At 66.6% G+C, this 56,412-nt stretch carries 55 protein-coding genes (2 of these 55 cut by a window edge); 29 read left to right on the forward strand and 26 right to left on the reverse strand.

Annotated features, from left to right (window positions below):
- Positions 1-475, reverse strand: partial view of a transaldolase gene (gene tal, locus AB0280_RS02530; protein ID WP_159632052.1) — the 5' portion only. 641 nt of this gene lie to the left of the window's left edge; the window shows 475 of its 1,116 coding nt (coding positions 1-475); its start codon is at positions 473-475; the stop codon falls past the left edge of the window.
- Between the two features lie 26 nt (positions 476-501).
- Positions 502-2,619: a transketolase gene (tkt, locus tag AB0280_RS02535; RefSeq protein WP_275180082.1), complete on the reverse strand. Its 2,118-nt coding sequence runs from the start codon at positions 2,617-2,619 to the stop codon at positions 502-504.
- 520 nt (positions 2,620-3,139) lie between these two features.
- Between tkt and AB0280_RS02540 the strand changes: the two genes are divergently transcribed.
- On the forward strand, positions 3,140-4,099 hold the full coding sequence (locus AB0280_RS02540; protein WP_159632050.1) for a heme o synthase: 960 nt from the start codon (positions 3,140-3,142) through the stop codon (positions 4,097-4,099).
- A 174-nt stretch (positions 4,100-4,273) separates the two neighbouring features.
- Positions 4,274-6,544, forward strand: a complete 2,271-nt coding sequence (locus AB0280_RS02545) for a bifunctional SulP family inorganic anion transporter/carbonic anhydrase (protein WP_366366116.1) — start codon at positions 4,274-4,276, stop codon at positions 6,542-6,544.
- A 72-nt stretch (positions 6,545-6,616) separates the two neighbouring features.
- Here the strand turns inward: AB0280_RS02545 and AB0280_RS02550 are convergent, their stop codons facing one another.
- The 3 genes from AB0280_RS02550 to AB0280_RS02560 are packed head-to-tail and all read right to left on the reverse strand — an operon-like array spanning position 6,617 to position 9,301.
- Positions 6,617-7,561, reverse strand: coding sequence for a COX15/CtaA family protein (locus AB0280_RS02550; RefSeq protein WP_366366117.1), 945 nt, complete (start codon positions 7,559-7,561; stop codon positions 6,617-6,619).
- Between the two features lie 7 nt (positions 7,562-7,568).
- Positions 7,569-8,336: an ABC transporter permease gene (locus tag AB0280_RS02555; protein ID WP_224026046.1), complete on the reverse strand. Its 768-nt coding sequence runs from the start codon at positions 8,334-8,336 to the stop codon at positions 7,569-7,571.
- On the reverse strand, positions 8,333-9,301 hold the full coding sequence (locus AB0280_RS02560) for an ABC transporter ATP-binding protein (protein WP_224026047.1): 969 nt from the start codon (positions 9,299-9,301) through the stop codon (positions 8,333-8,335). The genes AB0280_RS02555 and AB0280_RS02560 overlap by 4 nt, the downstream gene beginning before the upstream one ends.
- A 144-nt stretch (positions 9,302-9,445) precedes the next feature.
- Here AB0280_RS02560 and AB0280_RS02565 point away from each other — a divergent pair, with 144 nt between their 5' ends.
- The 6 genes from AB0280_RS02565 to AB0280_RS02590 are packed head-to-tail and all read left to right on the forward strand — an operon-like array spanning position 9,446 to position 14,515.
- Positions 9,446-10,252, forward strand: coding sequence for a helix-turn-helix transcriptional regulator (locus AB0280_RS02565; RefSeq protein ID WP_275180085.1), 807 nt, complete (start codon positions 9,446-9,448; stop codon positions 10,250-10,252).
- Positions 10,252-11,715 (forward strand): Fe-S cluster assembly protein SufB, encoded by a 1,464-nt coding sequence (gene sufB, locus AB0280_RS02570; RefSeq protein ID WP_275180086.1) that lies wholly within the window; start codon positions 10,252-10,254, stop codon positions 11,713-11,715. The genes AB0280_RS02565 and sufB overlap by 1 nt, the downstream gene beginning before the upstream one ends.
- Entirely contained in the window at positions 11,715-12,956 is a 1,242-nt protein-coding gene (gene sufD / locus AB0280_RS02575; RefSeq protein WP_159632043.1) for a Fe-S cluster assembly protein SufD, read from the forward strand. Before sufB ends, sufD begins: the two co-directional genes overlap by 1 nt.
- A 20-nt stretch (positions 12,957-12,976) precedes the next feature.
- Positions 12,977-13,333, forward strand: coding sequence for a non-heme iron oxygenase ferredoxin subunit (locus AB0280_RS02580; RefSeq protein ID WP_159632042.1), 357 nt, complete (start codon positions 12,977-12,979; stop codon positions 13,331-13,333).
- 42 nt (positions 13,334-13,375) lie between these two features.
- Positions 13,376-14,170 (forward strand): Fe-S cluster assembly ATPase SufC, encoded by a 795-nt coding sequence (gene sufC / locus AB0280_RS02585; protein WP_366366118.1) that lies wholly within the window; start codon positions 13,376-13,378, stop codon positions 14,168-14,170.
- A gap of 12 nt (positions 14,171-14,182) precedes the next feature.
- Positions 14,183-14,515 (forward strand): metal-sulfur cluster assembly factor, encoded by a 333-nt coding sequence (locus tag AB0280_RS02590; protein WP_110543073.1) that lies wholly within the window; start codon positions 14,183-14,185, stop codon positions 14,513-14,515.
- 141 nt (positions 14,516-14,656) lie between these two features.
- Here AB0280_RS02590 and ypfJ read toward each other — a convergent pair whose 3' ends face one another.
- Positions 14,657-15,538, reverse strand: a complete 882-nt coding sequence (ypfJ, locus tag AB0280_RS02595; protein ID WP_366366119.1) for a KPN_02809 family neutral zinc metallopeptidase — start codon at positions 15,536-15,538, stop codon at positions 14,657-14,659.
- Positions 15,539-15,595: 57 nt separating this feature from the next.
- On the opposite strand from ypfJ, the gene AB0280_RS02600 reads away from it, so the two are divergent.
- Together AB0280_RS02600 and AB0280_RS02605 are read left to right on the forward strand one after the other, a co-directional pair.
- Positions 15,596-17,002, forward strand: a complete 1,407-nt coding sequence (locus AB0280_RS02600; RefSeq protein ID WP_366366120.1) for a class I adenylate-forming enzyme family protein — start codon at positions 15,596-15,598, stop codon at positions 17,000-17,002.
- A gap of 4 nt (positions 17,003-17,006) precedes the next feature.
- Positions 17,007-18,185: a thiolase family protein gene (locus AB0280_RS02605; protein WP_366366242.1), complete on the forward strand. Its 1,179-nt coding sequence runs from the start codon at positions 17,007-17,009 to the stop codon at positions 18,183-18,185.
- Between the two features lie 22 nt (positions 18,186-18,207).
- Here the strand turns inward: AB0280_RS02605 and AB0280_RS02610 are convergent, their stop codons facing one another.
- The 4 genes from AB0280_RS02610 to AB0280_RS02625 all read right to left on the reverse strand — a co-directional run bounded on the left by AB0280_RS02610 (position 18,208) and on the right by AB0280_RS02625 (position 21,284).
- The gene (locus tag AB0280_RS02610) at positions 18,208-18,831 is read right to left on the reverse strand and encodes an energy-coupling factor transporter transmembrane component T family protein (protein ID WP_366366121.1); all 624 of its coding nucleotides are present in this window, start codon (positions 18,829-18,831) and stop codon (positions 18,208-18,210) included.
- Positions 18,828-19,559 (reverse strand): energy-coupling factor ABC transporter ATP-binding protein, encoded by a 732-nt coding sequence (locus tag AB0280_RS02615; protein ID WP_366366122.1) that lies wholly within the window; start codon positions 19,557-19,559, stop codon positions 18,828-18,830. Before AB0280_RS02615 ends, AB0280_RS02610 begins: the two co-directional genes overlap by 4 nt.
- A 9-nt stretch (positions 19,560-19,568) precedes the next feature.
- Positions 19,569-20,213, reverse strand: a complete 645-nt coding sequence (locus AB0280_RS02620) for a biotin transporter BioY (protein ID WP_366366244.1) — start codon at positions 20,211-20,213, stop codon at positions 19,569-19,571.
- A gap of 138 nt (positions 20,214-20,351) precedes the next feature.
- Positions 20,352-21,284 carry a hypothetical protein gene (locus AB0280_RS02625; protein ID WP_366366123.1) on the reverse strand — a complete coding sequence of 311 codons (933 nt, stop codon included), beginning with the start codon at positions 21,282-21,284 and terminating at the stop codon, positions 20,352-20,354.
- Positions 21,285-21,447: 163 nt separating this feature from the next.
- On the opposite strand from AB0280_RS02625, the gene AB0280_RS02630 reads away from it, so the two are divergent.
- Both AB0280_RS02630 and AB0280_RS02635 read left to right on the forward strand, forming a co-directional pair.
- Positions 21,448-21,732 carry a hypothetical protein gene (locus tag AB0280_RS02630; RefSeq protein WP_366366124.1) on the forward strand — a complete coding sequence of 95 codons (285 nt, stop codon included), beginning with the start codon at positions 21,448-21,450 and terminating at the stop codon, positions 21,730-21,732.
- A 119-nt stretch (positions 21,733-21,851) separates the two neighbouring features.
- Positions 21,852-22,415, forward strand: a complete 564-nt coding sequence (locus AB0280_RS02635) for a dihydrofolate reductase family protein (protein ID WP_366366125.1) — start codon at positions 21,852-21,854, stop codon at positions 22,413-22,415.
- Positions 22,416-22,451: 36 nt separating this feature from the next.
- Here AB0280_RS02635 and AB0280_RS02640 read toward each other — a convergent pair whose 3' ends face one another.
- Positions 22,452-22,652 carry a three-helix bundle dimerization domain-containing protein gene (locus AB0280_RS02640; RefSeq protein WP_224026058.1) on the reverse strand — a complete coding sequence of 67 codons (201 nt, stop codon included), beginning with the start codon at positions 22,650-22,652 and terminating at the stop codon, positions 22,452-22,454.
- A 151-nt stretch (positions 22,653-22,803) separates the two neighbouring features.
- Between AB0280_RS02640 and AB0280_RS02645 the strand changes: the two genes are divergently transcribed.
- Entirely contained in the window at positions 22,804-23,241 is a 438-nt protein-coding gene (locus AB0280_RS02645) for a VOC family protein (RefSeq protein ID WP_275180092.1), read from the forward strand.
- Positions 23,242-23,337: 96 nt separating this feature from the next.
- Positions 23,338-24,351, forward strand: a complete 1,014-nt coding sequence (locus tag AB0280_RS02650; protein ID WP_366366126.1) for a DUF808 domain-containing protein — start codon at positions 23,338-23,340, stop codon at positions 24,349-24,351.
- A gap of 24 nt (positions 24,352-24,375) precedes the next feature.
- On the opposite strand, the gene AB0280_RS02655 is transcribed toward AB0280_RS02650, so the two are convergent.
- Positions 24,376-25,440, reverse strand: a complete 1,065-nt coding sequence (locus tag AB0280_RS02655; RefSeq protein WP_366366127.1) for a spore photoproduct lyase family protein — start codon at positions 25,438-25,440, stop codon at positions 24,376-24,378.
- Positions 25,441-25,650: 210 nt separating this feature from the next.
- Between AB0280_RS02655 and AB0280_RS02660 the strand changes: the two genes are divergently transcribed.
- A complete protein-coding gene (locus AB0280_RS02660) occupies positions 25,651-27,249 on the forward strand; it encodes an ABC-F family ATP-binding cassette domain-containing protein (protein WP_175319791.1) in 1,599 nt (532 codons plus the stop codon).
- Here the strand turns inward: AB0280_RS02660 and AB0280_RS02665 are convergent.
- From AB0280_RS02665 to AB0280_RS02680, 4 genes are read right to left on the reverse strand one after another with little or no spacing between them, the layout of a single operon-like run.
- Entirely contained in the window at positions 27,246-27,722 is a 477-nt protein-coding gene (locus tag AB0280_RS02665) for a YbaK/EbsC family protein (protein ID WP_366366128.1), read from the reverse strand. The two genes, AB0280_RS02660 and AB0280_RS02665, sit on opposite strands and share 4 nt — an antisense overlap.
- Positions 27,723-27,725: 3 nt before the next feature.
- The gene (locus tag AB0280_RS02670) at positions 27,726-28,604 is read right to left on the reverse strand and encodes an SURF1 family protein (RefSeq protein WP_224026063.1); all 879 of its coding nucleotides are present in this window, start codon (positions 28,602-28,604) and stop codon (positions 27,726-27,728) included.
- Positions 28,605-28,868 carry a hypothetical protein gene (locus AB0280_RS02675; protein ID WP_159632028.1) on the reverse strand — a complete coding sequence of 88 codons (264 nt, stop codon included), beginning with the start codon at positions 28,866-28,868 and terminating at the stop codon, positions 28,605-28,607.
- Positions 28,865-29,296: a DUF3099 domain-containing protein gene (locus AB0280_RS02680; protein ID WP_366366129.1), complete on the reverse strand. Its 432-nt coding sequence runs from the start codon at positions 29,294-29,296 to the stop codon at positions 28,865-28,867. The genes AB0280_RS02675 and AB0280_RS02680 overlap by 4 nt, the downstream gene beginning before the upstream one ends.
- 151 nt (positions 29,297-29,447) lie before the next feature.
- On the opposite strand from AB0280_RS02680, the gene AB0280_RS02685 reads away from it, so the two are divergent.
- Positions 29,448-30,173 carry a beta-ketoacyl-ACP reductase gene (locus AB0280_RS02685; protein WP_159632026.1) on the forward strand — a complete coding sequence of 242 codons (726 nt, stop codon included), beginning with the start codon at positions 29,448-29,450 and terminating at the stop codon, positions 30,171-30,173.
- A gap of 140 nt (positions 30,174-30,313) precedes the next feature.
- On the forward strand, positions 30,314-31,078 hold the full coding sequence (locus AB0280_RS02690; protein ID WP_159632025.1) for an SDR family oxidoreductase: 765 nt from the start codon (positions 30,314-30,316) through the stop codon (positions 31,076-31,078).
- 77 nt (positions 31,079-31,155) lie between these two features.
- Here the strand turns inward: AB0280_RS02690 and serB are convergent, their stop codons facing one another.
- The gene (gene serB, locus AB0280_RS02695; RefSeq protein ID WP_366366130.1) at positions 31,156-32,049 is read right to left on the reverse strand and encodes a phosphoserine phosphatase SerB; all 894 of its coding nucleotides are present in this window, start codon (positions 32,047-32,049) and stop codon (positions 31,156-31,158) included.
- Positions 32,050-32,174: 125 nt separating this feature from the next.
- On the opposite strand from serB, the gene AB0280_RS02700 reads away from it, so the two are divergent.
- The 5 genes from AB0280_RS02700 (at position 32,175) to AB0280_RS02720 (ending at position 36,211) form a co-directional block, all read left to right on the forward strand.
- On the forward strand, positions 32,175-32,960 hold the full coding sequence (locus AB0280_RS02700) for an ABC transporter ATP-binding protein (RefSeq protein ID WP_159632023.1): 786 nt from the start codon (positions 32,175-32,177) through the stop codon (positions 32,958-32,960).
- A 20-nt stretch (positions 32,961-32,980) separates the two neighbouring features.
- On the forward strand, positions 32,981-33,766 hold the full coding sequence (locus AB0280_RS02705) for a sulfite exporter TauE/SafE family protein (RefSeq protein WP_224026066.1): 786 nt from the start codon (positions 32,981-32,983) through the stop codon (positions 33,764-33,766).
- Between the two features lie 7 nt (positions 33,767-33,773).
- Positions 33,774-34,583 (forward strand): TrmH family RNA methyltransferase, encoded by an 810-nt coding sequence (locus tag AB0280_RS02710; protein WP_366366131.1) that lies wholly within the window; start codon positions 33,774-33,776, stop codon positions 34,581-34,583.
- Positions 34,584-34,758: 175 nt separating this feature from the next.
- Complete coding sequence (locus AB0280_RS02715) at positions 34,759-35,016, forward strand: type B 50S ribosomal protein L31 (RefSeq protein ID WP_018761303.1); 258 nt, start codon at positions 34,759-34,761, stop codon at positions 35,014-35,016.
- Positions 35,017-35,104: 88 nt separating this feature from the next.
- A complete protein-coding gene (locus AB0280_RS02720) occupies positions 35,105-36,211 on the forward strand; it encodes a lipoate--protein ligase family protein (protein ID WP_425328575.1) in 1,107 nt (368 codons plus the stop codon).
- A 48-nt stretch (positions 36,212-36,259) separates the two neighbouring features.
- On the opposite strand, the gene pepN is transcribed toward AB0280_RS02720, so the two are convergent.
- The gene (gene pepN, locus AB0280_RS02725; RefSeq protein ID WP_366366133.1) at positions 36,260-38,932 is read right to left on the reverse strand and encodes an aminopeptidase N; all 2,673 of its coding nucleotides are present in this window, start codon (positions 38,930-38,932) and stop codon (positions 36,260-36,262) included.
- 33 nt (positions 38,933-38,965) lie between these two features.
- Complete coding sequence (locus tag AB0280_RS02730; protein WP_366366134.1) at positions 38,966-40,024, reverse strand: YeiH family protein; 1,059 nt, start codon at positions 40,022-40,024, stop codon at positions 38,966-38,968.
- 113 nt (positions 40,025-40,137) lie between these two features.
- On the opposite strand from AB0280_RS02730, the gene AB0280_RS02735 reads away from it, so the two are divergent.
- The 3 genes from AB0280_RS02735 (at position 40,138) to AB0280_RS02745 (ending at position 43,544) form a co-directional block, all read left to right on the forward strand.
- Positions 40,138-41,694 (forward strand): circularly permuted type 2 ATP-grasp protein, encoded by a 1,557-nt coding sequence (locus tag AB0280_RS02735; protein ID WP_159632017.1) that lies wholly within the window; start codon positions 40,138-40,140, stop codon positions 41,692-41,694.
- Between the two features lie 75 nt (positions 41,695-41,769).
- Positions 41,770-42,696, forward strand: a complete 927-nt coding sequence (locus AB0280_RS02740) for an alpha-E domain-containing protein (RefSeq protein WP_141160461.1) — start codon at positions 41,770-41,772, stop codon at positions 42,694-42,696.
- Positions 42,693-43,544, forward strand: coding sequence for a transglutaminase family protein (locus AB0280_RS02745; RefSeq protein ID WP_159632016.1), 852 nt, complete (start codon positions 42,693-42,695; stop codon positions 43,542-43,544). Before AB0280_RS02740 ends, AB0280_RS02745 begins: the two co-directional genes overlap by 4 nt.
- Before the next feature lie 46 nt (positions 43,545-43,590).
- On the opposite strand, the gene AB0280_RS02750 is transcribed toward AB0280_RS02745, so the two are convergent.
- The 3 genes from AB0280_RS02750 to glgC all read right to left on the reverse strand — a co-directional run bounded on the left by AB0280_RS02750 (position 43,591) and on the right by glgC (position 47,028).
- Positions 43,591-44,058: a pyridoxamine 5'-phosphate oxidase family protein gene (locus tag AB0280_RS02750; RefSeq protein WP_366366135.1), complete on the reverse strand. Its 468-nt coding sequence runs from the start codon at positions 44,056-44,058 to the stop codon at positions 43,591-43,593.
- Between the two features lie 19 nt (positions 44,059-44,077).
- Positions 44,078-45,529, reverse strand: coding sequence for an SDR family NAD(P)-dependent oxidoreductase (locus AB0280_RS02755; protein WP_224026071.1), 1,452 nt, complete (start codon positions 45,527-45,529; stop codon positions 44,078-44,080).
- A gap of 89 nt (positions 45,530-45,618) precedes the next feature.
- A complete protein-coding gene (glgC, locus tag AB0280_RS02760; protein WP_159632014.1) occupies positions 45,619-47,028 on the reverse strand; it encodes a glucose-1-phosphate adenylyltransferase in 1,410 nt (469 codons plus the stop codon).
- A gap of 102 nt (positions 47,029-47,130) precedes the next feature.
- Between glgC and glgA the strand changes: the two genes are divergently transcribed.
- A complete protein-coding gene (glgA, locus tag AB0280_RS02765; protein ID WP_366366136.1) occupies positions 47,131-48,336 on the forward strand; it encodes a glycogen synthase in 1,206 nt (401 codons plus the stop codon).
- Between the two features lie 91 nt (positions 48,337-48,427).
- Here the strand turns inward: glgA and AB0280_RS02770 are convergent, their stop codons facing one another.
- Complete coding sequence (locus AB0280_RS02770; protein ID WP_366366137.1) at positions 48,428-50,539, reverse strand: acyl-CoA dehydrogenase; 2,112 nt, start codon at positions 50,537-50,539, stop codon at positions 48,428-48,430.
- A gap of 1 nt (position 50,540) precedes the next feature.
- On the reverse strand, positions 50,541-51,269 hold the full coding sequence (locus AB0280_RS02775; protein WP_224026075.1) for a TetR/AcrR family transcriptional regulator: 729 nt from the start codon (positions 51,267-51,269) through the stop codon (positions 50,541-50,543).
- A 61-nt stretch (positions 51,270-51,330) separates the two neighbouring features.
- Here AB0280_RS02775 and AB0280_RS02780 point away from each other — a divergent pair, with 61 nt between their 5' ends.
- The 3 genes from AB0280_RS02780 to AB0280_RS02790 are packed head-to-tail and all read left to right on the forward strand — an operon-like array spanning position 51,331 to position 54,941.
- Entirely contained in the window at positions 51,331-52,683 is a 1,353-nt protein-coding gene (locus tag AB0280_RS02780; RefSeq protein WP_275180106.1) for an acetyl-CoA C-acetyltransferase, read from the forward strand.
- A gap of 9 nt (positions 52,684-52,692) precedes the next feature.
- Entirely contained in the window at positions 52,693-54,033 is a 1,341-nt protein-coding gene (locus AB0280_RS02785; protein WP_366366138.1) for a 3-oxoacyl-ACP reductase, read from the forward strand.
- Positions 54,030-54,941 carry a MaoC family dehydratase gene (locus AB0280_RS02790; RefSeq protein WP_366366139.1) on the forward strand — a complete coding sequence of 304 codons (912 nt, stop codon included), beginning with the start codon at positions 54,030-54,032 and terminating at the stop codon, positions 54,939-54,941. Before AB0280_RS02785 ends, AB0280_RS02790 begins: the two co-directional genes overlap by 4 nt.
- Here the strand turns inward: AB0280_RS02790 and AB0280_RS02795 are convergent, their stop codons facing one another.
- Positions 54,942-56,042, reverse strand: a complete 1,101-nt coding sequence (locus tag AB0280_RS02795; protein ID WP_159632008.1) for an FUSC family protein — start codon at positions 56,040-56,042, stop codon at positions 54,942-54,944.
- Between the two features lie 93 nt (positions 56,043-56,135).
- On the reverse strand, positions 56,136-56,412 hold the end of the coding sequence (locus AB0280_RS02800; protein ID WP_366366140.1) for a serine hydrolase domain-containing protein. 833 nt of this gene lie beyond the right edge of the window; only the last 277 of its 1,110 coding nucleotides appear in the window; its start codon lies off the right edge, out of view — the gene reads right to left on this strand; the stop codon is at positions 56,136-56,138.

Here is a 56,412-nt window from a genome sequence, read left to right on the forward strand (position 1 = left end):
TGCCCTCGGCCAGGGTTGCCGTGATGGCTTCGAGGCCTTCGAGGGTGGCAGGGATCTTGATGTGGACGTTGTCCTTGTTGACGCGCTGGTAGAGGTGCTTGGCCTCGGCGATGGTTCCTGCGGTGTCCCAGGCAAGGCGCGGGTCGACCTCGATGGAGACCCGGCCGTCGACGCCCTTCGTTGCCGCAGCGACCGGGGCGAACAGGTCGCAGGCATCGGCGACGTCGGTGGTGGTGATCTCGAAGATCGTGTCCTCCACGCTGGCGCCTTCTGCTGCCTTGCCGGCGATGATGTGGTCGTAGTCGGTGCCGGAGGTGATGGCGGCGTGGAAGATGGACGGGTTGGTGGTCACACCAACCACGTTCTTTTCTTCGATGAGCTTGCGGAGGGTGCCGGTTTCCAGGCGTCCGCGGGAAAGGTCGTCGAGCCAGATGGAGACACCGGCGTCGGAAAGCTGCTGGGTGGGAGTAGTCATTGTTATATCTCCTAAAAGTTTAGGTTTCAGGGCTGGAGGCTGGAGAGGGAGTCCTTGGCGGCGGCGGCGACAGCTTCTGCCGTGATGCCGAACTCCTGGAAGAGGCGCTTGTAGTCAGCGGAAGCGCCGTAGTGTTCGAGGCTGACGGAGCGTCCGGCGTCGCCGACGAATTCGCGCCAGCCCAGGGCCAGTCCGGCCTCGACCGAGACGCGTGCCCTGACGGCGGCCGGCAGCACGGATTCGCGGTAGGCGGCGTCCTGCTTCTTGAACCACTCAACGCAGGGCATGGACACCACGCGGGCGGCGATGCCGTCGGCCTGGAGGGCTTCGCGGGCCTGGACGGCCAGCTGGACCTCGGAGCCGGTGGCAATCAGGATCACATCAGCCGGAACGGTGGCGCCGTCTTTCGATGCCTCGGCCAGCACGTAGCCGCCCTTGGCCACGCCTGCCGTGGATGCGAAAGTGTCGCCGTCGGCGTCGCCCGTACCGCGTTCCCACGTGGGAATGTTCTGGCGGGTCAGCACGATGCCTGCCGGGTTGGAGTGGTTCTCCAGCATGGTCTTCCAGGCTGCTGCCACTTCGTTCGCGTCACCGGGGCGGACCACGTCCAGGCCCACGATGGCGCGCAGCGATGCGAGCTGTTCCACGGGCTGGTGGGTGGGGCCGTCCTCACCCAGGCCGATGGAGTCGTGCGTCCAGACGTACAGGGACGGGACACCCATCAGGGCGCCGAGGCGGATGGCGGGGCGCTGGTAGTCGCTGAAGATCAGGAAGGTTCCGGAGAATGCACGGGTGTTGCCCGCCAGGCTGATTCCGTTCACGATCGACGCTGCGGCGTGCTCGCGGATACCAAAGTGCAGCACCCGGCCATACGGGTTGCCGGACCAGGCACCGGTCTGCTTGGAGGCAGGCACGAAGGACGGGGAACCCTCGATGGTGGTGTTGTTGGACTCAGCGAGGTCGGCGGAGCCGCCCCACAGCTCGGGCAGGACCGGGCCGAGGGCGTTCAGGACCTTGCCGGAGGCTGCGCGGGTGGAGACATCCTTGCCGGCCGGGAAGACCGGAAGCGCGGCGTCGACGTCGGCAGGAAGTTCCTGCGCCTCGATGCGCTGGAGGAGGGCGGCGCCCTCCGGGTTGGCTTCGCGCCAGGCGTTGAAGGATTCTTCCCAGGCCTTGTGTTCTGCGGCGCCGCGTTCCACCACTGCGCGGGCGTGGTCCAGGACTTCCTGGTCCACCTCGAAGGACTTGGCGGGGTCGAAGCCCAGCACCTCCTTCAGTGCGGCCACCTCTTCGGCGCCAAGGGCGGAACCGTGGATCTTGCCGGTGTTCTGCTTCTTGGGGGCCGGGTAGCCGATGATGGTGCGCAGCGAGATGATGGACGGCTTGGAGGTTTCGGCCTTGGCGGCGAGCAGGGCGCTGTAGAGCTCCTGGACGTCTTCCTTGTATTCGCCGGTCCGGGTCCAGTCCACGCGCTGGGTGTGCCAGCCGTAGGCCTCGTAACGCTTCAGGACATCCTCGGTGAACGCGATGTCGGTGTCGTCTTCGATGGAGATGTGGTTCTCGTCGTAGATCACCACGAGGTTGCCCAGTTCCTGGTGTCCTGCCAGTGAGGACGCCTCGGACGTGACACCTTCCTGGAGGTCGCCGTCGGAGGCGATGACCCAGATGGTGTGGTCAAACGGCGACTCGCCGGCGGGAGCATCGGCGTCGAACAGGCCACGCTGCCGGCGCTGGGAGTAGGCGAATCCCACCGAGGACGCCAGGCCCTGGCCCAGCGGGCCCGTGGTGATCTCCACGCCGGCGGTGTGCTTGTACTCGGGGTGGCCGGGAGTCAGCGAGCCCCAGGTGCGCAGGGCCTCAAGGTCCTTGAGTTCCAGGCCATAGCCGGAAAGGAAAAGCTGGATGTAGAGCGTCAGGGACGTGTGGCCGGGGGACAGGATGAACCGGTCACGGCCAAGCCACTGCGGATCGCGCGGGTCATGGCGCATCAGCTTCTGGAAGAGAAGGTATGCGGCGGGGGCCAGGCTCATGGCAGTGCCGGGGTGGCCGTTGCCCACCTTCTCCACCGCGTCCGCGGCGAGGACACGGATGGTGTCCACGGCGCGCTGGTCCAAGCTGGTCCATGACAGTTCTTGCTCTTCCAAATGTGGCACGAAAACCGGGCCCCTCTCTGTGCTGATGGCGGCGGTACACCGGATCCGTCCAAGGGCGCGCTGTTTGGCGCCCGCTGCGGTGTGTACCAGCCGTTCACCATCGAAACGTTGATCCTTGCATTCAGTCACGGACAGCAAGCGGGAATGCGTTTTCCACCGCTTTCTTGCTGCGTGCTGATCTGGTGACAGCTTAGCTCTTATCCATACTGCGGGCGGCGCAAATCTCACGTTTTGGACGCAATTTCCCCTTTTGTGAATGACCTTCACGGAGGGTTGAGTTAATCTGCTCGAATGGGCCTGCGAGCGATCAATTGCGCATAGTGCGGGGCGGGGGCAGGGCCGTTGGCGCGGTATGATAATCGGAGGCCAACGCCGGGCGCGCATCCCTATCGCCGCCCGGGGTGTCCCGGCTGTTGCACGCACGTGAAGCGTTTCCTTCCTTAAGTGCCGTGCCCGGGTCCGGGCCGCACGACCGGAGCTGCCTGCCAGCCTCAACTGCCACACAGAACGGGTGACTGCCACCGTGAGCACAACAGATACGCCGCTGAACGCATCCCGGGCCTCCGGCATCGGGTTTGCCCGTAAGGCCAAGGCGTATCTCGCCCTCACCAAGCCGCGCGTGATCGAGCTGCTCCTGGTGAGCACCCTGCCCACCATGATTTACGCCGAGCGGGGCTTCCCGTCCATCGGGCTGATCCTTGCCACACTGGTGGGCGGCGCCTTTGCTGCCGGCAGCGCCGGAGCCTTCAACTGCTACATCGACCGGGACATCGACAAGCTGATGCACCGGACGGAGAACAGGCCGCTGGTTACCGGCGAAGTCACCCCGCGGGAAGCCCTGGTCTTTTCCTGGCTGCTGGGCGCAGCCGCCATCGTGATCCTGTGGTTCGGCGCCAATCCGCTCTCTGCCTGGCTGGGCCTGGGTGCCATCTTCTTCTACGTGGTCATCTACACCATGATCCTCAAGCGCCGCACGGCGCAGAACATCGTATGGGGCGGTGCCGCAGGCTGCTTCCCGGTGCTGATCGCGTGGGCTGCCGTGACCAACTCGGTGGAGTGGCCCGCCGTCATCCTCTTCATGGTGATCTTCCTTTGGACGCCGCCGCACTACTGGCCCCTGTCCATGCGCTATGGCGAGGACTACCGGAACGCCAACGTCCCCATGCTTGGAGCCATCGCCGGGGCCAAGGTCGTCTCTGTCCAGGTGGTGCTGTACGCCTGGGCCATGGTGGCCTCCTCCTTGCTGATGATCCCGGCCGGCGGGGCGGGCTGGGTGTACACGGTGACGGCCGTCGTCGCGGGCGCTTGGTTCCTCTATGAGTCCCATGCGCTGTACTCCCGCGCCCACCGCGAGGATATTTCCGACAAGCGCGCCATGAAGGTGTTCCACGGTTCCATCAGCTACCTGACGCTGCTGTTTATCGCCCTCGCGGTGGACCCCTTCGTTGGAAGTGCTGTCATGCCCGGCTAGCCACTGCGGCCTGGCACCACGGCGGCTCCTGCTTCAGGCAGGAGCCGCCGTTGTGCTTTAATCGTCGACAGGACAAATGTGACAAGTTTGTCATATCTATCACATTAACTGTCATTGCCGGTGACCGGATGCTTACGGTGGAGCGGACCCTTCCCGCGACCAAAGGAAATCCCCATGGAAGCCCGTCCCGCTGCCGTCTCCGCCCCCAGCCACAGCCCGCCCGGAGGAGGCGGCGGAGGCCCCCGCCGGTTCCTGTCCCGCCCTCCGTTCTTCGCCCACCTTGGAGCCGACGTGCCGGCATCGCTGGTGGTGTTCCTGGTGGCACTCCCGCTCTCGCTGGGGATTGCAGCGGCCTCCGGGGCGCCCATCATGGCGGGACTTATCGCCGCCACCATCGGGGGGATCGTGGCCGGAAGCCTCGGCGGCTCACCCCTCCAGGTGAGTGGACCGGCGGCCGGACTGACCGTCGTCGTGGCCGGCCTCGTCCAGGAATTCGGCTGGCAGGTGACCTGCGCCATCACCGCGGCCGCCGGCGTCGTCCAGCTTTTGCTGGGTTTCAGCCGGGTGGGAAGGGCCGCCCTGGCGGTGTCGCCGGTAGTGGTCAAGGCCATGCTCGCCGGCATCGGCGTCACCATCATCCTGCAACAACTGCACGTGATTCTCGGGTCCCGGCCCGCCGGATCCGCCCTGGAGAACCTCGCCGGACTCCCGGCGGCCATTACCAACCTCGAGCTGCACGCGGCCCTGCTGGGGCTGGCCGTCGTGGCGATCCTGCTCTGCTGGAAGTTCCTGCCCGCCGCTGTCCGGCGGATTCCCGGGCCCTTGGCCGCCGTCGCGGCAGGAACCGCACTGGCCGTGGCTTTTGCGCCCGGCGTTGAACGCATATCCCTGGACGGGTCCATCTTCGACGCCATCGCCCTGCCGCAGCTACCAGACGGAAACTGGCGCGCCTTCGCATTCGCCGTCATGACCATGGCGCTGATCGCCAGTATCGAGTCCCTTCTGTCCGCTGTGGCCGTGGACAGAATGCAAACCGGTCCGCGGACAAACCTCAACCGGGAGCTTATTGGGCAGGGCACGGCAAACATCCTCTCCGGGTCGCTGGGCGGCCTGCCGGTGACGGGTGTGATCGTACGCAGCGCCACCAATGTGGAAGCGGGCGCGGCCACGCGCACGTCCGCGGTGCTGCATGGGGTGTGGATCCTTGCGTTCTCGGCCCTCTTCTCCGGTCTGATCCAGCTGATTCCGTTGGCTGTCCTGGCCGGCCTGCTGGTGGTGATCGGTGCCCGCCTGATCAAAGTGGCGGACATCCGCACCAGCCTGCGGACCGGGGATCTCCCGATCTATGCGGTGACCCTGGTCTGCGTGGTGTTCCTGAACCTGCTTGAGGGCGTCATGATCGGCCTTGCGCTTGCCGCCGCCAACGTCCTCTGGCGTGTCCTGCGGGCCCAGATCCATGCCCACCCGCCGGCCGCCCCGTCGTCGCCCTGGCGCGTGACGATCGCCGGTTCGTGCAGCTTCTTCGCGCTGCCAAAGCTCAACCCCGTTCTCCAGGTTGTACCGGCCGGCAGGAACGTGGTGGTGGAGCTGAACGCGGACTACGTCGACCACTCTTTCCGTGAAGCCCTGCTCGCCTGGCAGCTGCAGCACCAGGCCACCGGTGGAACCGTGCGCCTTGAGGAACACGGCAACACCGTTTTCCAGGATGCCGGTCACCAGGCACCCAGGCGCGAGGAAGCCACCGAACTGCCGCTCCCGCCGCGGAAGGAACCCCTGCTGGTGGGGGTCAACAAGTACCACCGCCGGTTTGCCCACCAGGTCCGTCCGCTGGTCCATGACCTGACGGAAGGCCAGAACCCTGACAGCCTGTTCGTGGCCTGCGTCGATTCCCGCGTCAACCCGAACCTGATCACCAGCAGCGGCCCCGGAGATCTGCTCACGCTGCGGAACATCGGCAACGTGGTGTGCAGCCACGGGCGGGACGCCTCGATTGATTCGGCCCTGTCCTTTGCCGTCAACGGCCTGCGGGTGCAGTCCCTGGTCATTTGCGGGCACTCCAACTGCGGTGCCATGAACGCGCTCCTTGCGGAAGCCGACAGCGGAGACAACAGTTCCCTGGGCCCGGCGTTCACCCAGTGGCTGGACCACGCCCGGCCCAGCTATGCGGCACTGCTGGCTGGGCACCCGGTGGGCAAGCAGGCCGCCGCAGCGGGCTACGGGACCGTTGACCAGCTCTCGATGGTCAACGTGGCCGTGCAGCTGGCAAAGCTCCAGGACCATCCGGTGGCCGGCCCCGCACTGGCCGATGGGACGGTCCAGGCCACGGGACTTTTCTATGACATTGCCACGGCCCGGGTCCTTCAGGTTTCCGCCGACGGCATCGAGAACCTGGATCCTGCCTTCGGCGCTGGCTGCCGGGGCAGCGTCGCCGCAGCCGGCCGCTAGCCAGCGGACTTAAAAGGGAGGCGCCCCGGTCCTGACGTGGACCGGGGCGCCTGGCGCCAGATGCGCTGGAGGCTATTTCACCTTGCTGGACCGCGCGATGTCCCAGGCATTGGTCGAGGCTGCCATGAGCAGCGCCGCGCCGAGCATGTGCGCTGCCACCAGCAACGCCGGAATGCCGTTGTAGTACTGCGTGAACCCGATGATGGCCTGCAGCACGGTAACGCCCAGGAGCATCAGGACTGCCGTCCGGAACGGGCCCGAAATGCGGCGGGGAATGACCAGCACCAAGGCCACCACGGTGCCGGCGGTGACCAGGTATGCCGGCACTGCGTGGATGTGGGAGAACAGGTCCCAGTCCAGGTCGTTGCGGGGAGCGTCGGCGTCACCTGCGTGGGGACCTGCACCCGTGACCACCACACCGAGCATCACGGCCACGGCGGAGAAGAGTGCGACGGCGGCCGTCACCGGACGCAGCACGGCCGGCAGTTCCGCGGGGCGGCCTGCGGGGAAGCGGCCGGTCCGGCCGAAGGCGCGGTTCACCAGCAGGGTGGAGAACACCACCAGGGCCATCGACACCAGGAAGTGCAGGCCCACCACCCACGGGTTGAGGTTGGTGAGCACGGTAACGCCGCCGATGACGGCCTGTGCGGGGATGCTGGCGAGCAGTCCGAGGGCCAGCAGGAAGAGGTCCTTGCGTTCCTTCCGCAGGTTCCACAAGTAGACCAGCATGAGCGCGGCCACAGCGGCCAGCGCGAAGGTCAGGAGCCGGTTGCCGAACTCGATGAAGCCGTGGATGCCCATCTCGGGAGTGTTCACGATCGAGTCCGAGGTGCAGCGGGGCCAGGTGGGGCAGCCAAGGCCTGAGGCCGTGAGGCGGACAGCGCCGCCCGTGACCACCAGAAGCGTCTGGCCGATCAGGGATGCGACGGCGAGGCGGCGGATGCGTACGTCCACCGTGCGGGGGAGCCGCGACGCCAGGCGGCCGGCAAGCTGGGGAAGGCGTGAAGCCGTGGTCACGATTATCTCAATTCCACTTGAACCAACGGATGGCTGCGGCTCCGGCAATGACTGTCCAGAGCAGCAGGATCAGGGCGGCGCCGCCGTTCACGGCCCCGCCCAGGAAAGCGGCGCGCATCGATTCACCGAGGGCGCCGGAAGGCAGGAAATGGACGACGGCCTGCGCCGCGGCGGGCAGCCGTTCGGCCGGGAGGACGATCCCGCCCATGGCACCGAGGAGGATCCACAGCAGGTTAGTGATCGCCAGCGTCGCTTCCGGCCGGACGGTTCCGGCCACCAGCAGCCCCAGGGCAGTGAAAGCCGCTGCGCCCAGTGCCAGCAGCGCAAGCCCGGGGAGCCAGCCGGCCGCCGTCGGCTGCCACCCCAGCGCCAGGGCAACAAGGCCCACCACCACTACCTGGAGGCAGAGGACGGCCAGCACCGAGAGAACTTTGCCGGCGATCAGGCCGCCGCGCCCAAGGGGCGTCGTGGACAGGAACCGGAGCACCCCGTAGCGGCGGTCGAAGCCGGTGGCGATGCCCTGGCCGGTGAAAGCCGTGGACATGGCGCACAGGGCCAGGATGCCCGGAACGGCCACGTTGATGCGGCTGGAGCCCATTCCGTCCAGGAAGGGCGTCACCGTCAGGCCGACCAGTGCCAGCAGGGGCAGCACCACAGCCAGGATCAGCTGTTCGCCGTTGCGCAGCATGGTCAGTGCCTCGTATTTGCCCTGCAGGAGGACGCGGCGCAGCAGGGACGCGGGCTGTTGCGTCTCCCGGATCGCTGCGGTACTCATCGGATGTCCTTTCCCGAGATATCCAAAAAGACGTCTTCAAGGCTACGCGCCTGGAGGCTCATCGACGCCGGCATGATGTCCTTTGCTTCCCACCACTGGGCAAGCGCAGAGAGGTGGCGGGGCGTGAGGGCGCCGGTGACGGCGTAGCTGCCCGCGCGGGTTTCGGAGACGTCGACGCCGTCCGGCAGCACGGCAGCCAGGTCCAGCCCGGCGGGTGCTTCGAACACCAGGGTCCGGACGTGCTCGCCGGCATGGTCCGCCACGGGGCTGCGCTGCAGCAGCTCATGGACGGTTCCTTCGGCGACGTTGCGGCCGCCGTCGATGATGTACACATAGTCCGCAAGGCGCTGGGCGTCGTCCATGAGGTGGGTGGTGAGGATGATTCCCATGCCGCCGTCGCGCAGTTCGGCAATCAGGTCGAACACCAGCTGGCGGGACTGCGGGTCCAGGCCGGCGCTGGGCTCGTCCAGGAACAGGACTTCGGGCCTGCCGATCAGGGCTGCCGCAAGTGCCAGGCGCTGCTTCTGGCCGCCGGACAGCCGGCGGACGCTGGTGCGGCTGAAAGTATCGATGCCGAGCCGGCCCACCAGGTCCTGCAACGGCCAGGGGCGGGCGTACAGCCCGGCGATATGCCGCAACAGTGGCAGTGGCCTGGCCGACGGCGGAAGCCCGCCGTCCTGCAGCATCACACCGACGCGGGAGCGCAGGTCGGCGCCTGCCGTGGCGGGGTCCTGGCCCAGCAGCGAGATGCTGCCGCCGCTGCGCTTCTGGAGGCCCTGGGCGCACTCAAGGGTCGTCGTCTTTCCGGCGCCGTTCGCGCCCAGCAGGGCGGTGACCTGCCCGCGCTCCGCGGTGAGGGAGACGCCGCTGACAACCCTGAGCATCTTTCCGTCCAGGCTGGAAAGGGGGCCTACGTCCTTGATGAGCCCATGGATGGACAGGACGGGGGACTGGGGGGATCGCACCACAGTATTCTACGGGATGTAGTATATGGAGCCGTCCGTCAGGAAGGTCCCCTATCCTTGGAGTTTTGCGTGCAGCCGGCCAAGGTCAGCCTGCCCTTACTGGAGCACGGGACTAAATTACGACATGATTGTGTTGTGTATTCCATGACCAACGCTACCGCTGTGCCTGTTGCCGGGCCGGCTCCCGCTGCGTCCGGTCCTGTGGCGGACGCCGACGAGCGCACCCGGGACCGGGTCCTTGCTGCCGTCCTGGAACACGGTCCCGTCAGTGCGGCCGAGTTGGGGGACATGCTGGGGTTCACCCCGGCCGCTGTCCGGCGCCACCTCGACCACCTGTCCCGGGCCGGCATTATCGAGGTCAAGCGGGTTGCCAAGCCGGGAGCAGGTGCCGGCCGGCCCGCACGCCGCTACGTTCTCAGCTCGCAGGGCCAGTCCAGCCTGGGCAATGACTACCTGGACATTGCAGCACTTGCCCTCCAGCAGCTGCAGAAGGTGGCCGGCCCCGACGCCGTACGGGCGTTCGCCGAGGAGCGGTTCGCGGACATGGAACGGCGCTACGCGCCCGAAATGGAAAAAGCCGGTCCGGACATCAGGGACCGCGCCACCGCCCTGTCGGCCGCCCTCAGCCGCGACAACTTCGTGGCATCCGCCGCCTCCATCGAGGCCAAGGCACCCCTGCCCGCGGCGCTTTCCAGCGTGCAGCTCTGCCAGGGCCACTGCCCCATCCAGCAGCTCGCCGCCCGCTTCCCGGTGTTCTGCGACGTCGAAACGGAAGTCTTCTCGAGGCTGGTGGGAGTGGACGTACGCCGGCTTTCCACCCTGGCCCGTGGTGGCCACGTCTGCACCACCCACATTCCCACAGGCAGGCTGTCTGCCAGACCGGCCACCGCGCCGGCGGCAGCCCCCGCCCGCCTGGACGAAGTAACCAACCATCAGCAAGAAAGGCCGTGATGACGGACCAACTATCAGAGAAAGCAGTAGCCGAAAACACTGTGATCTCGGAGATTCTGGAGAAGAATCCCGAGCTCCACGGCATCGGCAACTACGAGTACGGCTGGGCTGACAAGAACGACGTCGGCGCCAATGCACGGCGTGGTCTCGATGAAGAGGTAGTCCGGGACATCTCGGCCAAGAAGAGCGAGCCGGAATGGATGCTCGACCTCCGCCTCAAGGGCCTGAAGTACTTCGACCGCAAGCCCATGCCCACCTGGGGTGCAGACCTCTCCGGCATCGACTTCGACAACATCAAGTACTTTGTCCGCTCCACCGAGAAGCAGGCTGCCACCTGGGAAGATCTCCCGGAGGACATCCGCAACACGTACGAGAAGCTGGGCATCCCGGAAGCCGAGCGCAGCCGCCTCGTTTCCGGCGTTGCCGCCCAGTACGAGTCCGAGGTGGTGTACCACCAGATCCGTGAGGACCTCGAGGCCCAGGGCGTCATCTTCCTGGACACCGACACCGCTTTGAAGGAACACCCGGAGATCTTCCAGGAGTACTTCGGCACCGTGATCCCGGTGGGCGACAACAAGTTCGCGTCGCTGAACACCTCAGTGTGGTCCGGCGGTTCCTTCGTATACGTACCCAAGGGCGTCCACGTCGACATCCCGCTGCAGGCGTACTTCCGCATCAACACCGAGAACATGGGCCAGTTCGAGCGGACCCTGATCATCGCCGACGAGGACTCCTACGTCCACTACATCGAAGGCTGCACGGCGCCGATCTACACCTCGGACTCGCTGCACTCCGCCGTGGTGGAAATCATCGTGAAGAAGGGCGCCCGCGTCCGCTACACCACCATCCAGAACTGGTCCAACAACGTGTACAACCTGGTGACCAAGCGCGCGGTCTGCGAAGCCGGCGCCACCATGGAATGGGTGGACGGCAACATCGGCTCCAAGGTCACCATGAAGTACCCGGCCGTGTACCTCGTAGGCGAAGGGGCCAAGGGCGAGACCCTGTCCATCGCGTTCGCCGGCGAGGGCCAGCACCAGGACACCGGCTCCAAGATGGTGCACATTGCGCCGAACACCAAGAGCTCCATCATCTCCAAGTCCGTTGCCCGTGGTGGCGGCCGCGCCGCCTACCGCGGCCTGGTCCAGGTCCGGGAAGGAGCCAAGCACTCCGCCAACACCGTGCGCTGCGACGCGCTCCTGGTGGACACCATTTCCCGCTCGGACACCTACCCGTACATCGACATCCGCGAGGACGATGTGCAGCTGGGACACGAGGCCACCGTTTCCCGCGTCAGCGAGGAGCAGCTCTTCTACCTCATGTCCCGCGGCATGCCCGAGGACGAGGCCATGGCCATGATCGTGCGCGGCTTCATTGAGCCGATCGCCCGCGAGCTGCCCATGGAATACGCCCTTGAGCTGAACCGCCTCATCGAACTCCAGATGGAAGGATCCGTCGGTTAATGACTGCCGAAGCAACTACCGAGAAGGCGCGCATCGGCGCACCGTCGATCGCCGGTTTCACCGAGGAAGGCGAGCACCTGGTCGCCTCCAAGGTTGACCGCCACCACAGCCACGGCACCCAGGTCATGGCCTCCCGCGCCGAGCGGCTCACCAGCCATGACGTGGCCGACTTCGCCCTGCCCAACGGCCGGGAAGAGGAATGGCGCTTCACCCCGGTGCGCGAACTGGCCAACCTGCTGTCCGATACCCCGTCGGAGGCCGGCGCCCTGAGCCTTTCGGTCGAGGCGCCCGCATCCGTGGTCCAGCGGACCCTTCGCGAAGGTGAGGCCCCCCGTGGCTCCACCCTCGTCCCCGCCGATCGGGCCGCCGTCGTGGCTTCCGCGAACGCCGGCGACGCCCAGCTCATCTCCATCCCTGCGAACGCCGAGTTGGACGAGCCTGTGCGACTGGTCCTGACAGGCAACGCTGCAGGACGCCGTACCAACTCCCACGTGGTGATCCAAGCCGGAGTCAACAGCCGCTCCGTCGTGATCATTGAGCACGACGGCACGGCAGACCACAACGGCAACGTTGAGGTCCTGGTCGGCGAAGGCGCCCACCTCACGGTGGTTTCCCTGCAGCTGTGGGGGGACGACGCCAAGCACCTGGCACAACACGATGCCGAGGTTGCCAAGGACGCCGTATACAAGCACATTGCCGTAACGCTTGGCGGCAAGATCGTGCGCCTGAACTCCAACGTCCGCTTCGCCGGGGAAGGTGCCGAGACGCAGCTCCTGGGCCTGTACTACGCCGATGCGGGCCAGCACCTCGAGCACCGCTCCTTCGTGGACCACAACGTGGCCAACTGCAAGTCCAACGTCCTGTACAAGGGCGCGCTGCAGGGCAAGGGTGCGCACACGGTGTGGGTTGGCGACGTGCTGATCCAGAAGCAGGCTGAGGGAACCGACTCCTACGAGAAGAACCAGAACCTGGTCCTCACCGACGGTTGCCGCGCGGACTCCGTGCCCAACCTCGAGATCGAGACCGGCCTGATCGAGGGCGCCGGCCACGCAAGTGCCACCGGCCGGTTCGACGACGAGCACCTGTTCTACCTGATGGCCCGCGGCATCCCCGAGGATGTTGCCCGCCGCCTGGTGGTCCGCGGCTTCCTGAACGAGATCATCCAGCAGATCAAGGTCCCGGCCCTCGAAGAGCGCCTGACCGAGGCTGTGGAACGCGAACTCGCGGCAATCGACTACTAGGGACAGGCAGGCAGGAACGTATGAGCGGCACACCCAAGGGCGAGCTGGTTTGCAGCGCCAATGACATCCAGGTCAAGCAGGCGCTGCGGATCCTGATCGACGGCTACCCCGTAGCCGTCGTGCGGGATTCTATGGGGGACATCCACGCCATTGGAGACACCTGCTCGCACGCGGACATTTCCCTGTCCGAGGGCGACGTGGAAGGCTGCGCCATCGAGTGCTGGGGCCACGGCTCCCAGTTCGACCTGCGCAGCGGCCAGCCACTGCAGCTCCCCGCCTACGATCCTGTTCCGGTGTTCGCCGTCGAACTCGACGGAGACGACGTCTACGTGGACGTCACCAACGTTTTGAACGGCGCAGCAGTAGACAACTACTGAGCGCCCGCAGCATCAGACTTACGAGCGAAAAGAAAGAAGAGCATGTCAACTCTTGAGATCAAGGACCTGCACGTCAGCATTGAGACGGAGCAGGGCACCAAGGAGATCCTGAAGGGCGTCAGCCTGACCATCAGGACCGGCGAGACGCACGCCATCATGGGCCCCAACGGCTCCGGCAAGTCCACCCTGGCCTCCACCATCGCCGGCCACCCCCGCTACACCGTCACCAGCGGCACCATCACGCTGGACGGCGAGGACGTGCTGGCCATGAGCGTTGACGAGCGCGCCCGTGCAGGCGTCTTCCTGGCCATGCAGTACCCGGTAGAGGTTCCGGGTGTCACCATGACCAACTTCCTGCGCACCGCCAAGACCGCAATTGACGGCGAAGCACCCAAGCTTCGTACCTGGACCAAGGACGTCAAGGATGCCATGGAGAAGCTGCGCATCGATGCCGACTTCGCCCAGCGCAACGTCAACGAAGGCTTCTCCGGCGGCGAGAAGAAGCGCGTGGAGATCCTCCAGCTGGAACTCTTCAAGCCCAAGTTCGCCGTCCTGGACGAGACCGACTCCGGCCTGGATGTCGACGCGCTGAAGATCGTCTCCGAGGGCGTCAACCGCGCACACTCTGAGGGCAACATGGGCACGCTGCTCATCACGCACTACACGCGTATCCTGCGCTACATCAAGCCTGAATTCGTCCACGTGTTCGTTGATGGCCAGGTTGTCGAGGAGGGCGGCCCCGAGCTGGCCGACCGTCTCGAGGCAGAAGGCTACGACCGTTACGCAAAGGGCGCCGGCGCAGCTACCATCGCGGCCGAGGCCGCAGTACAGGCCTAGTTAGGACTTGTCATGACCGAAATCAAGCCGGGCCGTACGGCCCTGGAGGACGTCGAAGAGGCGCTCAAGGACGTCATCGATCCTGAGCTTGGCGTTAACGTGGTGGACCTCGGGCTGCTGTACGGCCTGAAGTACTCCGACGAGGACGGCGCGCTCCTGATCGACATGACGCTCACCACCGCCGCCTGCCCGCTCACCGATGTGCTCGAGGAGCAGGTGGGCCAGGCCCTGGACGGCGTTGTGGACGACTGGCGCCTGAACTGGGTATGGATGCCGCCATGGGGTCCTGAGCGGATCACCGATGACGGCAAGGACCAGATGCGGGCCCTCGGCTTCAACATCTGACAAACCTGAAGTACGACGACGGCCGGTCATCTTCTCCACGAAGGTGACCGGCCGTCGTCGTTGGCTCATCGATTGCTGCGTAAATGTCGTTATGACCTCTCAAAACGGCAATTACTCAGCAATCGATGGGGGTGAGCCGGGTTAGAGGGTTGCGGCGCTGAACGTATCGCACTGGTTGATGTCGCCGGACTGGTAGCCCCGCGAGAACCAGCGCTGGCGTTCCTCGCTGGAGCCGTGCGTCCAGCCTTCGGGGGAGACGCGGCCGGTGGCGGCCTTCTGGATGCGGTCGTCACCCACGGACGCGGCGGCGGACAATGCGTCGTTCACATCCTGCGGGGTGAGGGGCTCCAGGTACGGCTGCCCCGTGGCCGGGTCCGGCGTTGTGGAGGCGTACTTGGCCCACAGTCCCGCGTAGCAGTCAGCCTGCAGTTCGGTACGGACGGAACCGGACTCGGGCCCCTGCGGATCCTGCTGCGCCCGCTTCAGGTCACCGAGCAGGTTCTGGACGTGGTGGCCGAACTCGTGCGCCACCACATACTCCTGCGCCAGGGGGCCGCCGGAGGACCCGAAGCGGTCCACGAGTTCCTGGAAGAACCCGGGGTCGAAGTACGCCGTGGTGTCCGTGGGGCAGTAGAAGGGGCCCACCTCGGAGGTCGCGGAACCGCATGCGGTGTTGGTGCCGCCGCTGAAGATGACCGCTTCAGGCCGGGGGTACTGCACGTTGTACTGCTTCAGGTAGCCGGGCCAGAAGGCGTTAAGGCTGTTGACGGTACCCGTGATCCGGCAGTCCAGCCTCGCGTCGGCGTCAGCGCCGGTGCTGCAGGCTGGCGCCGTACCCTGTGACTGCCCGGCGTTGCCGCCGTCGGTCAGGCCGCCGAGCAGGTTGGGGTTGATGCCCAGGAGGAGGGCAACCAGCAGGACCAGGCCCCCGCCGATGCCGCCGCCCACTTTCACCGCGGTGCCCATGCCCCGGCGGTCCTGGACCTGCGAGGGATCCAGCTGAACGTTGTCATTGAAACTCATAACGTCACATTACCCGCGGGCCGGGCCCTCAATCCGCCTGGCCGGTAAAGTTGGTCCGTGCCTTTCCTCGACAAGCTCCAGCGCTGGGCCGGGCAGCGGCCGCACGACACCGCCGTCGTGATCGCCGGACGCCGCCTGGACTGGGAGCAGCTGCGGGACGCCGCCGCTGAACTGGTGGCCGGGACCAAGTCCGTCACGGCGCTGTGCGAGGCCAATTCCGTGGACTTTGCCGTGAAATTCGCGGCCGCCGTGGCGGGCGGCCGGCAATGCGCCGTCCTGGATCCGGCGTGGTCCGCCCCGCTGCAGGAAGACATCATCCGGCGGGTGGAAGCATGCGCCGGTCCAGCCCCGGTGTCCCCGGATGACCAGCTGGCCGACGGGCCGCCGGACTCCAGCTTCCTGATCGGCCTCACCTCCGGGACCACCGCCGTACCCAAGGCGTTCACCCGCTCCCGGCGGTCCTGGCAGCAATCCTTCGACGCCTCGATCGAGTTCTTCGGGCTTCGGCAGGATGACGTGACCCTGGCACCTGGTCCGCTGGCGGCCAGCCTGAACCTCTACGCCCTGGCTGAGTGCCTGTACGCCGGTTCGGAGTTCCAGACGCTGGAGACATTCGACGTCGGCGACGTCCATGCGGCCATCACCCACGACCGGGTCACCCGGCTGGTCCTGGTGCCCACCATGCTGCGGATGCTCAGCGAACGCGGAATGACCGGATGCGTCGATGCCTCCGGCGTGCGGACCATCATCTGCGCCGGTTCCAAGCTTGATGCCCGCACCTTCGAAGCGGCCAGGCGCTGGGCTCCGAATGCCACCATCTATGAGTACTACGGCGCCTCCGAACTGAGTTTCGTCTCCGGCCTGGGCCTGGCCCCAGGCCAGGCTGCGACCGCCGGAGGCACCGGAATCGGCCAGCCGTTTCCAGGGGTCGACGTCCGGATCCGCGATGACGACGGCGCACCCGTCCCCGACGGCGGCTACGGCAACATCTGCGTCCGCAGCGGCATGGTGAGCAACGGCTACCTGTGGGGTGACGACGGCGAAGCGCTGCGGTCCTTCGGCGACTGGTACACGGTGGGGGACCAGGGCTATCTGGCGGACAGTGAGCTGCACATCCTTGGCCGGCGTGCCGACATGATCCTCACAGCGGGGAGGAACGTCTACCCGCACGAGGTGGAACTGGCGCTGGCCGCCGTTCCCGGGGTTGCGGCAGCTGTCGCCGCCGGGATGGCCGATGACTTGCGCGGCCAGCGTGTGGTGGCTGGTGTGGTGCCGTCCCACGGCGGAATTTCTGCCACCCAGCTGCGGGCCGGACTGGAGGACATCCTGTCCCGGCACAAGCGGCCCTTGCAGTACTACCTGCTCCAGGAGCTTCCCACCACGGACCGCGGAAAGGTCAGCCGGAACCTCCTGCTGGAGTGGATCAACGCCCGCGACCCCAGGGTGCGTGCCCTTGGCGCCTGACCTGCTGCCGCCTGACCTCCTGCCGCCCGAACGCCAGCCGGTCATCATCGCCGCGCGCCGGACCCCCGTGTGCCCCGTCAACGGCGCCCTGCGGAACCTGCGCGCCCACGAACTCCTGGCTCCGGTCCTCCGGGAGCTGGTGGCCGAAGTGCCGCTGGATCCCGCGTCCGTCACCGACGTGGTTATCGGCAACGCCGTGGGCGGGGGCGGGAACGTCGCGCGGCTTGCCCTGCTGGAGGCGGGACTGCCGGCCGGCGTGCCTGGGATCACCGTTGACAGGCAGTGCGGTTCAGGCCTGGATGCAATCGTCCTTGCCGCCCGACTGGTGGCGGCCGGCGGCGGACCACTGTATTTAGCCGGTGGAGTGGAGAGCACCAGTACCGCGCCACTGCGGGCGCACAGGAAGGACGACGGCGGCCCGGAGTTTTACCGCCGCGCCCAGTTCGTGCCGGACAGCTTCGGGGACCCTGACATGGGCGTGGCCGCGGAAACGGTGGCCGAAGAGTACGGTGTTGCCCGCGAACGCCAGGATGACTTCGCGCTGGCCAGCCACCGGAAAGCCCTCGCTGCCATCCGGGACGGACGCTTCATGGACGAACTCGTGCCGCTGGAGACTCCCGCGGGGACCGTCTCGTCGGACGGCGGCCCGCGGGCCGGCCTGACCCCTGCTGTCATGGCACGGTTCCCTGCCGCCTTTGTGCCAGGAGGAACTGTCACCGCCGGAAACTCCTGCTTTGACGCAGACGCTGCCTCCGCCGTCGTCGTAACGTCCCTTGCGCGGGCGCGCCGACTGGGGGTGCGTGATGCCCTGCTGGTGCGCAGCACGGGTACCGCCGGGGTGGCTCCGCAGGTGCTGGGGATGGGCGCTGTTCCGGCCGCGCGGGGTGTGTTGGCTGCTGCAGGCGTGAAAGCGGACGAGGTGGACGTGGTGGAATTCAACGAGGCGTTCGCTTCGCAGACGCTCGCGTGCCTCGACCAGCTGGGCATCGCTCCCGGCCGGGCAAACCTCGACGGCGGGGCGCTGGCGCTGGGGCACGCCTACGGTGCGTCAGGTGCCGTGCTGGTGACCCGGCTGCTGGCCCAGGCGCGGCGGGCGGACACCGAGGGTGCCCTGGGTCTGGCGATGATCAGCATGGCCGGTGGCATGGGCACGGCGGCGCTCCTGGAATACCGGCGGCTGTAACGCCGCCTGGCGTCCCAGCCGGTCAGTCTTCCGCTTCGCCCAGGCCGCGGGCGGCCAGTGCCTCACCTGTTTGGCGGGCGTAGGCCACGGACGTGATGAAGACCGGCAAGACCAGCGCGCGCGGGTTGCGCTCCAGTCCCCGGGCCTTGGCGGAGTCGCGGACGTCGGCGAAGGTGCCCGCGATGAAGGGAATGCTGCGGAGCATGATGCCGATGGTCAGCGCGAAGCGTTCGGGATCGGCGCCGAACCTCTTGAAGGGCCGCGCCAGGTGAACCACACCGTCCAGGAGCCGCTGGATCGGCGTGGTGGCTGTGAGCAGGGACGCTGCCACGACGCAGACCAGGATGTTCAGCACGATCCGGCCCGCCGTGGGGCCGCCAAGCTGCCACCATTGGAAGAGTCCGATGACCAGGAGCACGGGGGCCAGCGGGCGGACGGCGTGCCACAGCCGCTTCACCCCCGCGCGTGTTGCGAGGAACAGGCCGCAAAGGACGGCCAGGATCGCCGCGGAGATGCGCCAGTCCACGATGAGGAAGGAAAGCAGGCCAGAACCGATAACCAGGAGGAACTTCAGGGCCAGCGGCGCCCGGTGTACCAGTGAGGTGCCGGGAACGTAGTTTGCCAGGAGGAAGCCGTGGCCCCTCATGTGGAATCCCGCCCTGTGGCGTCGAGTCCCTGCAGGCACCATGAGCGGTAGGCCGCCACTGCATCCGCCGGGGCGCCGTCGAAGGCGACGCGGCCCTGGTCGATGACCAGGACCCGGTCCATGTCCAGGGCCAGGTCAAGGTCGTGGGTGGACATGATGATTTGCTGGTCCAGGTCCGCCAGGGTCCTGCGCAGCAGCTCGCGGTTGCGCAGGTCAAGGAGGGTTGAGGGCTCGTCCAGCACCAGCACCCGGGGTTGAACGGCAAGCACGGCGGCGAGCGCCATTAGCTGCCGTTCGCCGCCGGACAGCTCGTAGATGCTTTGGTCCGCCAGGTGAAGCAGGCCCAGGCGTTCGAGGGCTTTGTCTGCCAGCCGCCGCCGCTCCGCACCGTTCTTGGTTGAACGGCGGAGGGACAGTTCCACGTCTTCCCGTCCGGTGGGCATCACCAGCTGGGAGAGGGGATCGGTGAAGACGAACCCCACGTTGCGCCTGACCTTCCGGACGGCACCTACTGTGTCGTCGCCGTCGACCGTTACGGTGCCGCTGGTGGGCTGGACGAGTCCGTTGATGAGGCGCAGCAGCGTGGATTTCCCGGAACCGTTGGCGCCGATGACGCCCACCCGGGCTTCGTCCAGCCTGAGGCTGACTGCGTCCAGGAGGACCTTGGGCTGCGGGGAGTCTTCGCTGTCGACGGCGACACCCACCTGGTCGAACGTTACTGCCGGCATGCGTTGTCCCTAGGCGCTTTGGGCGGCCTGGGTGCGGCGGCGCACGCGGCGGACCAGGACGTCGGGGAAGGCCCGGTGGAGGGCGACGGCGACGGCCGCGGCGAGGAGGTTCTTGATGATGTCTCCCGGGTAGAAGACCAGGTCGCTGAGGAAAGCCTGCTCCAGGGTGGCCTTGGAGTTGAGGGCAATTCCCAGGACGCCCAGCGTGTGCACGAAGACAACGCTTGTGACCGTGGCGGCCAGGAAGAACCACAGGGCGCGGGCCTTCGTGGTCCGCCGGATGACCACAGTGGCCAGCCAACCAACCACGGCGGCGGCGATGGGGAAGGCGATGATGTAGCCGGCCGAGGGCCCGGCAAGGATGGCCAGGCCACTGCGGCCCTGGCTGAAGATGGGCAGGCCGGCCAGGCCCAGGAGGGTGTAAAGTCCGACGGCGGCGAATCCGCGGGCGGGGCCCAGCACCAGGCCGGTGAGCATCACGGCAAGGGTCTGGAAGGTGATGGGGACGCCGAAGCCGTTCAGGGCCAGTCCCGGCACCAGGGCTGCGCCGGCAACGAGGGCGGCGAAGACGGCGATCAGTCCCAGGTCGGTGCCGTTCCAGCGGCGGCGCTCCGTCCGTTTGCTGGTTTCTGTGGTGGTCTCGGTGTTGCCCATGATGGTCCTGTCGGGGTTGTACAAGCGGAATCTAATGTACAGCCGACGCTACCGGGGCGGAACAGGGACCATTTTGTAGGGGTCCTACTAAGGGAGCGTGTGGGTGCTTTTGGGTGGGCACAAGCGGGCCGCGCCGCGCTATCCGTCCCTTGTCATGGAGCGGAGCACGGCCTGGAAGCCTGGACTGACGTGGACGGTGAGCGTGCCGTCGTCGCGCACCTGGGTAAGTTGCTCGTAATTCGTGCCGTTCCACCAGTAGACGTGCGGGCTCACCGAGCCGGCCGCATCGGCGTAGCCCATGGCGGTGAACCTTGCCATTCCGTTGAGCACTGGGACGACGGTGGCGTCCTCGATGATGTGCCAGACAACCTGGTGCCGGTTCGGGATGCTCATCAGCCACCCAAAGTCTTTTACAGCGCGCCGGCCCGTGAGTTCTGTGGCCAGACCGGGCAGAAGCAGGGCGCGGCTTGCGGTGTACACGGATTCACCCAGGAGGGCATTGAAGGTGCCCCCTCCAGGTGCGGGGAGGGTTTCGAGTTGTTCGATCTCCAGGCTGCGGAGGTTTTCGATGCCCTGTCCCTGGAGGGCTTCCCAGCCGCCAAACCTGTTCGCGTTGTCATGGTTGAAGACCGCAACGGTGTCTGGAAGGTCGAGGGCGAGCATCTCGACAATGCCTGGTGCGAACTCCCTGTGTGGGTAGCTGTGTATCCCCGGGATGCTTGCCTCGTCGTAGAGGCGGCCGAAGGTCCGGCTCTGTACGTCCTGAGGAGCCAGGACGCCGAACGGATCGGGTGCCTCAAAGCTCGCCAGTACGCGTTCAAGATGGCCGGCGATCACGCCGCGCCAAGTGGACTGGGGCTGCTCATAACACATGGCCCCGATGTTCCAGAAGCCGAATTCGCGTCCGGAACCATCGACGGCATGGCCCGGGTGGACCTCCACTTCGAGTCCCGCCTCGGCGAAGACTTCGCGCGCGGTGGCCCGGAACTCGTCGGCCTTGCAATGGGTGAAGAACGTCAGGGCGGAGTCAGGTGTCTCCGCTTCCGGAGATTTCCTCTTGAAGATACCCACAGATGCTCGCTCTCGGGGGCCGGCACAGCTGGAAAGGGCCAGTCTACGGAATTTCCGCATTACCACCGGGCTCCGGCTGAGAATCTTGAGGAGAAACGCGCTTTTTCGGATCATAGGCAGCGTTGACGGGTGAAGTCTCTGCTCTGGCTGGGAAAATCGGGTCATGGACAACTATCGGGCTGCGGGAGCAAAGCGGTTCATTCTCGCAGGGGTCATCGAGTCAGAAGCTGAAATACCCCGCTACGTCGCCGCCCTGGGTTCCGCTCGAATGTTCGTCTGCCGTCTCGTGGCTCGTCCAGAGGTGCTGGAGTCACGCTGCGCTTCCGCCACCGGGACGATCCTGAACGCCTCACGTGGCATCTGGACCGCGTCAACGGATTATCAAAAATTCTTGAAGCTGCAGAGATCGATGATCTGGTACTGGACTCCTCCGACATTCCTGCCGTAAAGCTCGCAGTGGCTGTTCGGCGGGCTGCCGGCTGGGACTGATCCCGGGAGCGCCGGCCCAACCGAACACGAACTCTGCTGGTCTGTACAGAGGCTGCCGGCGCACGGGAGACTGGCGCCATGCGGAAACTGACCTACGCCATGAATGTGAGCGTTGACGGGTACATCGCAGCGCCCGGCGACGACCTCGGCTGGAGCGTACCGAGCGATGAACTGTTCCAATGGTGGTCCGACCGGGTCGCAGCGACGGGCCTGGCGCTGTACGGCCGCAAACTCTGGGAGACCATGAGCTCGCACTGGCCGACCGCCGACCAGCAGCCTGGCGCCACACCGGCGCAGATCGAGTTCGCCCGCCGCTGGCGCGACATGCCAAAGGTGGTGTTCTCCTCGACGATCAGCACTGTCGACTGGAATGCACGCCTGGTCACCGGCAATCCGGTCGCCGAAATCATCCGCCTCAAGGCCGGCGAGGGCGGTCCCATGGACATCGTCGGTGCCACACTCGCCGCGGCGGCCATGCGGGCCGGACTGATCGACGAGTACGTGACCGTCACGCATCCGGTCCTGCTGGGAGGCGGCACACCGTACTTCACGGCCCTGGAAGGAAGGATGAACCTGGGCTTGGTAGAGACCCGGACATTTCCCGGTGGCGTGGTCCTGACCAGGTACCAGGCCACGCGCTGAGTTCCCCGGATGGATTGGGACGTCCCGAAATCACCTTTACAGCAGTCCGCCTTCCAGACGCTTGGTGGCAGCACGTTCCACAAGGATGGGTACCAAGCTCCGCACGGGGCCGGCGTTGAAGGCGGAGTATTCCTCGCAGACGGCGTCTTCGACGTCCGTCCGGGAACGTCCGGGAAACCTGCCCGCAAGCGTGTTGATGACGGATATCAGTGCTTGTTGTTCCTCACCGCGCTCCATGCCCACCTCTTCGTCGAAGTCCAGCTTAACTAGCCTGCCTAGTATTTAGGGCGGCAAGCAAAAAGTCCAACGCCAGGGTGCCGCAGAGCGCCCGCGTCCGGTGGTGGGCGGGCCTCGACCCGGACAATGCGGGCTTGGTACCGTGTGGCCCATGCCCATCAAACTCGAGAATGTAGGCATCGCGGTCCGCGATTTGGAAGAGGCGATCGCTTTCTTTACCGACCTGGGGCTCACTGTCCTGGGCCGCCAGACTGTGAGCGGGGAATGGGCCGATACCGCCGTCGGACTCGACGGCAACCACGCCCGGATAGCCATGCTCCAAACACCGGATGGCAAGGGCCGCCTCGAGCTCTTCGAATACATCCACCCCGACGCGATCGAGACTGAGCCCACCCTGCCCAACGAGATCGGCATGCACCGCGTTGCCTTCTCCGTTGACGACATTGGCAACGCACTTGAGATCGCCGCAAGGCACGGCTGCCATCCCCTGCGTGGCGTGGCAACGTACGAAAACGCCTACAAGCTCAGCTATGTCCGGGGCCCCAGCGGCATCATTGTGATGTTCGCGGAGGACCTGACGAAGGGCTGAGCCTGCAGGCGGGCTGCAATATACTCCGAATATGCCCATCACGCACCCAGCCCCCAATGCTCAACGCCCTGACCACAAGATTCGCGGGGGCCAGCTTTGAGCGGCGGCCTCGTAGCCCTGCTGGATGACGTCGCAGCCCTGGCCCGCATCGCGGCAGCATCAGTGGATGACGTCGCCGCCGGTGCAGCCAAGGCAGGGGCCAAGGCCGCCGGGGTAGTCATCGACGACGCCGCGGTCACACCGCAGTACGTCTCAGGTGCGGACCCGTCACGCGAACTGCCGATGATCAAGAAGATCTTCTGGGGCTCCATCCGGAACAAGCTCCTGATCATCCTGCCCGCCCTGCTGCTCATCAGCGCCTTCATCCCCTGGATCATCCCGTTCATCCTCATGCTCGGCGGCACTTACCTCTGCTACGAGGGCGCCGAGAAGGTCTGGCACAAGCTCCGCGGCGGCCACCACGAGGAGGAAGAAGCGCCGGCGGTGGAACGCGGGCACGACGCCGAGGCCAAGGTCGTCAAAGGCGCCATCACCACCGACTTCATCCTGTCCTGCGAGATCATGGTTATCTCCATGAACGAGGTGGCCACAGAATCCATCTGGGTCCGTGCGTTCATCCTGGTCCTGGTGGCGTTCGCCATCACGGTGCTCGTGTACGGCGCCGTCGCGCTCATCGTCAAGATGGACGACATCGGTGTGCACTTGGCTGCCAAGGACTCTCCGCGCTCCAAGCGCTTCGGGAGGTTGCTGGTCACGGGCATGCCCGCCGTGCTGGCCACCATCACCTTCGTCGGAACGATCGCCATGCTGTGGGTTGGCGGCCACATCATGCTGCAGGGCGCGCATGACCTCGGCTGGCACGCACCCTACGACCTGGTCCACGCGCTGGAGCACCCGGTGGCAGGGGTCGCGGTTGTCGGCGGTCTTTTGGCTTGGCTCGTCAACACCCTGTGCTCAACGGTCGTCGGGCTCGTCTGGGGCCTCATCGTCCTGGCGGTGGTGGGCCCGCTTCTGAAAGTGCTGCCGTTCGGCAAGGCCAAGGGCGGCCACAATGAGGCGGCCGCGCCTGCCGGGAATGGCGGCCACGGGGCCGCCGAGCCAAGAGGCTGACAGGTGCCGCACCGGCCGCGCGTTTCAGAACGCGTAGCGGATGCGGCAGTACGGTGCGATGTCCTGGATCAGTCCGGTCAGCTGCCGCACGTAACCGGCCTTGGCCCGTGACCGGTAGCGGACGTTGTTGAAACCGTTGGACGAGGTTTTTGATTCCTGCAGGTCGGGGCGCCACAGGACGTTCTCAGCCTGCGGATGCCAGCCCAGGTTGACCTGGTGCAGCTGCTCGTTGTGGGTCAGGAAGATGACCTCCGCCGCGAGCTGGGCCTTCGCTGCCTCCGTCAACGTCGCGTCGAGTTGGCGGAGCAGCGCCTCCCAGTCGGCCAGCCAGGTGTCGGTGATGACGACGGGGGAGAAGTTCACGTGCACTTCGTAGCCTGCGTCGACAAAGTCATTGATCGCGGCCAGCCGTTCCGCGACCGGCGACGTCCGGACGTCAATGGACTTGGCCAGGTCCGCCGGCATCAGGGAGAAGCGGATCCGGGTGTGGCCGCCATGGTCCCACGCCAGCATTTCCCGGTTGACGAATTTGGTGGCGAAGGACAGCTTGGCGTTGGGCAGTTCGCGGAAAAGCCCCACAAGTTCCTCGACGTTGGGGCTGATCAGCGCATCCACCGAACAATCGCTGTTCTCCCCGATGTCGTACACCCACAGCTCCGGGTCGCACTGGTTGGGCTCCAGCTTGAGCCCCTGGCGGGTGGCGTGCCGCTCCAGCGTCGCCGCGATCTGGTCGATGTTGGCGAACATCGTAATTGGATTGCTGTAGCCCTTATGCCGCGGAACGTAGCAGTAGGCGCACGCCATGGCGCAGCCGTTCGCCGTGGAAGGTGCAATGAAGTCCGCCGAGCGCCCATTGGGTTTGACGGTCAGCGACTTTTTGATCCCCAGGACCAGTGCCTCCGTCTTGATCCGGGACCAGCGCGGCACGTTGGTTTCGTCACCGTGCAGGTCCGGGATGTTCCAATGGCTGTCCACCAGTACGACGTCGGCGTCAGGCCAGCGCGCGACAATCTGCTGGCCACGGGGCAGCTCCAGGGCGGCTGGCTGTGCGTAAATACGCCGGATCTGGAGCAGCCGATCGAATTCCATGACCCCATTCTGCTTGAACCTCCGGGGCGCAGCCGGCAGTTAAGCCCACGGAGCCATCACCGGACGGCCGGAAGTTTCTGCTGCTGAAACTGGCGTGGCCCGCCGGACGGTAGACTGGATTGTGCCGTTCTCCGGCCACTCTGCCCCAGCGTCCCTTCGCACACAGTGCGCGGACCGTGGCGTTCCCTGTTGTGAAAGGCCTTACCTGCTGTGATTACTGTCCAGGATCTTGAACTGCGCGCCGGTGCCCGGCTCCTCATGGACCAGGTGAGCTTCCGCATCGACAAAGGGGACAAGATCGGCCTGGTGGGCCGGAACGGCGCGGGCAAGACCACGCTGACCCGTGTCCTCGCGGGCGAAGGCCTGCCCGCCGCCGGCAAGGTGACCCGCAGCGGAGAAATCGGGTACCTGCCCCAGGACCCGCGGACCCCCGACATGGAACAGTTGGCGCGTGACCGGATCCTTTCCGCCCGCGGCCTGGACATCGTCGTCGGCAAACTGCGCAAGGCGCACGACGAAATGGCGAGCGAGGACGCCGACGTCCAGCGCAAAGCCATGAACCGGTACGACCGGCTGGAATCCGAGTTCCTCGCCGCGGGCGGCTACGCGGCCGAGGCCGAAGCAGCCTCGATCTGTTCCAACCTTGCCCTCCCTGACCGGCTGCTGAACCAGCCGCTCAAGACGCTCTCCGGCGGCCAGCGGCGCCGCGTGGAGCTTGCCCGCATCCTGTACTCGGATGCCGAGACCATGCTCCTGGACGAACCGACGAACCACCTCGACGCCGACTCCATCGCCTGGCTGCGGGACTTCCTGAAGAACCACCAGGGCGGCCTGATCGTGATCAGCCACGACACCGACCTGCTTGAAGCCACCGTCAACAAGGTGTTCCTGCTGGACGCGAACCGCGCCCAGATCGACTTCTACAACATGGACTGGAAGCGCTACCTCCTGCAGCGCGAGACTGACGAGCGGGCCCGGAAGCGTGAACGGGCCAACGCCGAAAAGAAGGCACAGGTCCTCATGGACCAGGCCAACAAGATGCGGGCCAAGGCCACCAAGGCTGTTGCCGCGCAGAACATGGCAAAGCGTGCCGAACGGCTGCTCAGCGGACTGGAAGCTGTCCGTGAGCAGGACCGCGTGGCAGCCCTGCGGTTCCCGGACCCCTCACCCTGCGGCAAGACCCCGCTCACCGCGGACGGGCTCAGCAAGTCCTATGGGTCGCTGGAGATCTTCACCGACGTGGACCTGGCCATCGACCGTGGGTCCAAGGTGGTCATCCTGGGCCTTAACGGTGCCGGCAAGACCACCCTGCTGCGCATGCTTGCCGGCGTGGACGCCCCGGACACCGGCGAAGTCATCCCTGGCCACGGCCTCAAGGTGGGCTACTACGCCCAGGAGCACGAGACCCTGGACCACGACCGCACGGTGCTGGAGAACATGCGTTCTTCCGCCCCGGACATGAAGGACGCCGAGGTCCGCGGCATCCTGGGTTCATTCCTGTTCTCCGGCGACGACGTCGACAAGCCCGCAGGCGTGCTCTCCGGCGGTGAGAAGACACGCCTGGCCCTGGCCACCATCGTGGCCTCAAGCGCCAACGTCCTCCTCCTCGACGAGCCCACCAACAACCTGGACCCCGCCAGCCGCGCGGAAATCCTCGGGGCGCTCCGGAACTACACCGGCGCCGTCGTACTGGTCAGCCACGACGAAGGCGCCGTCGAGGCCCTGAACCCGGAACGTGTTGTCATGCTTCCGGACGGCGTGGAAGACCTCTGGAACGAGGACTACTTGGACCTGATCACCCTGGCCTAGCGCACCGTCAGTTCCAGGGCCCCGGTGATGCGGAGCAGGTCCTGGTAGGTGATGCTGAACATCGAGTTGTGGTCACCTGCCCCGGCCCACAGCAGCCCGTGGGCCTGCAGGGTTTCATCCAAAAGTGTCCTGATTCTCTTCGGGTGGCCCACCGGGGCGACCCCGCCGACTTCCTGTCCGGTGTGGTCCAGGACGAATGCGGGGGAGGCCCGGCGGATTTTGCCGGCCCCGAGCCCGGCCGCAACCAGCGCCGTATCAACACGGGCCGCACCGCTGGCGAGGATCAGCAGGGGTTCGCCGCCGACGTCGAAAATGAGGCTGTTGGTGATGGCGGCAAGATCGCATTCCAGCGCCTGGGCCGCGGCGGCTGCCGTGGGCACCCCCGCGGAAAAAGTCCGCACGGTGTCGCCGACTCCGGCCTCGACCAGCGCGGCGCGCACCAAGGCGACCGGACCGCCGTCGTGCTTCTCCACGTCCTAGTACCCCTGCGCGTCCAGGAGGGCGTCTTCTTCCTCCTCGGCCGTCGCCTTCTTCCGCTTGCGCGGCGGTGCGGGCTGGCGCCGGGCGGCCTGGACGGCGGAGTGGACCGCTCCGTCCAGTTCCGGCTCGTCCTGGTCCTCGGCGTCGATCGCTGCGTTACGCGCCTGCTGCCGGGCCGCGTAGCCGAAGCCCACGAACATCAGGACCCCGAAAGCGAACCACTGCAGCGAGTAGGACAAGTGCGTCCCCTCGTCAGTGGACGGTTTGGGGAAGGCAACCGGCATCTCCGCCGGCGCCGGCGTTTCCGAGGCCAGCTGGCCGTACGCACCCGTCATCAGGGGATAACCCAGCTGCGCTGAGTAGGTGGGAAGGTCAATGGATGCCAGCTGCCCCTCGGGCGCCCCGCGCTGCAGCTCCGGCTCACCATGCTTCAAACGGACGACGGCGGTCACGTCACCGGAGGGCGGGGCGGGCACGGAGTCAGGGCTGCCTGGATTCTTGTTGCCGATGGGCAGCCAGCCGCGGTCGATGACAACGGTTTCGCCCGTGGTGAGGCGGAACGGGACCACCACCTCGTACCCGGGCTGCCCATTGAGCGGCCGGTTGCGCACAACCCGCTGCCCGGCGGCATCGTAGGAGCCTTTCAGCTCGACCTGGGTCCATTCCTTGGCCGGGTCCAGCTGGGTGAACTGGTCCCGTGCCTGGGCGAACGGAATGGGAGCCGCCGAGTAATTGCTGACGACGCGGTTGATTTCGGCCAGGGTCTCGGCGCGCCGGTCCATCTGCCAGCGGCCCAGGAAAACGCACGCGGTGGCAAAGATGGCGGCCAGCAGGAGATAGCCCAGCCACTTGCTGGAAAAGAGGAAACGGTACATTCAGATGTCCTGCTCCAGGGGGGCGTCCCCGGCGGCTTCCAGCGGAAGCGTTTCCTTCCAGAGGCCACGCGTCTGCAGGTAGTCCTCCAGCCAGTCCCGGTGGTCGGCGCAGGCCAGCCAGGTTTTGCGCCGCTCAGGAGCATGGATTTTCGGGTTGTTCCAGAGAAGCTGCCAGGACGCCTGGGCCCTGCACGCCTTCCGGGAGCAGACGGCGGCAGCCTCCGATGCCACGTCCGTTCCCGCTGCGAAATCGAAAATGCTCATGATGCCTGCCGCTCCTCCCCGTCCTCCGGGTCCTCGTCCTTCACCAGTTCGCCCTGCAGCACGGCGCTTCCCGGTTCCTCATCCGCCACTGGAGGGGCAGGGCTTTCCAGCTCGGCCAGCGGCGCGGAATCCAGCAGCAGGTCACTGGGCGTTTCTGCCTTGTCGCTGCCGTTGGCAATCACCACGGCGAACCACGGCAGGAAGACCGCGCCCGCCACCGCAATGATCTTGAACCAGCCGTCCACCACAAAAATGAGGATCAGGCAGACCATGCGGATGCCCATGGCCAGGGCGTACTTAATCATCCGCTGGCGCATATCCTCCGAATGCGCGGCGGCGGCATCCGTAATGCTGTGGACCTCGGTGTCGCCGGAGAACCGGCCCGGTTCTTCGGGCGCCGGACGTCCCGCATGGTTTTCAAGGGTCACGGTGAATGATCACGCTCCAAAGGCTTCCCTTAATTCTCGCACCATCGGCAGTGCTGCCCAAACCCGCGGCAGGGCTGCCGCTAAGATCGGTTCCAGCCAAACCACACCCTCTACCGCGGCGCAGCCTGCCGCAGAATTCCGGAGCACCTCCATGACTGAAGCAGTTACCGCACCGCGCAGCGTCCTCATCACCGGCGGCAACCGCGGTATCGGGCTGGCCATCGCGCAGGCGTTCCTCGCCAACGGCGACAAGGTGGCTGTGACCTACCGCAGCGAAACGCAGCTGCCGGAGGGCATCCTCGGCGTCAAGGCGGACGTCACCGACGAGGCTTCCGTGGATGCCGCCTTCAAGGAAGTGGAAGCGGCCCACGGTCCGGTGGAAGTCCTCGTGGCCAACGCCGGCATCACCAAGGACACCCTGCTGCTGCGCATGAGCGAGGATGACTTCACCTCGGTGATCGACACCAACCTGACCGGTGCCTTCCGCGTGATCAAGCGTGCGTCAAAAGGCATGATCCGGCTGCGCAAGGGCCGCGTGGTCCTCATTTCCTCGGTCTCGGGCCTGTACGGGGCGCCGGGACAGATCAACTACTCCGCCTCAAAGGCCGGCCTGGTGGGCATCGCCCGCTCCCTCACGCGCGAACTGGGCTCACGCGGCATTACCGCCAACGTGGTCGCACCCGGCTTCATCAACACGGACATGACCGCCGAACTCCCCGAGGCCACCCAAAAGGATTACCTGGCCAGCATTCCCGCCGGCCGTTTCGCTGAGGCGGCCGAGGTGGCCAACGTGGTCCGCTGGATCGCCAGCGACGAAGCCGCGTACATCTCCGGTGCCGTCATCCCCGTGGACGGCGGCCTGGGCATGGGCCACTGACCCTTCGGCCTCCGCCGCTGCAGGAAACTAGCCCCGCGGTCCTTATTTGTCGAAGTCGGACAACGGATATTGGCCATGGCCGCTGGCATGATGGACTGCAGGCCACAACGATTTAGATGTTTCGAACAAAGGAAGCTCGTATGGGACTGCTGGACAACAAGACGGCGATCGTCACCGGATCATCGCGGGGCATTGGCGCCGACGTAGCCAAGATCCTCGCCTCGGAGGGTGCCGCCGTCGTGGTCAACTACCGCCAGAAGGCGCCCCGCGCCAACAAAGTAGTGCAGGGCATCGAAGCCGACGGCGGCCGGGCCGTCGCGGTCGGCGCGGACCTCACCACCCAGGAGGGTGTGCAGGCCCTGGCCAGCGCCGCCATGGAGAACTTCGGGTCCCTGGACATCCTGGTCCTGAACGCCTCCGGCGGCATGGAGACGGGGATGGGGGAGGACTACGCGCTCAAGCTGAACCGCGACGCCCAGGTGAACATGCTCAACGCGGCGGTGCCCCTGATGAAGGAAGGCTCGCGCGTGGTCTTCGTGACCAGCCACCAGGCCCACTTCATCAACACCGTCCCCACCATGCCGGCCTACGAGCCGGTGGCCCGCAGCAAGCGCGCCGGCGAGGACGCACTCCGGGACCTGATCCCCAACCTGGCGGAGAAGGGCATCTCCCTGGTGGTGGTGTCCGGCGACATGATCGAGGGCACGGTCACCGCCACGCTCCTGGACCGCTCCACCCCGGGCGCCATCGAAGCGCGCCGCGCCGAAGCCGGGAAGCTGTACTCGGTGGAGGAGTTCGCGCAGGTTGTTGCCGGAATGGCAACGGCCGACGTCGAGTCCGGCCACACGGAGTACGCCGGCGGTGCCGACTACTTCGGCAAGAGCGCCGGGCAGGCTTCCAGCTAAGCAGCAGCGGTCAGATGGCCCCCGCCGCCGGGTAATCCGGCGGCGGGGGCCGCTTTGTTATGGGGCGTTGCGGGGGCTCAGACCCCGGCGATGTGGCGGACGGCGTCCAGGTACGGCATGTTCAGGGCGGCGTCGGCCACGGCGCGGACAGCGGGTTTGGCGTTGAAGGCCACCCCGATCCCGGCGGCGCCCAGCATGTCCAGGTCGTTGGCGCCGTCGCCCACGGCGATGGTGTGCTCCAGCGCGATGCCCTCGGCGGCAGCCCACTCCCGCAGGTACTTTTCCTTCGCTGCCCTGTCCACGACCGCGCCCAGCACCTTGCCGGTCAGCGCGCCGTCGACGATTTCCAGCTCGTTGGCCTGCCAGTAGTCCAGGCCCAGGTCCCCGGCAATAGGCTCCAGGATTTGGTTGAAGCCGCCGGACACCACAGCCACCGTGTGGCCGGCGGCTTTGAAAGCGGCCACGAGCTGATCGGCACCTTCGCTGAGCTTCACTTCTTTGCGGACGGAATGGACGACGTCGGCGGGCAGCCCCGCGAGCACCGCCACCCGGGCGTGGAGGCTTTGGGCAAAATCGAGTTCGCCGCGCATGGCAGCTTCCGTTACGGCCGCCACTTCCTCGCGCTTGCCGGCGTACGCGGCCAGGAGTTCGATGACCTCCTGCTGGATCAGGGTGGAGTCCACATCCATGATCAGCAGCTTGCGGGCCGCAGAGCGGAGCCCGGAGGGCACCAGGGCCGTGTCAAAACCATAGGTTGCGGCATCCGCCACAGCCCGGCGGAGGGCGGCCAGGCCGGCCGCGGTGGCGTCGGGAAGGGCCAGGTCAAGAACCTGGACCCCATACCGGCTGTCACCGGCGGAGGATTCGGACAGCAGCTCTGCGCCGTGTGAGGCAAGGACGGAACGCAGCTGCTCCAGCCCGGCGGGGGTCATATTCAGGCCATAGCTGACCGCAGTCACGTTCGAAGTCATGCCTGCAATCTTAGTCAGCGCGGGTGGGGTGTCCTGAATTCATTGCGGGCGGCCGCGGCGAAACCCTTAGGGAGCCTTCACACCGGTTATCAGTCATCTTCTGTTTTGTCCTAGTGTCTACTCCTATGAGTGATGTTCTGGAACTGGACTCCGTCAGCGTTGTCCGTGGTAAGAAGACCCTGCTGGACAAGGTTGACTGGCAGGTCAACGAGGGCGAACGCTGGGTCATCCTGGGACCCAACGGGGCCGGCAAGACCACCCTTCTCCAGATCGCGGCGGCACGCCTCCACCCCAGCAGCGGCACCGCCGGCATCCTCGACGAAGTCCTGGGCCGTGTTGACGTCTTTGAACTCCGGCCCCGCATCGGCCTTTCCTCGGCAGCCCTTGCCACCCAGATTCCGGAGCACGAGAACGTCCTCAACGTGGTGGTCACGGCCGCCTATGGCGTCACGGGCCGTTGGCGGGAGGGCTACGAGCGCGACGACGAACGGCGCGCCTTCCGGCTCCTGAACGACTGGGGCATGGGTCCGCTGCTGAACAGGACGTTCGCCACCCTGTCCGAGGGCGAGCGCAAACGGGTCCAGATCGCCCGGGCCCTCATGACGGACCCCGAACTGCTGCTCCTGGATGAGCCCGGCGCCGGACTGGACCTGGGCGGCCGCGAGGAACTGGTCCACAAACTGGGCGAGCTGGCCCGGGACGAATCGGCCCCGGCCATGGTCCTGGTCACGCACCACCTTGAAGAAGTCCCGCCGGGCTTCACCCATGCCATGCTGCTGCGCGACGGCGGCGTGGTGGCCGCCGGCCCCATCACCGAGGTCCTGACGGAAGAGCACCTGAGCACCACCTTCGGGCTTCCTCTGGATGTCTCCGAGAACGCGGGACGCTACACCGCCACAGCACGCCGCTAGACGGGGCCTGCGCTACTACCTTGGAACTCTTCAGCAGCATCATTGTGTTCATCGCCGGCCTGTGGGCCGGTACCATCAACGCGGTGGTGGGCTCCGGCACGCTTGTGACCTTTCCGGTGCTCATCGCCCTGGGCGTTGCACCCGTCACCGCCTCCATGAGCAATGCCATGGGCCTGGTCTTCGGAACGGGCGCCGGGGCCTTCGGCTACCGCCGAGAGCTGGCCGGCCGGGGACGGCAGGTGCTCCGCCTCCTTCCCGCCTCGGTCCTGGGCGGCGTCACCGGCGCCTGGCTCCTGCTGCACCTGCCGGAGAAGGTCTTCCACTACGTCGCCCCGGTCCTCCTGGTCCTGGCACTGCTGATGGTGGTGTTCCAGCCTCGGCTCCAGGACTGGGTGCGCAACCGCGAGGCCAACCCCGAACACGCCGTCCGGGACAAACGCCACGGCGTCCTCCTGGTGGTCCTGGTCTACCTGGCCGGTGTCTACGGGGGTTACTTCGTCGCGGCACAGGGAATCCTGCTGGTCGGCATCCTGGGCGTGTTCCTTACCGGCACCATCCAGAACGCCAACGCCATGAAGAACATCCTGGTCCTCGGCGTGAACATGGTGGCCGCCATCTCCTACCTCCTGTTCGCCTTCGACCGGATCAACTGGCTGGTGGTGCTGCTGATCGCCATCAGCTCCACCATCGGCGGCCTCCTGGGCTCGAAGGTAGGCCGCAAGCTCTCGCCCCGGGTCCTGCGCGCTGTGATCTTCAGCCTGGGCATCGTGGCCCTCGGCGTGATGATCGCCAACCTGCTGAAATAATCACCCGGTGACTTTCCACTACCTCGAATCCGCCGATGACCCGCGCGTCAGCGATTACACCACCCTGACCGACGTGCACCTGCGCAAGCTCCGTGAACCCGCCGAGGGCATGTACATCGCCGAGTCATCGCGGGTCCTGCGCCGGGCCCTTGCAGCCGGGCACCGGCCCCGGTCATTCTTCCTCGCCGAGAAGTGGATTGCGGACCTCGACGACGTCTTCCAGGGGTACCCGGACGTTCCGGCGTTCATCGGTTCGGCTGCCCTGCTGGAGGAAATCACCGGGTTCCACCTGCACCGCGGCGCCATGGCAGCCATGCAGCGCCCGGCGCCGGTGCCGCTGCCCGAAGTCCTCGCCGGGGCGCGCCGCGTGGCCGTGCTGGAAGACATCGTGGACCACACCAACGTGGGTGCGATTTTCCGCTCAGCGGCGGCGCTGGACATCGACGCCGTGCTGGTCTCGCCACGCTGTGGCGACCCGCTGTACCGCCGCAGCGTCCGGGTCAGCATGGGCACCGTGTTCCAGGTTCCCTGGGCACGCCTGCAGGACTGGCCCGGGGACCTGCGGGTGCTCAAGGACCACGGCTTCACCGTCGCGGCCCTGGAACTGACACCGGAGGCAGAGAATGTCGACGCCGTCGCCTCCCGCAACGTGGACAAACTCGCCCTGGTGCTTGGCACCGAAGGGGCCGGCATGAGCCCGGAGACGCTCGCCGCCGTCGACCTTGCCGTCAAAATCCCCATGCGCAACGGGGTGGATTCACTGAACGTGGCCGCTGCCTCGGCCGTCGCCTTCTGGGAGTTGCGCGCCCGGGACTGACCTGCGGCGCCACCACCTGCTGCCAGGGGTACTGGTTCGTCAGCCCCTGACGGATCGGCTATGATTGATAGCTGGTTGTCCTGCTTTTTCAGCTTCGGCTGATGCGACAGACCGCAGCCATCCCATTCATACCTGGCAGCTGGCAAAATCCAGCTGCGCGAACAAAGGTCCCATTATGAAGTCTGATACACACCCGAAGTACGAAGCTGTTGTCTTCAACGACCTGGCCTCCGGCACCAAGTTCCTGACCCGCTCCACCGTGTCTTCCTCGAAGACCATCGAGTGGGAAGACGGCAACACCTACCCGGTCATCGACGTCGAAATCTCTTCCGAGTCCCACCCGTTCTACACGGGCAAGCAGCGCATCATGGACTCTGCAGGCCGCGTCGAGCGCTTCAACGCTCGCTTCAAGGGCTTCGGCGGCAAGAAGTAATTCCTTCGCCAAGCTTGTTTGCAGAAGGCCCGCACCGGAAACGGTGCGGGCCTTCTGCGTTAACCGCGCACCTGCTTTCTGGGGCAGGATGGGAAGCATGAGCGAGTCCGGATTTCCTGCCAATAACGCCGACAGCAACCAGCGCCTGCACGGGGAGTACAAGGTTCCCGGCGGCAAGCTGGTGGTGGTGGACCTGGCGGTGGTGGACGGCGCACTGGCGGACGTCTCCGTCAGCGGCGACTTCTTCCTGGAGCCGGACGAGGCCCTGGAGGACATCAACCGGGCGCTGACCGGGCTTCCGGACACCACACCTGTCGCAGACCTCGCAGCCGCCGTCACAGCCGCCCTGCCGGCCGGAGCCGTGCTGTTCGGCTTCTCCGCGGATGCCGTTGCCGTGACGGTCCGGCGTGCGCTGGCCAAGGCGACCTCCTGGGGAGACCACGAGTGGAACGTCATCGCGCCCACCGTGCTTCCCACGGAAATCAACGTTGCCCTTGACGAGGTGCTCACCGAGGCCGTGGGCTCGGGGGCGCGGACGCCCACCCTGCGGTTCTGGGACTGGCAGGAACCGTCGGTGGTCATCGGCAGCTTCCAGTCGGTGCAGAACGAGGTGGATCCCGAGGGCGTGGCCAGGCACGGCATCAATGTGGTCCGCCGGATCAGCGGCGGGGGAGCGATGTTCATGGAGGCCGGCAACTGCATTACCTACTCGCTCTACCTGCCCCAGACCCTGGTGGACGGACTCAGCTTCGCCGACTCCTACCCGTTCCTTGACGCCTGGGTCATGGCCGCGCTGGAAAAGATCGGCATCAACGCCTTCTACATCCCGCTGAACGACATCGCCACGGACCAGGGAAAGATCGGCGGCGCCGCGCAGAAGCGCCTCGCCAACGGCGGCATGCTGCACCACGTCACCATGAGCTATGACATCGACGCCGACAAGATGGTCGAGGTCCTCCGGATCGGCAAGGAGAAACTGTCCGACAAGGGCACCCGCAGCGCCAAGAAGCGGGTGGATCCGCTCCGCCGCCAGACCGGCCTGGCCCGCACGGCCATCATAGAGGCGATGATCGAGGTCTTCAGCGAGCGTTACGGGGCCACACCATCAACGCTCGCGGGACACGAGCTCGCAGCTGCCGAGGACAAGGTGGCGGCCAAGTTCGGCACCCCGGAATGGCTCCACCGCGTCCCATAGACCCATCGACTGCTGAGTAATTGTCGTTTTGGGCGGGCAAAACGGCAGTTACGGAGCAATCGATGAAGGTACGACGGCGGCCTGTGCCGTGAGTGCGCGCAGCAGCTGGCTGCGCTGCTCCACGATGATCCGGCGCAGTGCGTGCGGGGCGTCCGGGTTGGCGTCCAGCCAGGCATCGGTCCGCCGGACGACGGGGTGGTCTTTGGGTTCCATGCCGTCCGCGAGGTCCTGGGCTGCCGGGTAGAGGCCCCGGACAATCCGGCTGGCGATTTCGATGCTCCGCGCGTCCCACACAGCGCGCAGGCAGTCGAAGTAGGGCTCCACGTAGGGTTCCAGCAGCGCCGGCGGCGCGGTAGTGAAGCCGCTGATGGTGGCGGTCAGAAGCTGGTTGGACAGCCCGGTCCCGTGGACGGCCGCATCCCAGACCGCAGCCTTGACGTCGAGGTCGGGCCGGGACGCCATGGCTGTTGCATGCCCTGCCCTGCCGGAAGCGGTGGTGTCCCGGGCAAGCTCGGCGTCGAGCTCGGCTGCGGACGCTTGGCCATTGGCTGCCAAGGCATGCCAGAGGTGCCAGCGGAGCTCGGCGTCCACCGCCAGCCCCTCGACGGCGGACGTTCCGTCCAGCAGGCCACGGAGCCGGGGGAGCAGGGCACCGTCCTGCCTGCTGAGTGTGCCGAGGGTGCGGGCCCAGGCGAGCTGCTGGTCCGAACCCGGGGCGGCCCGGTCCAGTTCTGCGGCGGCAGCTGCCAGGAAGGATGCGCGCACCCTGCCCCGGGTGGCGGCGGGCGTGTAGCGTTCGACGGCGGTGGTGGCGTTGTCGAGGACGTTCAGGAGTACGCCGATGCCCGTCTCAGCCGCGGCAAAGGCCGTCACGGCGTCCACGTACCTGGACGCCGGGCTTTCGCCGTCCCGCGCCGAGTTCCACAGCGCCGTCCAGCACAGGGCCCGGGCCATGGGATCGGTGATGCGGTCCAGCGATGCACGTACGGCAGCTTCGGACACCGGATCCAGCCGCACCTTCGCGTAGGTCAGGTCGTCATCGTTGACCAGCAGGAGCGCGGGCCGCGGCTGGCCGGCAAGCTGGGGGAGTTCAGTCCGGGCACCGGCCACGTCGGTTTCGATGGTTCCGGTCCGCACCAGGGCCCCGTCGGCGTCGAAGTCGTAGGAACCGACGCGGAGGCGGTGCGGACGCAGCTCTTCCCGTCCGGTGACCGGGTCCACCGCCTCCTGGACAATCGCCACCTGTCCCAGCACGCCGTCGTCGCCCGTTGCTCCTCCCGCCACGGCCGGGTCCTTGGACGAACCGTCCAGGGCAGAAATATCCAGGGACAGCATCGAGATGCCGGACGTCTGCAGCCACTGCCGGGCCCAGCCGGACAGGTCACGGCCCGAGGCCGCATCCAGTGCCGCCAGGAGGTCGGCCAGCGACGTGTTCCCATAGGCGTGCTTCCGGAAGTACTCCCGGGATCCCGCGATGAACGCGTCGAACCCCACGTAGGCCACCAGCTGCTTGAGGACCGAGGCGCCCTTGGCGTAGGTGATGCCGTCGAAGTTCTGCTTGGCCGCTTCAAGGTCGGGGATGTCAGCCACGATGGGATGGGTGGTGGGGAGCTGGTCCTGCACGTAGGCCCAGGCCTTGCGTTTGTTGGCGAAGTTGACCCAGGCGGTATCCCAGTCCGTTGCCCGGTCCACGCCGAGGGTTCCCATGTAATCGGCGAAAGACTCCTTGAGCCAGAGGTCGTCCCACCACTGCATGGTCACCAGGTCGCCGAACCACATGTGCGCCATCTCGTGCATCAGGGTGTTGGCGCGCGCCTGGTACTGCGCGTCCGTGGCGCGGGAGGTGAACACGTAGCTCTCGGTGAACGTCACCAGTCCCGGGTTCTCCATGGCGCCCAGGTTGTACTCGGGCACGAACGCCTGGTCGTACTTGCCCCACGGGTAGGGGTAGTCGAAGAGGCGGTTGAAGAAGTCCAGGCCCTTCTTGGTGAGGGCAAAGAGCTCTTCCGTGTCGAAGGAACCTGCCATCGAGGCGCGGCAGTAGAGGGCCAGCGGGACGTCCAGGCGCGTGCCGTCGTCGAGCGTTGCCTGCCAGCGGTCCTCAGCCCTGAAGTAGGGCCCTGCCAGGATGCTGGTGATGTAGGTGGACATCGGCAGGGTGGTGGCAAAGTCCCAGCAGGCAGTGGCAGGATCGCTGGTCAGCAGGGTACGGCTCACCTCTGCGCCGTTCGAGGCCACCTTCCATTCCGCCGGAGCCATCACGTGGAAGGTGTAGGTTGCCTTCAGGTCGGGCTGTTCGAAGTTGGCGAAGACCCGGCGCGCGTCAGCCGGCTCGTACTGGGTGTACAGGTAGGTCTGGCCGTCGGCGGGGTCAACGAACCGGTGCATGCCTTCGCCGGAGCGGCTGTACAGCGCCGTACCGGTGACGGCCACCTGGTTCTCGGCCCCGAGGTTGTCCAGCCTGATCCGTGCGCCATCCACCACGTCCACCACGGGCAGGCTCTTGCCGTTGAGGATCACGCTGTGGACGCCGCCGCCGATGAAGTCCAGGAAGGTGCTGGAGCCGGGTTCTGCGGTGAAGGTGATGACACTGCGGCTGGTGTAGCCGGGAACCGCCGGATCTGCTGCCTGCCGCACATCGAGCGAGACGTCGTAGCTGGTGGTGCTGATCAGGGCTGAACGTTCGGAGGCTTCGCTGCGCTGCAGATTCTCATGTGACACCCGGCTATCTAATCACGCGGCCGGTGCGTCCGCTCAGCCCGCGATCAGGAAGGCGGCCGCCAGGCCCAGCACGGCAATCAGGAGCCAGGATGCCAGCGCCGCCAGGAGCGCCTGCCCACCTGTATGGAGCAGTGTTCTGATCCTGACGGCCGAGCCCAGCCCGAACAGGGCAGCCCCCAGGAGGACGTCCTGCAAGGTGGCGCCGGTATCCAGCCAGGCCGGGGCCAGCCAGCCGGTGGAGCGCAGGGCCACCATGGCCACGAAGCCCAGCACGAACAGGGGCACCACGGGCGGCATTTTGGACGCGGTGCCGTTGGCGGCGCCCAGGGCGCGCGCTCCGTTCCTGTGGTGCGCGCCGGCTGCGGCAACAACGGGCGCCAGCAGCAGCACCCGGGTGAGCTTGACGACGACGGCGATCGCCAGGGCAGCGGTCCCGGCGGTTTGCGCCGTGGCCACCACCTGGCCCACGTCGTGCACGGACGCGCCGGTCCAGGCACCGAACACCGTGGCCGTGAGGCCCAGGGGGTGCGCGAGAAGGGGCAGGACGCCGATGGCGAGCGTTCCGCAGAGCGTTACCAAGGCCACCGGCAGGACAGTTTCGGCGTGCCGGATGCGGCGGACGGCGGCCATGGCGCCGATGGCCGACGCGCCGCAGATGGAAAACCCGGTGGCCACCAGGAGCGAGGTCACCGGCGGGAGGCGGAACAGCCGCGAGATTGCATAGGTGCCGCCGAAGCTGGCCGCGACGACGCCCACGATCAGGACCAGGGCCGGCCACCCGAGGTTGAGGACATCCATGACGCTGACTTTCAGGCCCAGCAGCACGATCCCGCCGCGCATCAGATGCTTCCCCGCGAAGTCGAGCCCTGCACGGGCCCGGCCACCGGTCCAGCTGCCGGCACCGGGCAGGTTGGCGGCCAGGACACCCAGCACCACAGCCATGGTCATCGCAGGCAATGCCGGCAGGAGCCCGTGCACCAGGAAGGCCCCTGCCACGGCGGCCGCCGCCGTCAATAGGCCCGGAACCAACCGCGCCACATGGGCCCGGAAACTGCCGTGGCCCGGCACGGGGAGGCTTCTGCTGCTTGGCACTCACCTACTGTGCCCGAAGAGGCCAGTAAAGTACGAACCGGGCTGCCGGCGACAACACGCCAGAATGGATGGCAGTAATGAACTCGAAACAAAAAGATGGTTGGCTATTGGACATGTCAGACCTATTCCAGGATTACTCCGAGGCCGCGGGCCGCACCGGAGCCTACGACGAGATGTTTGCCCCCGGGCAACAGGCCAGGGACTCGTACGGGCAGGTGGCGGAGGCGCTCCGGAAGCTCTCCCTGGCGGATGTGAGCGCACGCGCCGACTCCATGGCCCGCACCTTCCTGGACCGCGGGGTGACATTCGACTACGCGGGCGAGGAACGGCCCTTCCCCCTCGACATCGTGCCCCGTGTCATCCCCGCAGCTGAGTGGGATGTCCTGGAACGCGGCGTGGCGCAGCGCGTCCGCGCCTTGGAAGCGTTCCTGAACGACGTCTACGACAAGATGACCGTGGTCTCCGACGGCGTGATTCCCCGCCAGCTCGTGACCACCAGCGCCCACTTCCACCGGCAGGTCCACGGCTTTGAACCCGCCGGCGGGGTGCGGGTCCACATCTCCGGCATCGACGTCGTCCGCGACGCCGCCGGCACCTTCCGGGTCCTGGAGGACAACGTCCGCGTCCCCTCCGGCGTCAGCTACGTGCTGGAAAACCGGCGCGCCATGGCGAAGGGCCTGCCTGAGGCATTCGGCCAGCAGCTCATCCGGCCCGTGGAAGAGTACCCGCGGCGGCTGCTCTCGGCCCTGCGCAAAACCGCGCCCGCCGGCGTTGACGATCCCACCGTCGTCGTCCTGACCCCCGGCGTGTTCAACAGCGCCTACTTCGAGCACACCCTGCTGGCCGGCCTCATGGGCGTGGAACTGGTGGAGGGCCGCGACCTCATCTGCCGTGGAAACCGCGTGTACATGCGCACCACGGCCGGCGAGCAGCGCGTGGACGTCATCTACAAGCGGATCGACGACGACTTCCTGGACCCGCTGCAGTTCCGGTCCGACTCGATGCTTGGCTGCCCCGGGCTGGTCAACGCCGCCCGTGCCGGCGGCGTCACCATCGCCAACGCGGTGGGCAATGGCGTGGCAGACGACAAACTGGTTTACAGTTACGTGCCTGACCTGATCCGCTACTACCTCAGCGAGGAGCCCATTATCGCCAACGTGGACACCTTCCGCCTCGAGGAGAAGGAGGCCCGGGAGTACACCCTGGACAACCTGGCGGAACTGGTGGTTAAGCCGGTGGACGGCTCCGGCGGCAAGGGCCTGGTCATCGGCCCGGATGCCTCCAGGGACGAACTGGACGCCCTCCGCCAGCGGATCATCTCCGATCCCCGCGGCTGGATCGCCCAGCCGGTGCTGCAGCTCTCCACGGTTCCCACCCTGGGTGGTGACAAGTTCGGTCCGCGCCACGTGGACCTGCGGCCCTTCGCCGTGAACGACGGCGATGACGTCTGGGTGCTCCCGGGCGGCCTGACCCGCGTTGCGCTCAAGGAAGGGTCCCTGATCGTAAACTCCAGCCAGGGCGGCGGATCCAAGGACACCTGGGTCCTTGCCGACTCACCCCAGATGCCGGTGGAGACCGTTCCACGCCAGTCCGTCACGGTCCGGGAACGCGTCTCGGTGTGGCCAGTGGAAAGCAACTGGCGCGACCGCCAGTCGGAGCAGCAGCAGTGAGCCCGGCACGTGAAGACGTCGCCGCCGTCGCACCTTTCTTTGACAACGTTCCGGGCGCGCAGGAGGTAGCCGCGAATGCTTAGCCGTATTGCCGAGTCCCTTTTTTGGATCGGCCGCTATGTGGAGCGGGCGGACGGTACCGCCCGCATTCTGGATGTCCACCTGGAACGCCTCAACCACCTCCCCATGGAGGAGCGGAAGAGCGTGGCGCAGGAACTCCTGGCCGTCATGGGCGCCAAGCCGCAAAGCGAGGATTTCGGGCTGCCGGAACTGCTTCACGCCCTGGCCTATGACAAGACCAGCGCCACGTCCATTGCCGGTTCCCTGGGTGCCGCCCGCGAGAACGCCCGCCGTGCCCGCGAGACTGTGTCCTCCGGGCTGTGGGAAAGCCTGAACACCACCTACTACGGGCTGAGCCAGCACCGCAAGGACGTGGTGGGCACCTACCGGTTCTGCAACTGGACCCTGGAGCGCACCGCCATGGTCAGCGGCCTTGCCGACACCACCGTGAGCCACGACGAGAGCTGGCTCTTCCTGGTCCTGGGCCGTTCGCTGGAACGTGCCGACATGACGGCCCGGATGCTCTCCACCAGGGACGTCCTGTCCGCAGGCATGTCCTGGGTGAACATGCTCCGGTGCGCCGGCGCGTACGAATCCTTCCTCCGCACCCGCCGCGCTGCGTTCGGAGACCAGCACGCTGCAGAATTCCTGCTCCTGGACCGGCTGTTCCCGCGGTCCATCGTCTATGCCCTGCGGGACGCGGACGAATGCCTGGCTAAACTCGACCCGTCCGCCCAGCGCGTGGGTTTCATCAACGATGCCCGCCGGATCGTGGGCCAGGCCCGGACCTTCCTCGAGTTCCATCGCACGGACGACCTCATGTCCGAACTGCCGGAGCACATGGAGCGGGTGCAGAAGGCGGTGTCCCAGGCCTCGGACGCCATTTCCCGTAAGTACTTCAATCAGGCGGACGAACTTGCCTGGGTGGGAGAAGTGTCATGACCCGGTTGAGCATCGTCCACAGGACGGCCTACAAGTACAACAAGCGGGTAACGCTGTCCTACAACGAGGCACGGATGACCCCGCTGACGGATTCACAGCAGGTGGTCCTGGAGTCCGTGGTGAAGGTCTCCCCGTCGCAGGCGGCAGTGAGCACCTACCGCGACTACTGGGGGACCAGGGTCACGGCCTTTGACATGCAGATGCCGCACGAAAACCTTGAGGTGGTCTCCAACATCACCGTCGAGGTGCACCGGGCGGAGAAGATCCCCGCGGAGGCAGACATCGTGGGCTGGGATGAACTGGCATCGCCGGAGACGCTTGATGCGTTCAGCGACTGGCTGCCGCAGTCCCGGCTGAGCGGTCCGGGCGACGAGGTCCTGGGCATCATCCCCGGCGTCGTGGCAGGGAAAAATCCGCACGAGGCTGCCATGGCGGTCTTCGCCTGGATGCGCGGGGAGATGACCTACATGTCCGGGTCCACTGCCGTCACCACCAACGCGGAGGAAGCCTGGGGCCAGCGCAAGGGGGTGTGCCAGGACCTGGCGCACCTGGCCATCGGTGCACTGCGCAGCTGCGGCATTCCGGCGCGCTATGTCTCCGGCTACCTGCACCCGCGCTCCAGCGCCGGAATCGGCGAGACCGTGGCCGGGCAGTCGCACGCGTGGCTTGAATGGTGGGACGGGGACTGGCGCAGCTGGGACCCCACCAACCACAAACCCGCCGGTGACTTCCATGTCACGGTGGCCAGGGGCCGCGACTACCGGGATGTGCCCCCGCTGAAGGGCATCCTGTCCGGCGGCGGCGGCTCCGCCCTGAAAGTCAGCGTGGAGATCACCCAGCTCGCCTGACGCGCCAGGTTCCCCGGCCTCCGTGGCCGGGGAACCCGCCGTCGGCCTATTCCTGGGACGCTTTGGCGGAGCCGCTGATCTGCGTCCACCACGTCATCGGATCGGTGACCTTGAAGCGGCGGCCCGTGACGCTGTCCGGGGTGATGCGCACGAACGCATCCTTCCGTCCCGCCTGCCAGGGGAAGAGGTACAGCCGGGAAGTCTCCAGCACTTCCTCAGTGCTCTTGACCAGGGCGGCGGTGCCCTTGATGACCACGCTCCACGCCAGGCCCGTATCAGGGTCCACGCCGTCCGCCTCCACCGCCACGGGGGCGTCGCCGGAGGCCGCCGACAGCTTGGTGCCCTGGCTGGTGCGGAAGACCAGCGTGCCGCCGTCCACGGTGAAGTTCACCGGGAAGATGTCAGGCCGGCCCTCTGCAAGGACCGCCAGCCTGCCCACGGACACCGTCCGCAGCAACGCCCAGCATTCGTGGTGTTCGAGATTCTGCACTTGGGTGGATGACTCGTTGCTCATGCCGTGAGCATACCCCGCATCACCAGGGGCTGGGCTTGTAATCCTTCAGGAAGACGCCGTACTGGTCCTCGCCCTTTTCACCCATGACGATCGGATCGTAGACCCGCGCCGCACCGTCCACCAGGTCGAGGGGCGCGTGGAAGCCTTCCTCCATGAGCCGGACCTTGGTGAAGTGCGGGCGCTCGTCCGTGATCCAGCCGGTATCCACCGCCGTCATCAGGATGCCGTCCGCGTCCAGCATCTCCTGCGCGCTGGTGCGGGTCATCATGTTCAGCGCCGCCTTGGCCATGTTGGTGTGCGGGTGGCCGGGGCCCTTGTAGGCGCGGGAGAACTGTCCCTCCATGGCGGAGACGTTCACGATGTACTTGCGCCGCGCCGTGGACCGCTTCATGGCGCCCCGGAGCCGGCTGACCAGCAGGAAGGGGGCGGTGACGTTGCAGAGCTGCACCTCGAGCATCTCCAGGGGATCCACTTCGTCCAGCACCTGCGTCCAGCTGTTGATCGTGGCAAGGTCCGGGACCAGGCCACCCGCGTCAATCGCGGTTCCGGAGGCGATGCGCTCCAGCGACGCAGACCCGGTGGACAGCGCCAGAGAGGTGATCGCGTCGCCGGCCAGGACCGGGTGTTCGGTGACGCTGCCGGCAAGGGCCAAGGGGTGCTTGTCATGGGCGTGGCCGAACGTCAGGAGCTCAGGGCCACCGTTGGCCTGCTCCAGGGCCGCCGGAAGCGGCTCGTCCTCTGCGTCCACCAGCGGCTTGTAGGCGTTGCCGGACCGGCGCACGGTCTGGGCCGCGTTGTTGATGATGATGTCCAGCGGGCCGGCCTGGTCGAGTGAGTCGGTCAGGGCCATGACCTGGGCGGGATCACGCAGGTCGATCCCCACGATGCGGAGCCGGTGCAGCCAGTCCCCGCTGTCTTCCATCGCCGCGAAGCGCCGGGCAGCGTCCTTGGGGAACCGGGTGGTGATAGTGGTGTGGGCCCCGTCGCGCAGCAGCCGGAGCGCAATGTACATCCCGATCTTGGCCCGCCCTCCGGTCAGCAGGGCCCGGCGGCCGGTGAGGTCGGTCCGGGCGTCACGCTTGCTGTGGCTGAAGGCCGCGCATTCCGGGCACAGCTGGTGATAAAAGGCATCCACCTGGGTGTAGTGCTGCTTGCAGATGTAGCAGGGGCGGGACCGGAGGAGGTGTCCGGCGATCTTTCCGGTGGCGGATGGTGCCAGCTTGTTGCCGCGGGTCTCGTCATCGATCCGGTCCGGGGCGGCGGTGGCGGTCTGGGCAATCACTGCGCGGTCAGCCTCGGCGATGGAATCACGCTTCGTGACCCTGCGGTGACGCTTGACGGCCTTGAACATCTTCCCCGTGGCGCGGCGCACCGCGACATAGTCCGGGTGCTCCTCGTCGTAGGCATGGATGGTGTTCAGGACCTTGAGGCAGGCCTGGATGTCCTCAGGGGTCAGATCGGGGGAGCTCATTGGGAAAATTTTACAGCGTACGCCGCAGGCCGGGGCACCACGGGTGGCGCCCCGGCCTGCGGGTGGCGTGGGGAATATCTACCTGCGGATCACCGCAGCCGGGCGGCCGGTGCGGCCTCAGCCGCGGCGGCGGCATGCGTTCCGGCCACCTTGTCCGCAGCCTCGCGGACGCCGGCGTACTGCTCCGCAGCAGCCTTGATGGCGTTCGGCAGGACGCTCAGGTGGCTGGCGGCGAGCTTGCGTTCCTCCTCGCCCGGTTCCGGGACTTCCTGGCCCTTGGCCAGGACGGTGATTCCGGACTCGGTGACCTTGAACCCGCGCGCCCTGTCCAGGTCAGGGTCCAGGCCGATGGCCGCACCGGCAGGGACCTTGACGTTCTTGTCCAGGATGGCGCGGTTGATGACTGCCCCTTCACCCACCTGCACCTTGTCCATCAGGACAGAATCGATGACCCGGCCGCTGGTGGCGACGTAGACGTCGTTGGACAGGACCGAGCCCTCCACCACGCCGCCGGAGATCACCACGCCGTTGGCCACGATGGAGTCCAGCGCCGTGCCGACGGTGTTGTTCTTGCCGCGGACGAACTTGGCCGGCGGGGAAATGCTCTGCCGGGTGTAGATGGGCCACTCGGAGTTGTAGAGGTTGAAGACCGGCAGCGGGGAGATGAGGTCCATGTGGGCGTCATAGAAGGAGTCGATGGTGCCCACGTCGCGCCAGTAGGTGCGGTCCCGCTCGGTGGAGCCCGGGATGTCGTTGAGCGTGAAGTCGTAGACGCCGGCCTCGCCCCTGTTGACGAAGTAGGGGATGATGTCCCCGCCCATGTCGTGCTTGGTGTCCAGGCGTTCGGCGTCCACGTGCAGCGCGGCCACCAGGGCGTCGGCGTCGAACACGTAGTTGCCCATGGAAGCCAGGAACTGGGAGGGGTCGGCAGCGAGCCCGGGCGTGCTGGAGGGCTTCTCCACGAACGCGGCGATCTTCTGGGAGTCGTTCTGGTCCACTTCGATCACGCCGAACTGGTCGGCCATGTGCAGCGGCTGCCGGACGGCCGCCACGGTGGCCTTGGCGCCGCTGCGGACGTGCTGGTCCACCATCTGGGCGAAGTCCATGCGGTACACGTGGTCCGCGCCCACCACGACGACGATGTCGGGGTTGGCGTCATGGATCAGGTTCAGGGACTGGTAGATGGCGTTGGCGCTGCCCAGGAACCAGCTCTTGCCGACGCGCTGCTGTGCGGGGACGGAGGCGACGTAGTTGCCGAGCTGGGTGGACATCCGCCATGCTTCGGAAATATGCCGGTCGAGGCTATGGGATTTGTATTGGGTGAGGACCACAATCTGCAGGTAACGCGAATTCACCAGGTTGGAAATCGCAAAATCGATCAGGCGGTAACTGCCGGCGAAGGGCACGGCGGGCTTGGCCCGGTCTGCCGTCAGTGGCATCAGTCTGTTTCCCTCGCCACCTGCGAGGACAATGGCCAGGACTTTTTTGGTCAACGGCATAATGGTCGCTCCTGTACGCCTTCGTAACTCCCCAAGACAGTCCGGTAGGCCCGGACTCCTTCACACTAGAACAGTTATCCGTGAACGACTACCTTGGGTCTTGTGCGAATAGACATTGTGACTAAAGAGTTCCCGCCGGAGATCTACGGTGGCGCCGGGGTGCATGTAGCCGAATTGAGCAGGGTGCTTAGTAAGCACGTTGACCTGCAGGTTCGTGCTTTCGGTGCTCCCCGCGATGCTGACTACCACGGAGCAACCGTGACCTCCTACCAGATTCCCGAGGATCTGGGCGGGGCCAACGCCGCGGTGCAGACCCTGGGTGTGGACCTGCGCATTGTGCCGGATGTACAGGGCGCCGACCTGGTCCATTCGCATACCTGGTACGCCAACATGGCCGGCCACCTGGCCTCCCTGCTGCACGGAATTCCGCACGTTCTCAGTGCCCACAGCCTCGAGCCGCTGCGGCCCTGGAAGGCCGAGCAGCTGGGCGGCGGCTACGCCCTCTCCTCCTGGGTGGAGAAGACGGCCTACGAGGCCGCGGCGGCGATCATCGCCGTGTCCGAGGGCATGCGCCAGGACATCCTGCGCAGCTACCCCAACGTTGACCCGGACAAGGTCCGCGTGGTCCACAACGGCATCGACGTGGAACTGTGGCAGCGTGATGAAAACGACGACGCCGTCCGCGCCCTGGGCATCGACCCCGCCAAACCGAGCGTCGTCTTTGTGGGAAGAAACACACGCCAAAAGGGCGTTCCCTACCTCCTCCGGGCGGCAGCGAAACTTCCGGCTGACGTCCAGCTGGTCCTGTGCCTGGGCGCTGCGGACACCCCGGAACTGGCGGCCGAAACCGCCGCGCTCATTGAGGAACTGCAGAAGCAGCGCACGGGCGTGGTGCTGATTGAACGGATGCTGCCGCGCCACGAGCTGATCCAGGTCCTCAGCCACGCCACGGCCTTCGCCTGCCCGTCCATCTATGAGCCGCTTGGCATCGTCAACCTGGAAGCCATGGCCTGCGGCGCCGCGGTGGTGGCCAGTGCCACCGGCGGCATCCCCGAGGTGGTCCAGCACGGTGAAACTGGCCTGCTGGTGGATCTGGAACAGGTCACCGATGGCACCGGGACGCCCCTGGACCCGGAGAAGTTTGTCGCGGAGTTCGCAGCCGCCCTCACCGAAGTGGTGTCCGATCCCGCACGTGCCCGGGCCATGGGGAAGGCAGGCCGCGAGCGCGCCGAAAAGCACTTCTCGTGGGAATCAATCACGGAAACCACCCTTGAGGTGTACCGCTCGGTGCTGCCTGCCGGAGCCTGAGCGTCCCGGCAGTAGAAGCCACGATGGCGCCGCTCCCTTTGGCAGGGAGCGGCGCCGTCGTTGTTTGCCCGGTTAGTGGTGTCCGCCGGGGTCAGGCCTTCCGGCCCGCGGCCCTGGCAATCAGGACCTTCTCGTCAACCGGTTCCTGCCCGCTGGCGCGCTCAGCGCGGAAGTGCGCACGCGCCTCGTCCTGGCGGCTCTTTTCGGCGCCCGTGGCGATGGCCGCCCGGACGTGCTCGTCGCCGTACCCGAAGGCCTCCACGAGGTCCAGGGCGTGCGGGCGGATTTTCTCCAGCAACCTGTTGATGTAGCCGCCCACTGTGCGGGCCCGCTGCATGGAGAGGCGGCCGTTCATGAGGTACCAGGACAGGTTCTTCTCAATCAGGGACAGGCCGAAGAGGTCACGCAGCCAGGTAAGGACTGTCCTGGTTTCCGCATCTTCCACCTCGCGGAGGGCGTCCGTGAACGCCTCCCACTGCAGCAGTTCAGCGTGCGCCTGGGCGGCGTCGATGAGTTCATTCTGGTGTCGGTTGAACAGGGCCGCGCCTTTGTCCTGCGACAGGCGCTTGCTGCCCTTCAAAGCAGCACCGGCCTCAGCCACCATGGTCTGGACCCGGTCCGTGAGCAGGGCGCGCTGGCCTTCCTCGTCGCGGAGGGCGATTGCGGCCTTCTGGACCGACCCCGTGTCAGCCATGAACTGGGCCACCTGGCGCAGGCCGGTGCGGTGCACAGCGGCGCCCGCGGCCTGGTTCACCACATAACGGGCCAGCACGCCGAAGTCCACGTTACGGAACTCCTTGGCGTAGTCGGCCAGCAGGCGCTTGGCCACCAACTGGAGCAGCACGGTGTTGTCTCCCTCGAAGGTGACGTAAACGTCGAGGTCGGCGCGCAACGAGGCGAACCGGTTTTCGATCAGGAAGCCGGCACCGCCGCAGGCTTCACGGCATTCCTGCAGGGTGTCCAGGGCGTGCCAGGTACTGAGGGGCTTCAGCGCTGCGGCCAGGGTTTCCAGGTCCTGGCGGTCTGCGTCGGTGTCGTGGGCGCCGGAGAAGACGTCGTCGAACTTCTGCAGCAGCTGCTCGTGCGCAAAGCTGGCCGCGTAGGTGGCGGCCAGGCGGGTGAACAGGCGCCGCTGGTGCCGCTGGTAGTCGAGCAGGACTTCTTCCTCGGTGTGCGAGGACGCGTTGAACTGGCGGCGTTCGGTGGCGTACTGGATGGCGGCTTTCAGTGCCACCTTGGAGGCGGCCACGGCTGCGCCGTCCAGTGACACGCGGCCCTGGACCAGGGTGCCCAGCATCGTGAAAAAGCGCCGGCCGGGGCTGGCGATGGGCGATGTGTAGGTTCCGTCTGCGTCGACGTTGCCGTACCGGTTCAGGAGGTTGGTCCGGGGGACGCGGACGTTGTCGAAGTGCAGCCGGCCGTTGTCGATGCCGTTCAGGCCGCCCTTGACGCCGTCGTCCTCCCCGCCGATGCCGGGCAGGAACTCCTTGGTCTCCGGATCCCGCAGGTCCACGTAGAAGGCGTGGACGCCGTGGTTGACACCGCGGGTGACCAGCTGGGCGAAGACAACGGCGCCGAGTCCGTCATTGGCCGCGTTGCCGATGTAGTCCTTCCAGGCGGCGCGGAACGGGGTGTGGATGATGAACTCTTCGGAGGCGGGCTCGTAGGTTGCAGTGGTGGCAATGCTTGCCACATCGGAGCCGTGGCCGGTCTCGGTCATGGCGAAGCAGCCGGGGATTTCCAGGCTCATGATTCCGGGCAACCACTTGGTGTGGTGTTCTGCGGTCCCCAGGTGCATCACGGCGGATCCGAAAAGTCCCCACTGGACCCCCGCCTTGATCTGCAGGGACGGGTCTGCCACCACCAGCTCCTCGAAGCCGGCGACGTTGCCGCCGTGGTCGTCGGAGCCGCCGAGCTCCGACGGGAAGGCGCGGTGCACGGCTTCATTGTCCACGAGGTACTTGAGTTGGCCGAAGACGCGGGCACGGTGTTCGGTGTGCGTCAGGCCTTCGATCTTGTGCAGTTCGGGCCTGGCGGCCAGATCCCGTGCCTGCAGCCGGACATCGGCCCACTTGCCCAGGAGTTGCCGGCCCAATGCCTCGACGTCGACGGCGGGCTCGGGGCTTTCGTCCAGGGGCTTGGCTGCAGGGGTTGCGGCGGGGCGGAGACCCTTGCGCGCGGGGCGGTCCACTACGTCAGTCATGTCACAGTCCTTCTTTGGCGGATAACTTGGTGGTCGGTGAAGCGGGGGTGAGTTCGGGGACGATGCCCACGCACAGCCATGCGGTGATCTGGCGGGCCATGGTCTCCTGGTCTGGTTTGGCAGGGGAGTCCGGGGTGCTTAGCCATTGTTCGCCGGCATTCCGGACCAGGCCGATTGCCGCCTTTGGCCAATAGCCGATGACGGTTTCCCTGACATCGCCGAGGTGTGACCGCATGGGGGTGGCGATCATGTCCGCGATGGCGTCGAAAAAGGGGCCTAGCGGTCCGCCGGGCGCAGCAGGGTGCGCGGGGGCGGCGGTATCACCTGGCGCGTAGCTGGTGACAAAGGTGTAGACGTTGGGGCTGGTATCGGCCATCTGGAGGTAGGCCGAAACCATGGCGAGCAGGCCCTCCCGGGGCGTGAGGGCGCTTTGGGCGGCCTCCTGGATGCGGTGCTGCATCTGGCTGAGCACCACCTCACCCACCGCCTGCTGCAGCCCTGCCTTGTCCCCGAAGTAACGGTAGAAGACCGACTTCGACGTTCCGGCCGCTGTGGCGATGTCCTCCATGGAAGCGTCGCTGCCCAGGACGTGCACCGCGCGGCGGGCCTGCTTGATAAGTTCCCTGCGCCGTTCCTCCCGGTGGCTCTGCCAGCGGGATGAACGCCCGTCGGAGCTCGCCGGCGTGGGCAGTTCGATGGTCAGGGGGGAGTGCGTGTCCTGAAGGTTCACGATACCCAGCGTATCAGGTACGCTGGGTATCGGTAACCACTTGTGACCAGAGGAGCCCTCCATGTCCACAGAAGGACAGTCCATCCCCGCAGGCGGATCAGCCACGCCTGCCGTGCCTTCAACCCGCAGGGCGGTGATCGTCGGCGGCAACAGGATCCCGTTCGCCCGGGCCGGGGGAGCGTACGCCAAATCCTCCAACCAGGACATGCTGACGGCGGCCCTCGATGGCCTGATCGCCCGCTTCGGCCTCCAGGACGAACGCATTGGCCAGGTGGCGGCGGGCGCGGTACTCAAGCACTCGCGTGACTTCAACCTCACCCGCGAAGCCGTTTTGGGATCGGCGCTCTCTGCCGAAACTCCCGTGTACGACCTCCAGCAGGCGTGCGCCACAGGCCTTGAAACCGTGGTTGGCCTGGCCAACAAGATCAAGCTTGGACAGATTGATTCCGCCATTGCCGGCGGCGTCGACTCCGCGTCCGATGCGCCCGTGGTGGTCAGCGAGGGGCTCCGCGAGGTCGTCCTGGACCTTCACCGGGCCAAAACCCTTCCCCAGCGGCTCCAGATCCTCAGCCGGCTCCGACCCAAGGACCTGGCCCCTTTGGCCCCGGGCACAGGGGAGCCGCGGACCGGCCTGTCCATGGGCGAGCACCAGGCCCTGACCACTGCACAGTGGAAGATCTCCCGGGAAGCGCAGGACGAGCTGGCATTGAACAGCCACCACAACCTTGCTGCCGCCTACGACTCCGGGTTCTTCGACGACCTGATGACCCCCTACCGGGGACTGACGCGCGACGGGAACCTGCGGGCCGACACTTCACTGGAGAAACTCGCCTCGCTGAAGCCGGTCTTCGGCCGCAACCTTGGCGCAGACGCCACCATGACAGCGGGGAACTCCACTCCTCTGACCGACGGTGCTTCCACGGTGCTGCTGGCCTCCGACGAATGGGCTGATGCCCGCGACCTGCCCAAGCTGGCAGCCGTGGTGGACGCCGAAGCTGCCGCGGTTGATTTTGTCCACGGCAAGGACGGGCTTCTCATGGCTCCCGTGTTCGCCGTGCCCAGGCTCCTCGCCCGGCAAAACCTGACGCTGGCCGACTTCGATTACTTCGAGATCCATGAAGCATTTGCCGCCACCGTCCTCAGTACCCTTGCAGCATGGGAGGACGACGAGTTCGGACGCACCCGCCTCGGCCTTGAGGGTGCGTTGGGCAGCATCGACCGTTCCCGCCTCAACGTCAACGGGTCTTCGCTGGCAGCAGGCCACCCCTTTGCTGCCACCGGTGGCCGCATCGTAGGCACCCTGGCCAAGATGCTCCACGCCAAGGCTGCTTCCACGGGGCGGCCGGCGCGGGGCCTGGTGTCCGTATGCGCGGCCGGCGGCCAGGGCGTCGTCGCGATCCTGGAATCCCTGTAGGAGGCGGCTATGGCGGACACGTACACACAACTGGTCAACAGCGGCCTGGGCCGCAACGTGGCAAAGAAGCTCGGCCTCCCGCAACCGGCGGTCCTTCGCCGTTACCAGCCCGGGCAGCCACTGGTGACCGGACCCGTCGTCGTCCTCGGTGATACTCCGGGGGCGGACAAGCTCGCTGCAGAACTGCTGTCCTGGGACCTCGACGTCCGGCGGCACGCCGTGCCGGCCGAAAAGCTGGGTGCCATCATCCTGGTCCTTGATGAGCTCGCTCATCCGGCAGACCTGGAGAAGCCCGTCCTGGCGGCGGCAGGGTCCCTCCGGGACCTGCGGGCCGGCGGCCGGGTCATCACCTTGTCCCGCCCGGCGTCGGAAGCCTCCTCGCCCGAAACCGCGGCAGCGCGGCAGGGGGTGGATGGCTTTCTGCGGTCCCTGGCCAAGGAACTGCGGGCAGGTGCAACAGGCAACGGCGTCGTCCTTTCTGGCGGTACCACCGCCACCAGCCCCAGTGCCCTGGGCGCCTTAAGGTTCTTCCTCTCCGGCCGGTCAGCGTTCGTTGACGGACAGTTCCTCACCGTGTCAACGGAGGACGGCAGTCTTCCCACAGACCCGGAGCAGCCGCTGGCAGGCAAAGTGGCAGTTGTCACCGGCGCGGCCCGCGGCATCGGTGCCCAGATCGCCAGGACGCTGCACCGCGACGGTGCCACCTTGATCCTGGTGGACATTCCTGCGGCGGGGGACCAGCTGGCCGCAGTGGCAAACGCGGTGCGCGGCACCGCGCTGCAGCTCGACATCACCGGCGCGGATGCGGGCCAGCGGATCATCGACCATGCCGTGCAGCGGCACGGGCGGCTGGACATCGTGGTGCATAACGCCGGCGTCACGCGGGACAAACTCCTGGCCAACATGGACCAGGCACGGTGGAACGCGGTGATCAACATCAACATTGCCGCCCAGCTCCGCATCAATGAGGCACTGCTGGCCTCCGCACACTTCCGGACGGCACCGCGTATTGTTTCGGTTGCTTCCACCAGCGGCATCGCCGGAAACCGGGGACAAACCAATTACGCGGCGTCCAAGGCAGGAGTGATGGGAATGGTGCGTGCCACCGCTCCCCTGCTCGCGTCCCACGGAGGCACCATCAATGCCGTGGCTCCCGGATTCATCGAAACCGAGATGACGGCGCGCATCCCCTTTGCCGTCCGCGAGGTGGCACGGCGGCTGAACTCCCTGCAGCAGGGGGGCCTGCCGTCCGATGTCGCGGAGACCATCGCGTTCCTGGCCAGCGAAGCCGCCGGTGGGATCAACGGGGAGGTGCTGCGGGTGTGCGGGCAGAACCTGGTGGGGGCATGACGGTCCAGCAACCGGTGGTCCTGGCCGAAATGCCGTCATTGTCCAAGCTTTACGTCAATGCCGCCGCGCAGGCGGCACGGCGCAGGCTCCTGGGCACGCACGACTCATCAGTCCTTCCGGCGGAGAGCCATGAAGTCAGGGGCGTCACGGTGGGGGTCGAGAACCTTACCGCGTATCAGCACCTGATCGGCGAAACGGCCAGTGACGTCCTCCCTGCCGGCTTCATCCACGCGATCGCGTTCCCGTTGGCCATGAGCGTCATGAACAGGGACGACTTCCCGCTGCCCCTGCTGGGGATGATCCACCTGCGCAACAGTGTTGAGCAAAGATCACCGCTGGTGTTCACCGATGTCCTTGACATAACCGCCCGGGTGGAAGACCTCCGCGGCCACCGTGCTGGGACACAGGTGGACGTCGTGGCGGAAGTGCGGCGTGCCGGCTCCAGCGATGTGCATTGGTGCGGGGTTTCCACGTACCTGGCCAAGGGAGTGTTCCTGCCGGGGATCGACAAGCCCACCGCCACCGCGCCCAAGGCGGATTTCACGGCACCTGACCCAACGGCCCTGTGGCACCTGGGCGTGGACACCGGCCGTGCGTATGCAGCGGTCTCGGGGGACTTCAACCCCATCCACCTGAGTGTGCTCTCGGCCAAAGCCCTGGGCATGCGGCGGTCGATAGCGCACGGCATGTACCTGGCGTCCCGGGCGCTCGCGGACGCTGGCCCCGCCCGGGGCGACTCGTTCAGGTGGGACGTGGAGTTCGAGGCCCCGGTCTTCCTGCCCTCCCGGGTCGCCCTGGAGATCGCGACGGAACAGGGCGGGGCCGGAGCATGGAAGCGATCCAGCTTTGTCGCCTGGAGTCCGCGGTCGGGGCGGCGCCACTTCAGCGGGACAGTTTCGGCCCTGTAATCACGGCCGGGGAGCTTGGGCTTCGTCTCCGGGACGCGGGCGGCCGGCCTGGTCCTGGGGACGGACCGCCCGGAGGATCCGGTGGAGGCTGAGGAGGACCGATTCTGACGCAGGGACCGTTCCCTGGTCTGCCGGCCTGCGGGCGGTGGCAGCCATACAGGCTTCCACCGCCGCCTTGGCGGCGTCATAGCGGTCCCTCCGGCCCTGCTCGTTGCCGTCGGTATCCGTGGACACCAGTTGTCCGGTTGCGGTGATGGCGTCGGCCAGGGGCTCGTTGTCCTGCAACGGGATGGCATACGGCACGTCGTCTTCCCAGATCACGTCAGACAGCACATCCGTCATGTCCTGGATATGGAACGTGACCCGCTCCAGGTCCTGCAGGTCGCGAAAGTCCTGGTCCATGTCACGCGGGTGCAGCTTCCGGCGGGGGTTGGCCCTGCGGCTGGCATCGGCTTCCTTGACCAGGTGGCGCACGGACCTTGCGGCCTCTGCCAGTTCGTCCGACCTGCGCGACCAGTCTTCGTGCTCTGGGGGCCACTTTTCCTTGAGGGCGGCGCCCATATCCAGCAACTGCTTGCCCAGGGCGACCCTGAGGTCGGCCAGGCTCGACGCCGCTGCGTTGAGGTGCAGGGGTGGGAAAATCAGGAAGTTCACCGCAATGCCCACCGCCACTCCGGCTGCCATCTGCACGAGGTATCCGTAGGAGAAATCTTCGGCGTTACTGCCGCCGACCAGCAGAACCAGCAGGGCCGCCGTCGGAATCCAGTCACTGCCTGAACCGATGCCCGGCAAGCCGCCCAGCAGGACTCCCACCCCCATGAACACGGCGACCGTCAGGGGCGAGGGCGCACCGATGCTCACCAGGACGAAGGCAAGGCCGATTCCCATCGCCAGCCCCGCCAGGGCCTGCGCCCCCTGCTTCACGGACCCGGCGACATTGTGATACATCGCCACCAGGGCGCCCAGCGGCGCGTAGTACGCGTAGTGCGAGGCGGCGCCCGGCATAAGGGGTGCAATGGCGAACGCCAGCCCTGCGGCTATGGCCGCTTTCCCCGCCAGTTGCAGCCGCTGCGCCGCGAAGGCAGCAGAAAGCCCCGCCACTGATTGTCTAAGAAGTTGGGTCCCCCGAGCCCACCGTGCATCCGGCCGTGCCTGAGTATTGCCCATCCGGACAACAGTAGGGCCGGGGGTGCGTCAGGACAAACCGGCTGCTGAACGCCGTACCGCGGCGGCCAGGCGGTGGGACCGGCCCGGAGTGCGCCCCTCTTCCGCGCGACGGGGGATGTAACCGTATCCCAAGCCATAGGACGGATCAGCAAAACCAAGGGCCGCGTTGGCCCCCTCGTGGCCGAAGGCACGGTGGCTGCCGAAGTTCCGTGAAGGGTGGGGCTTCATGAAGACGACAGCGAAGGCATTGTCCAGGCCGGAGGACCGGTCCAGGCCCCACACCTGCTCCCGGGTCATTGCCGCG

The sequence above is a fragment of the Pseudarthrobacter sp. 902506025 genome (assembly GCF_040702325.1).
Classification (GTDB): domain Bacteria; phylum Actinomycetota; class Actinomycetes; order Actinomycetales; family Micrococcaceae; genus Arthrobacter.

Bases quoted from the DNA above. Each gene is read 5' to 3' on its own strand.
- AB0280_RS02545 (WP_366366116.1), top strand. From the start codon at position 4,274: ATGGAAGCCCGTCCCGCTGCCGTCTCCGCCCCCAGCCACAGCCCGCCC.
- AB0280_RS02555 (WP_224026046.1), bottom strand. From the start codon at position 8,336: ATGAGTACCGCAGCGATCCGGGAGACGCAACAGCCCGCGTCCCTGCTG.
- AB0280_RS02565 (WP_275180085.1), top strand. From the start codon at position 9,446: ATGACCAACGCTACCGCTGTGCCTGTTGCCGGGCCGGCTCCCGCTGCG.
- sufB (WP_275180086.1), top strand. From the start codon at position 10,252: ATGACGGACCAACTATCAGAGAAAGCAGTAGCCGAAAACACTGTGATC.
- sufD (WP_159632043.1), top strand. From the start codon at position 11,715: ATGACTGCCGAAGCAACTACCGAGAAGGCGCGCATCGGCGCACCGTCG.
- AB0280_RS02580 (WP_159632042.1), top strand. From the start codon at position 12,977: ATGAGCGGCACACCCAAGGGCGAGCTGGTTTGCAGCGCCAATGACATC.
- sufC (WP_366366118.1), top strand. From the start codon at position 13,376: ATGTCAACTCTTGAGATCAAGGACCTGCACGTCAGCATTGAGACGGAG.
- AB0280_RS02590 (WP_110543073.1), top strand. From the start codon at position 14,183: ATGACCGAAATCAAGCCGGGCCGTACGGCCCTGGAGGACGTCGAAGAG.
- ypfJ (WP_366366119.1), bottom strand. From the start codon at position 15,538: ATGAGTTTCAATGACAACGTTCAGCTGGATCCCTCGCAGGTCCAGGAC.
- AB0280_RS02610 (WP_366366121.1), bottom strand. From the start codon at position 18,831: ATGAGGGGCCACGGCTTCCTCCTGGCAAACTACGTTCCCGGCACCTCA.
- AB0280_RS02615 (WP_366366122.1), bottom strand. From the start codon at position 19,559: ATGCCGGCAGTAACGTTCGACCAGGTGGGTGTCGCCGTCGACAGCGAA.
- AB0280_RS02620 (WP_366366244.1), bottom strand. From the start codon at position 20,213: ATGGGCAACACCGAGACCACCACAGAAACCAGCAAACGGACGGAGCGC.
- AB0280_RS02630 (WP_366366124.1), top strand. From the start codon at position 21,448: ATGGACAACTATCGGGCTGCGGGAGCAAAGCGGTTCATTCTCGCAGGG.
- AB0280_RS02635 (WP_366366125.1), top strand. From the start codon at position 21,852: ATGCGGAAACTGACCTACGCCATGAATGTGAGCGTTGACGGGTACATC.
- AB0280_RS02640 (WP_224026058.1), bottom strand. From the start codon at position 22,652: ATGGAGCGCGGTGAGGAACAACAAGCACTGATATCCGTCATCAACACG.
- AB0280_RS02645 (WP_275180092.1), top strand. From the start codon at position 22,804: ATGCCCATCAAACTCGAGAATGTAGGCATCGCGGTCCGCGATTTGGAA.
- AB0280_RS02655 (WP_366366127.1), bottom strand. From the start codon at position 25,440: ATGGAATTCGATCGGCTGCTCCAGATCCGGCGTATTTACGCACAGCCA.
- AB0280_RS02670 (WP_224026063.1), bottom strand. From the start codon at position 28,604: ATGTACCGTTTCCTCTTTTCCAGCAAGTGGCTGGGCTATCTCCTGCTG.
- AB0280_RS02675 (WP_159632028.1), bottom strand. From the start codon at position 28,868: ATGAGCATTTTCGATTTCGCAGCGGGAACGGACGTGGCATCGGAGGCT.
- AB0280_RS02685 (WP_159632026.1), top strand. From the start codon at position 29,448: ATGACTGAAGCAGTTACCGCACCGCGCAGCGTCCTCATCACCGGCGGC.
- AB0280_RS02690 (WP_159632025.1), top strand. From the start codon at position 30,314: ATGGGACTGCTGGACAACAAGACGGCGATCGTCACCGGATCATCGCGG.
- serB (WP_366366130.1), bottom strand. From the start codon at position 32,049: ATGACTTCGAACGTGACTGCGGTCAGCTATGGCCTGAATATGACCCCC.
- AB0280_RS02700 (WP_159632023.1), top strand. From the start codon at position 32,175: ATGAGTGATGTTCTGGAACTGGACTCCGTCAGCGTTGTCCGTGGTAAG.
- AB0280_RS02715 (WP_018761303.1), top strand. From the start codon at position 34,759: ATGAAGTCTGATACACACCCGAAGTACGAAGCTGTTGTCTTCAACGAC.
- AB0280_RS02720 (WP_425328575.1), top strand. From the start codon at position 35,105: ATGGGAAGCATGAGCGAGTCCGGATTTCCTGCCAATAACGCCGACAGC.
- AB0280_RS02735 (WP_159632017.1), top strand. From the start codon at position 40,138: ATGTCAGACCTATTCCAGGATTACTCCGAGGCCGCGGGCCGCACCGGA.
- AB0280_RS02740 (WP_141160461.1), top strand. From the start codon at position 41,770: ATGCTTAGCCGTATTGCCGAGTCCCTTTTTTGGATCGGCCGCTATGTG.
- AB0280_RS02745 (WP_159632016.1), top strand. From the start codon at position 42,693: ATGACCCGGTTGAGCATCGTCCACAGGACGGCCTACAAGTACAACAAG.
- AB0280_RS02750 (WP_366366135.1), bottom strand. From the start codon at position 44,058: ATGAGCAACGAGTCATCCACCCAAGTGCAGAATCTCGAACACCACGAA.
- AB0280_RS02755 (WP_224026071.1), bottom strand. From the start codon at position 45,529: ATGAGCTCCCCCGATCTGACCCCTGAGGACATCCAGGCCTGCCTCAAG.
- glgC (WP_159632014.1), bottom strand. From the start codon at position 47,028: ATGCCGTTGACCAAAAAAGTCCTGGCCATTGTCCTCGCAGGTGGCGAG.
- AB0280_RS02770 (WP_366366137.1), bottom strand. From the start codon at position 50,539: ATGACTGACGTAGTGGACCGCCCCGCGCGCAAGGGTCTCCGCCCCGCC.
- AB0280_RS02780 (WP_275180106.1), top strand. From the start codon at position 51,331: ATGTCCACAGAAGGACAGTCCATCCCCGCAGGCGGATCAGCCACGCCT.
- AB0280_RS02785 (WP_366366138.1), top strand. From the start codon at position 52,693: ATGGCGGACACGTACACACAACTGGTCAACAGCGGCCTGGGCCGCAAC.
- AB0280_RS02790 (WP_366366139.1), top strand. From the start codon at position 54,030: ATGACGGTCCAGCAACCGGTGGTCCTGGCCGAAATGCCGTCATTGTCC.